Source organism: Alicyclobacillus sp. CIJ1 (assembly GCF_057538885.1).
In genome coordinates, this window is sequence record NZ_BAAJPH010000147.1 from 57,672 (window position 1) to 115,040 (window position 57,369).

Genomic DNA, 57,369 nt, shown 5'->3' on the forward strand with positions numbered 1-57,369 from the left:
CTTGAATCCGTGGCCGACAGCCTGGTTGGGCGGTTGCACGAAAATTTCGCCGTGATAAGACGGAGAAATGCTGATTTCGAGCGACGCGCCCGCGCTGGCCACGCTGGCGGACTGCTTGAGGGCTTTGGTGAATTGGGCGTTGAACGCTGACACCGTCTCACCATAGGTGTCGAAAAACGCTTGGTTGGGATTCTCTGATTCGAGATGGCGAACCAGCGTCTGAATGGACGACTTGCCGTAGTGCGCGATGAGATAGCATACCGCTAGCCAGTCCTGCAACTCGTAATCATAGGTCTCCTGACCGGACAGGATGGCGGCCTCGCTGCCCGTCAGAGGGACCAGTTGATTCGATTGGACAACCTGCAGAATGTCCTCGGCGTCCTGCTTCTCATCGCTCGCGAAATCGACGGGATTCTCGATGGCTTTTTGACCGTTCATCCCCATGTAGACCGCCATGCCTTCATTCATCCAACTGGGAATGTTCGAAATGTGCTGGTTGATGTCCACGTGCGTGAGCTCATGGGTCAACACGTTCGCCAAGTCCACGTCCGTAGGATTTTGGAACAACGGAATGACGACGGTGCTGCCGAGCGTGAAACCATTGGAGTCCTCGGAAAGACTGGACGCGTCCCCGGCCGACACCCCGAGCTGACGAAGTTCCGCTTGGTAGTCCGACGCATTTTTCACGAGGACAATGGTCGCCGTGTGGTTCACGCGAACGCCGAGAAAGTCGCGAATGCGCTGAATGGAATTCACACGATTGAGAAGATTTTGGATGTGCGTGACCTCGGACGAAGGAATGCCGGAGCCAAAGGTCACGATTTTCACCGGCGGTCCGAAGAAAAACGGAAGAGAGAAGTGAACGCCGGGTACGTCGGAGGGCGCGGATGCTGTCGCCTCCTTCACCGCTTTGCTACCATCCGCAACCGAAGCCGCCTGCCGATGCATGTCCAGGGCTCCGCTTGCCCCATCCCCCATTGCGCCGATGGTCCCGAGTGCCGCGAGACTTGCGGCCAAAAATCCGCCCATCCACCGACTCCGCATGTCCGAATCACCCTGTCGAATTCACGATGTATCAACCTATGTAAGCGATTGACAACCAAATCTACCTTCGCTGCTATGATTGTGGCAACGGAAAAGCTGAATCGTCAATATGCAATTTTGCAAGACACGCCAGACAGGAGAGAATGTCCGCCGTGTGTAGATAGAGTATACCGCCACTTGGTTACAGCAAGATGACAGGAGTGATAAGAATTGATTTATCATTCATATACAAAACATGTATTTCCCTTATCGCCTACTTCGAGGCATGATCATGGTGCCGGGGCAATCGCAAAACCCGTTTGGCACAGGCGTGCACACCGGGGCGAGCTCACCGATGTCCGCGGCGACCCCCATCGGTGAATCGCCTTCGCACGCGGGCGGTTGTCCACGGCGAGGCAGGCGCCTCCATCGCGTGGCCACCGAAGCGGCGGGAGAACGAGTGGCCAAAGCGCGGCGAAAGGCAGCATGTCGGGGACGAACACCGCAACCCATCCTCAATTTCGGGCTGGCAACACGCCAGCCCGCTTTTTTGCTCGTCGAGTGAGCGTGAAGTCCTGCCTGATCTACGAGGCTCAGCGAAGTCCCGCCTCGTCCACGAGGCGCAGAAACGCCGCCTCGTCCCAGATTTCGAGCTTTGCGTCCGGATGAGTCCGCAAGATCTCCTGGGCTTTGGCGAGCTTCGATCCGGCTTTCTCCCCCGCGATGAGCACGTCTGTCTTTGCGCTGACACTCGAGGCGACCTTGCCCCCCATCCGCTCAATCCACTCCGTCGCCTGTTTTCGATCCGCCGCGTGAAGCACGCCGGTCAATACCACGGTCTTTCCGGCGAGCGGGCCGTCCGACACCTTCTGCGGGCCGAGATAGACCATGTTCACACCCAGATCTTTCAATTCCTCAATCAACTGGCGCACGCGGGGCGTATCGAAGTACTGGCGGATGCTCTGCGCGACTTTGGGGCCGATGTCGGGGACCGCCATCAACTCCTCCTCAGTTGCGGACATGAGCGCGTCCATGGTCCCGAAGTGCTCCGCCAACGTCTTGGCCGCTTTCTCGCCCACGTGCCGGATGCCGAGTCCAAACAAGAGGCGCTCGAGCGAGTTTCGCTTGCTCTCCTGGATATTGTGCAACAGCTTATCGGCGAGCTTGTCGCCCATCCGATCGAGCTGAACGAGATCCGACTTTCGAAGGCGATACAAATCTGCGTGCGTCCGTACCAGCCCGCGCTCCAAAAGCACCGTGATCCACTGCTCACCGAGGCCCTCGATGTTCATCGCGTCGCGCGAACAGAAGTGGATGAGCCCCTCGCGCAGGAGAGCCGGGCAGTCGGGGTTGATGCAGCGCCACGCCACCTCGCCGTCGAGCCGCACGAGCCTGGATCCGCACTGCGGGCAGGTCTCCGGCATGCGAAATTCGGGCAGCGGCTCGGTGCGCCGCTCGGGGAGTGACCGAATGACCTCGGGAATGATGTCTCCCGCCTTCTGCACCACAATGACGTCGCCCACGCGGATGTCCTTCTCGCGCACCAAATCCTCGTTGTGCAGCGAAGCCCTCGAGACCGTGGTGCCCGCGAGCTGGACGGGATCGAACACAGCGGTCGGCGTCACCACGCCCGTGCGGCCGACGTTTAGCTCGATGGCGCGAAGCGTGGTCTCCGCCTGCTCCGCCGCATATTTGTACGCAATGGCCCAGCGCGGGCTCTTGGCGGTGGCGCCGAGGCGCGCCTGCAGTGCGAGAGAATCCACCTTCACCACCATGCCGTCCGTCGCGTACGGCAGCTCGTGGCGCTTGTCCGCCCACGCCTCGATGTAGGCGATCACGTCCTCGATGTTCGCGCACACGTGCCGCTCGCGGTGCGCGGGCAGGCCGAGGCGGGCCACGTAGTCCAGTGCCTGGCTGTGCGTCTCACACCCGTGCGCCTCGGCGCGCACCAACTGGTACACAATCACGCCGAGCCTCCGGCTCGCGGCCACGGCCGGATCGAGCTGGCGGAGCGATCCGGCGGCCGCGTTGCGCGGGTTGGCGAAAAGCGGCTCGCCCTGCTGCTCGCGGAGTTCGTTGAGCCGCATGAACTCGCGCTTTGGCATGTACGCCTCGCCTCGCACCTCGAGCGACACAGGTTCCGAAAGTTCCAGCGGCACGTTGCGAATGGTGCGAATGTTGGCCGTGATGTCCTCTCCCACCTCGCCGTCGCCGCGCGTTGCCCCAAGCACGAGCCGGCCCTCCTGGTAGCGCAGTGCCACGGCCAGGCCGTCAATCTTGAGCTCGCACACGTAGCGGACGTCGTCGCCCACCGCCTGTCGCACGCGGCGATCCCAATCGAGCAGATCCTCCGTCGAATACGCGTTTGCGAGCGACAGCATCGGCACCTCGTGCACGACCTTGGCGAATCCCTCGAGGGCCGGGGCACCCACCCGCTGCGTAGGCGAGGCCGGATCGACGAGCTCCGGGTATTTGCGCTCAAGCTCGATGAGATCGCGCATCAGCGCGTCCCACTCCGCGTCGGAGATCTCCGGGTTGTCCTCCAGGTAGTATTTTCGGTTGTGGTATTCAATCTGTTCCCGGAGCACCTTGGCGCGCGCACGCGCTTCTTCCAAGGACAAGGCCGATTTGGCGTCCACGACACGCATCACACTCCTCATCACGGACTGCATGGGATGCTTGCATCCGATTAGGGATCCACCTTGTGAATCGGCGCGAACTTGGCGAAAAGCCGCTTCTCGCCGATGGGATCGTCAAAACGCACCACGAGTTCCAGCGACTCGCCCTCGCCCGATTTGGCGACGATCACGCCGCGCCCCCACTTGCGGTGCTCGACGAGATCGCCAGGCTCGTACGGCACGGACAAATCCGCACCAAACGATCTCGGCACGCTCATCCGCGGCCCGGACGCCGCATCGGCCGCCACGTGCACGGGCGCACGCGCCCCCGCGCGCGCATCGCGCCAACCGCGGCCGAACATCGCGTCTTCCGCGTCCACCCGCTCGATGTCCGACGCCGGCATCTCGGACAGAAAGCGAGACGGCGTGAACGAGCGCCGCTCACCGAACAACATGCGGGAACGACACGTGGTCATGTACACCCGTTCCATCGCCCGCGTGATGCCGACGTAGCAGAGCCTCCGCTCCTCCTCGAGCTCCTCGCCGCCGTCGAGCGCTCGCCGGTGCGGAAACACGCCCTCTTCGAGGCCGATGAGGAACACCACCGGAAACTCGAGTCCCTTCGCGGCGTGAAGCGTCATCACGGACACCTCGTCCACGTCCTCGCGGCGTCCCGGCCGCCCGCCAGGGAGATCCGCGTCCGACACGAGCGCGACGTGCGTGAGGAACTGTTCCAGCGCGCCCATCTCGCCGTCCGACACGCCCTCTTCGTCAAATTCGCGCGTCAGAGACAGGAACTCGTCGAGGTTTTCCAGGCGGTTCTCGGCTTCCATGCTGCGCTCCGCGCGAAGGGCCTCGCGATAGCCCGACCGCTCCAACAGCTCGTCCGTGAGATCCGTCAGTGGCAGGAAGGCGCGCTGGAGTTGCAGCGTCTGAATCAGCTCCACGAACGACTGAAGCGCGGACGCCGCCTTCTTCGAAATGCCTGCTTCGGGAGCGTGGAGCGCCGCCTCAAAAAGAGACGTTCCGCGCTGCCGCGCGTACTCGGCCAGCTTCTCGAGCGTCGTATCGCCAATTCCGCGCTTCGGCACGTTGACCACGCGGAGGAACGACACATCGTCGTTCGGATTGGCGATGAGGCGCAGATAGGCGATCACGTCCTTCACTTCGCGCCGCTCGTAGAAGCGAAGACCGCCGTAGATGCGGTACGGAATCCCGCGCTGCAGAAACGCTTCCTCCAGCACGCGGGACTGGGCATTGGTCCGATACAGGATGGCCACGTCTCGATACTGGCGCCCGTCGGACACCGCTCGCGCAATCTCGTCCGCCACCCAATCGGCCTCCACGCGCTCGTCCGGCGCGACGAACAGCTTCGCCTTCTCGCCTTCGCCCCGATCCGTCCACAGGTTCTTCTCAAGCCGCAGCTGATTGTGCTGGATGACCTGGTTCGCGATGCGAAGGATGCGCCCGGTGGAGCGGTAGTTTTGCTCGAGCCGGATCACGCGCGCATCCGGGTAATCCCTCTGGAACTCGAGGATGTTGCGGATGTCGGCTCCCCGCCAGCCGTAGATGGACTGGTCCGAATCGCCGACGACACACAGGTTGCGGCGCCGCTCGGCGAGCAGCTTGACCAGGACGTATTGGGCGTGGTTGGTATCCTGGTACTCATCGACATGGATATGGCTGAACCGGTGCTGATAATACGCGAGGACATCCGGCACCTTGCGGAAGAGCTCGACCGTCTTTACGAGGAGGTCGTCGAAATCGAGCGCCTGATTTTCGCGCAGCCGCCTCTCGTACGCCAGGTACACGTCGCCCACCATCTTGTCGTACGGCGATCCGGCGAGATCGAGCGCCTTCTCGGCCGAACGCAGCTCGTTCTTGTGCTGGCTGATGGCGGAAAGCACGGCTCGCGGCTCGAACTTCCGCACGTCGATGTTCATCTCCTGCATCAGACGGCGGACGAGTGAGACCTGGTCCGCGGCATCGAGCACGGTGAACGCCGACGTGTAGCCCAGATGATGAATGTCCCGCCGCAGAATGCGCGCGCACATGGCGTGAAAGGTCGACGTCCAGATGTCGGAGGCGACAGGCCCCACTAGGCGCTCAATCCGCTCTTCCATCTCCCGCGCCGCCTTGTTCGTGAACGTGATGGCGAGAATGGCCCACGGCGGCACGCGGCGCTCGGCGATGAGGTACGCAATTCGCCGCGTCAGCACGCTCGTCTTGCCGCTACCCGCGCCGGCGATGACGAGCACCGGCCCGTCGGTCGCCGTAACCGCCTCGCGCTGCTTTTCGTTGAGCCCCTTCAGAATGTCGCTCGCTCCCGCCGTGGCCACCATCCATCACCCTTTGCACGCACCGTTGTGTTATTGATCAGTATAGCAGGTCTGTCCAACGAACGCGATCACGTGTTCGCATCGAAGAGCGGTGCCGAGGAGTAATGAACCCATGGAGCTTTCCCGGACTCACCACACCATTCAAGTGATTCGCCCGCAGCGAGAGGCGGATCGACAGTGGCTCCTCGACTTATGGAACCGCGAATGGGGCGACGAAACGATGGTCTCGCGCGGCAGGGTGTACCGACTGGAAGATGTCGAAGCCGTCATCGCGGTGCAGGGCGGCGCCTATGTCGGTGCCGCCACGTTCGTGGTCCTGGACGAAGAATGTGAGCTGCTGAGCCTGAACAGCCTGGTGGAAGGCATCGGCGTGGGGACGCGCTTGCTGCAGGCGGTGGAAGATGCGGCGAAACAGGCCGGCGCCTCGCGCGTGACGCTCATCACATCGAACGACAACCTGAAAGCGATGCGATTCTACCAGCGGCGCGGCTACCGGTTTCACGCCGTGCACGTGGGCGCCATTGACGAGGCGCGGAAGCAAAAGCCGTCGATTCCGCGCCTCGGCCTCGATGGCATTCCGCTGCACGACGAGATCGAGATGCGGAAAGTTTGGTAGGCGCCTAGCGTCACCGGGCTTGCAGGCTTCGCCACTCTTCCGCGAGCATGCTGTACACGGCGTGATCGACGTAGTGGTCGTACAGCCACTCGGCTTGTCGTTTGCAGCCTTCGTACTGGAAGCCAAGCCGTTCCGCGACGGCCCGGCTCTTGTGGTTGCCTGTCGCGGCGCGGATCTCCACGCGATGGAGGCCGTATTCGCGAAACAGGATGTCGATCACGGCCTTGCAAGCCCGGGTCATGATGCCTTTGCCCTGATATCGCTCGCCCAGCCAATAGCCGACGGTCGTCAACCGATTGGCCCAATCGATAAAATGCAACCCGAGCACACCGGCGATCTTGCCTCGGTACCATAGGCCAATCTCGGCGCCGTTCTGCGCCGCATATCGTTGGAGGCCCGACAGAATAAACGCTCGCGTCTCCTCCGAACTCTGGTTGGCATCGAGAAACGGCAACCACTCGCGCAGGTAGGCGCGCGACTCATCCAACAGTCGGAACAAGGCGTCGGCATCTCTGGGTTCCAACAGCCGAAGCCTCAAGTCATCGTCAATCGTCTGGTAAAACATCGTCCCCTCCCATGACCATCAGGCGTATCTGCATTCCATTCTGAACGGAGAAGAAAAATTCCTCCCACAAGGAGAGAAGTAGCCTTATGACGCGCGTAATGCCAAGTCTGTTTATCGCCCACGGTTCCCCGATGGTGGCGATCGAAGACAGTGTCTACGGACGTTACCTGGACCAGTTGTCGCGCGATCTCCCTGTCCCGCGCTCCATCGTCGTGTTCAGCGCCCACTGGACCGAAGGATGTCAGACCATCTCGGCATCGCCTCAACCCGACACGATTCACGACTTCTACGGTTTCCCAGAGGCGCTGTACCAGATCCGATATCCAGCCCCAGGAGACCCGGCGCTGGCCGTTCGAATCCAAGAACTTCTCGTGAGCGCCGGGATCGAAGCGCGCCTGGACCCGGCCCGCGGCTTCGACCACGGCGTCTGGACGATTCTGTCTCGCATCTTCCCGGATGCGTCCATCCCCGTCGTCTCGATGTCCGTCGATCCGGCGCTTCGCCCGGAACATCAGTTCCAAATTGGCCGGGCGCTCGCGCCCCTGCGACAAGAGGGCGTTTTGATCATTGGAAGCGGTGCGACGGTGCACAACCTGCGTATGCTTCAATGGAACCGGGAGGACGGCCAGCCGGAAGCCTGGGCGGAGGCGTTCGAGCGCTGGCTCGAATCGCGCATCTCCGAAGGGGACGTCGATGCGCTGTTTGCCTACCGCGAAGAGGCGCCGTATGCGGAGTGGGCCGCGCCGTCGTGGGGCGTGGAGCACTTGATCCCGCTATTTTACGCGATGGGTGCTGGTGAAGAGCGGCCACAAGGGAGGCTTATGCATCGCGATTGGCAATACGGCTCACTCGCCAACAGCGTATATGCATTTGGAGAGCTTGTCTGATGGAAAGCATCTCAGGCATCCCTTTTCCACAAGGCCGTGTCAAGTTGTCGTAGGGGAAGACCCCACTGGGTAGATTGATTAGGCCACCGTAAACGAAATCCTGGAAAGTTCACGTAAGACGTACTTCACCCAGGGTCGGTCCGCGTGCGGACCGACCAATGCTGGCATCTGCCTTTCAAGCCACCTCACTGCTTCCTTAGCATGCCTTGTGAGTTCGGCCTCGTTCACTCGCTTCCCATTGGCCAGTTCGTTCGGTTGTACTTCGAAACGAGAAAGCCTACGCACTCGCAGGGGCTCCTGATTCGAGCGAGCTGCGACAAGCCGTACGAGCGCATCCGCCCCTGACTTGCTCCAACGTGCCCCGTGGCGCTTCATCCGGCGCGCCACGTGGTGGAACACTTGACCCTCTATCGTACCCAGACTCACCACGTCACCATCGCTCACGATGCCTTCCCAATTCTTCTCCATGTACGACTTCAGCTTCGAGATACGCTGCTTCTTCGCTCCTTCGCTTTGGCTCTCCGCCTTCCTCAGGACTTTTTCAACCTGTGACCAATCCCCGCTTCCTACCGCATCCCATACCTTCCGGTAGGCCTGCGTCTCCCGCCCCAAGGCCCCAGCTATTGCGCGCCGTAGGTGAAAGGGATCCAATCGATATCGAGCTCCAGGGAGCATCTCGACGCCCTTCTTCGCCCATTCCGCTCCGTCTGCACCGACCCAGCATCGCTTCACACTGGCCCAGTCCCACACGCGCCCAAACGATGCCACTGCCCCCTCCCAGAAGCGTTCGGCCTCCTCAGTCCCCACAACCACCTGCCGATTCATGAGGGCACGCCGCTCACGCCCTTGCTCCTGCTTGCCTTCATACGCCACGGCCACTTTCAGTTCGAAGTGTGATTGACCATCTTCCGCCCTGCGCCCGCGCACGTACACGCCATCCGCTTCCACAAAGAGCGTCTCCACTTTGCTCGTCCCTGATGGAACTTCTCCTTGTTCGAATACCTTCTCGCGCTCCAGTTCCGCTCGGGCGCGCTTCTCCCCTCCGAGCCTCTGCACCTCTTGCCAAATCGCCATCGCGCTGATGTCTGGCACCCACGTCTGGAGAATCTCTGCCGCGCGCCGGTACGACACATCTAACGCCAGCGCGACAGCTTGGTTTCTCAATTTCCCGCTCAATCGACGACGCGGATCGAAACCTGCTGCGTCATCCAACAGAAAGCGGCGTTCGCCCGTCTTTCGATTGCGGTAGTAACGCCGACGATATGTAATCTCTCCCACGTTGGACACGATCGTCCGTGGTTTACACTGAACCAGCTCCCACTCATTTCGGTCACGCTCCGCCGCCAGCTTCTCATCCCAAGCTTCAAGCACCGACGTGATCACCTCGGCCCCCAAACTGGTCAGCGCCCTCGAAATCTCTTCCTCGAGCACCGCAAAATCCCCCGGATGCTGCGAAAGCCTGGCGGCGGTCATCACAAGCGACAGGAAACTTGCATAGCTGCGTCGAATGTTCAACATCAGAGACCTCACCTCTTCATCCGCGCTGCAACGCGGGTTGTTTTGTGCTCAGTGAGGTCTCTTCTCTTTGTCCCCGGAAAATCCTCCCGAGAGCAGCCCCTACTCAAACTTTATACGCTCTTTCCACAAAAAGGCCTTGACGAGGAAGGTGCCCTCTGCTATATTCATTCCTGTCCGCTTTGAGGCGTCAAGGCGACGGAATGTAGCTCAGGTGGTAGAGCGCACGGTTCGGGACCGTGAGGTCGCAGGTTCGAGTCCTGTCATTCCGACCATCCAAGATCAAAAGGGGAGTGTTCCAAATTGGAACACTCCCCTTTTTTCCTGATGACCGCCCGTTTCGAAGCCCAAGATGACCGAACGGTCCCGCCTATTTGAAGACTGCTCAATCCACGCGTCGATACGCACGAATGACATCGGAGGAACCGACCACGCCGATACCCACGTCGCCGCGACAAACGAGCAAATAGGTTACGCCGTGCTCGTTCATCAACGCCAGTGCTTCAGCCAAAGACGCGCGTTCATCGATTCGGATGATATCCGCAGGCAGTAGGTTGCCAATCGGTTCGCCACCCCGGCCAGCTCGAAGCGCCTCCACAATCTGGGCTCTCGCAACGGATCCCACGATGCCACGCTTTGCATCCCGAATCAACGCGAACCATTCGGTCTTTCTCTCAAACGATTCCCAGGCAGATTCAATCGTCGCCCCGGCGTCAAAGACCGTTCTATTGGGTTGGATGACGTCTGCAACGGTGAATGCTTTCATCCGATCAGGCTCGCGTAGACGTACAATGTCAAGCCCACGGCGGAAAAGTTTCATTGTATAAATGTTTTGCGAGGAGATCAGGCCTGCCACAGTGGCCGACAAGACGCTCGTGATCATCAGAGGAAGGATCATGCTATAATCGCCGGTCATCTCAAACAGCATGGTGATGGCTGTAACTGGCGCTTGCGCGCTTCCCGCAAAAACACCCGCCATCCCTATCGCGGCCAGCGCACCAGGACTCACCGCGATATGCGCGTGGGACAGCATGATCCCAACAAGTCCTCCGAGCATCGCTCCTTGATACAGTCCAGGAGAAAATACGCCCCCGGATCCGCCGGCTCCGATGGTAATGGACGTGGCGAGCAGCTTTAAGACAAGGAGGAAACCGAGCAGATAGAGCGGAAGCTGCGCTGAAAGTGCGCGGTCAATTGTGCCATATCCAACGCCGAAGATTTGGGGAAACCATATTCCCATCACACCGACAACAATTCCGCCAATCACTGCCTTCAGCCAAAACGGCCAACGGCGAGCATCAAACCAGTCCTCAACTCGGTACAACACTTTGACGTACAAAATGCCCCACAGCCCAGAAACCAGACCTAAAAGTACATAGACCCAGTATGCACGAAAGGGGCCAACATCGTGGATGGGAATATTAAACGAGGGGTGATTCCCCAAGTAGATACGTCCAATCGAAGCGCTCACCACGCTGGACATCATAATGGCCGTGAAATTCTCTAAAGCAAAACTGCCCAAAATCACCTCTGTCGCAAACATCACGCCGCCAATCGGAGCATTGAACGTCGCCGCAATGCCTGCTCCAGCTCCACACGCAACCAAGAGGCGCAGATATCGCTTTGGCACCCCCAATATCTGCCCAAAAACAGAACCGAAAGCCGAGCCAATTTGAACGATGGGCCCTTCTCGCCCTACGGAGCCGCCCGATCCGATCGTGAGTGCAGAGGCTACCGCTTTGACGACCACCACCCGCGGCCGGATCACCCCGCCTCGCTCCGCAATCGCGGCCATGACTTCCGGCACACCATGCCCCTTTGCTTCAGGAGCAAATCGGCGAACCAGTATGCTCACAATCAGGAGGCCGATGGCGGGAAAGAAAACGACTTCGCCACGGCCAAGCACGCGTAAGTACGACATTGCGCCGCGAAAAAATAGCCAGTTAAAGACATCAATGAGCCTTCGAAAACCCACCGCGCCATAACCTGCCACGACACCTATGGCCACAGCATACAGGAGGAGGACGATGCGCTCCGGGAGCTTTGACGTCAAACGCATATGAACGGACAGCCTAAAAGGGATTCCATGGTTACCATCTTGGTTCTTCGTTGCACACTTTCTCGTGATGCCGAGCCTCATATGCCCCACCCCAGCGCGATCATAGCCCCTCATCGCAGCCAAGTGCAAACATGGACACAGTATGCACGACAGTGGAAGTGTACGTTCCAACCCATCTGTATCTCCTCATCCGTCTGCGGCTTCGCGTCTCCAAAGCCGCAGGATTCCCTCGCGCCATCGCGAATGTTTTCAACGATAAACATTTTTCATGGATAAAGGAGGTCTTCTCCTTGCGCCTGGAAGATCGCGTCGCTGTCATCACAGGTGCGCCTCGGGGATGGGCCGCGCGATGGCCGTCCTGTTTGCGAAGGAAGGGGCGCGCGTGCTCGCGGCCGACATCGCCGCCGAAGGTCTGGCATCCGTCGCCGACGAAATCCGCAGCGCGGGCGGCCACGTCGAGACCTGCGTCGCCAACGTGGCCTCGGCGGACGATGTGGACGGGATGATTCAGCGCGCCGTTGACGTGTTCGGCGGGATCGACATCCTCGTCAACAACGCGGGGATCATGGACGGCATGAAACCGGCTCATGAGGTGACGGACGAGCTGTGGGAACGCGTCTTTGCGGTCAATGTCACAGGGCCGATGCGCGCCATTCGCAAATCTCTGCCCCTCATGATGGACAAGGGGCGCGGTGCCATCGTGAACATCGCATCGGTTGGCGGCCTGTTTGGCTCCCGCGCCGGGGCGGCGTACACGGCCTCGAAGCACGCCGTGGTGGGCCTGACCAAGAACGTCGCCTACCAGTATGCGCGCTTTGGGATTCGCTGCAACGCCATCGCGCCCGGCGGCGTGGAGACGAACATCATGGGTTCGAGCCCGAATGTCGATCCGGCTTCCCTCGGGGTTCAGGCGACCATGGCTGGGATGAGCCTCAACCCGCGCACCGGCAAGCCTGAAGAAATCGCCCACGTTGCGCTGTTCATCGCGTCCGACGAAGCGAGCTTCGTGAACGGGGCCGTCGTGATCGCCGACGCGGGCTGGACGGCGTACTGACATGGAGCGGGGCGCCTCGCCAGCGCCCCGCGGTTCACGCCTCCACCTGGATGTTATGCGCGAGCGTCTCATGCGGCGAGCGCAGCACCAGTCCGCTCAAGGGAACGTAGTCGAGTACGAGCGGCTGTTCATCGCCCAACAGCTTTTGTGCCTCCTCATCCACGCGCACGTCATACCCGAGCGACACAGCGAGCGGAGGCGCGCCGTCGGCAATCATGTGAATGTCCACCTGGCAAACGCAACTCACGTGCGCCTCGATGTCGGCCTTCAGCCGAAGCCGGCTGCCTTCCGGCACGCCCATGGCCACCAGCCTTGATTTGGCCGCATCCGTCACCTGCACTTCCATGCCCATCCCTCCTAGGCTCCATCTCCATCCGGCCCCGCGACGGGCAACGTCACCGTGAACACAGCGCCTTGGCCGGGCTCGCTTTCACACGCAATCCGGCCGCCGTGCGCCTCCACAATCGCCTTGCAGATGGCGAGCCCGAGGCCCGCGCCGCCTTTCGCGCGCGATCGCGCCTCGTCCACGCGATAGAATCGCTCAAACACGTGGGGCTGATGCACCTTGGGAATCCCCGTGCCGTTGTCCGCCACCGCGAGCTTGGCCTCGCACCCGTCCGTCCACACGGAGATGACAATTTCGCCGCCCTCTTCCGGCGTGTGCTGCGCCGCGTTCTGCACCAGGTTGAACAACACCTGCTTCAAGGCGTCCGGGTCCGCGAAGACGGCCGGATCGCCCTCGATGCGATACGCCAGCTCGCGAGACCCGCACAGCCCGCGCCACAGCGCGTCGAGCGACATCACCAGCGTTCCGAGCCGCACGCATTCGCGCTTCTCGCCTGCCCACGACGCGCGCACGTCCTCGGCGCGGGCAAGCCTGAGCATCTGGTCAACCAGGCCCGCAAGGCGCCGGGCTTCGCCGTGCATCTGCTGCAGCGCGTCCCGCCACTCCTCTTCCGTAAAGTCCCCGCCCTTTTGCAGCACCTCGAGGTAGCCGCTCAGTGCCGTGAGCGGCGTGCGCAGCTCGTGCGAGGCGTCCGCGACAAACTGCCGCATGCGCTCCTTCGCGTCCCGCTCCGCCCAAAACGCGCGCGCCAGGCGATCCAGCATGCCGTTGAACGACGTGGCGAGCGACCGTACCTCCGCCTGCATGCCCGGGCGCACCTCGAAACGCTCGTCAAGGTTGCCGGCGTCAATGCGCTGCGCGTGCTCCACCACGCGGTGAAGCGGGACGAGCGCCCTGCGGATGAGCGCCCGGTACGCGGCGAGCGCGGCCACCAGCACCGCGAACGCCACCACGCCGTAGAGCAGCATCTGCCGCGCGACTAGCGCGTCGATCTCGCTCGTCGGCACACTCACCTGCGCCAGGCCGAGCGGGCGATCCGGCGGCCCGATGAGGGCTGTCACGACGAGATCGCGCCCGTGGCTCGTCGAGGCGAGCTGATACGCGGACGCCGGCACGCCGAAGTTGAGCATGGCCTCGTACGTCTCGCGCGACAGGACCGGCAGCCCATGCGGCGCGTAGATGGGGTGCACCTGCCCTGATGGATCCACGTACGCGAGGCTGCCGCGCGCCGCGAGAAACGGCAGGGGCCCGAGGCGAAACGGCGGCCCGGATGCCTCGGCGCCACTGGATTCGTTGGCCAGCCAGATCCACGCCTGCGCCGGGACGTCCATGAGCTCCTGATGGAGCGATCTCGCCGTCTCCGCGAGGAGGAACTGGCGAAGAAAGAGCGCCTGCAGGGCGCCGACGAGCGCAATGGCGGCGATCATCACGGCATAGGTGACCAGCGAGAGGTGAAGCGCGAGCGTCGCCGAGCGGAGCCGCACGTACGCCTGGGAAACGGCCGCCAGCAGGCGCCGGGCGAAAGCGCGCACACCTCCAGCGGCCCGCCTCGCCGTGACGGCGGCAACATGCGCGAACCGGGCAACCGCGCTCATGGCAGATCCACCCGGTAGCCCTGGCCGCGGAGGGTGCGAATGAGCGTCCGATCCCGGTCGCCCAGCTTCTCGCGCAGCGCACTGATATAGACCTCGACGATGTTGTCCTGGCCGTTGAAATCGTAGCCCCAGACGTGATCGAGGATCTGCGCCTTGCTCAGCACGAGCCCGTGATTCTGCAGAAGATAGCGCAAAAGCTCGTATTCGGTCGACGACAGCTTCAGGGTTTCGCCGCGGAACGAGATCTCCTTGCGGGCGTCGTCGATCACAAACGGACCGATCTCCTGCTGCTTGAGCAGGCTCGGAAACTGGTTGCGAACGCGAGCGTGAATGCGCGCGAGGAGCTCTTCAAAACTGAATGGCTTGACGACGTAGTCATCGGCGCCGCCGAGAAGCCCTTTGACGCGATCGTCGATGGCATCGCGGGCGGTGAGCAGGATGACGGCGACGTTGCCCATGCCCTTCAGCATCCGGCACACCTCGAAGCCGTCCGGGCCGGGCATCATCACATCCAGAATGCAGACGTGCGGCATGGACTCGCGCGCCTTGGCGATGGCCTCCACGCCGTCCTTGGCCGTGTCGACGGCGTAGCCTTCGCGCCGCAGGCCAAACTCGAGAAATTTGACAATGCTCGGCTCGTCATCGACGACGAGCACCCGAACCTTCGACGGATCGTAGAGCAGCGTTCGCTTGTCCACCGACATCTCGCCAAACCCACCATTTCGATCCCGCGAAATTGAGCGCCAGCGTCCCAAGGGTCACGATGGTCTTCGCCGCAAACAGCGGCCAATCCGCGCGCGTAAGCACCCGCATGGCGGCGAAGGAAAGGATGAGCGACGCGCCATTGACCGCCAAGAACCGGACGATCTCGCCGATGCGGAGCGCGCCAGCGCGGAACGTCACGCCACGATTCCACGCGAAACTGTTCACCATTCCACATGAGTAGGATATCACCTGGGCCACAGGGGCAGCGACGTGGCACAGCGCCGCCAGGACCAGGAACACCCCCGCGTCGACGCACGTGTTGAGCAAACCAACCGCGGCAAACACCGCAAACTGCCGCGGCGCCTGCGCGCTCTGCCTCTGGCTCGCTGTTCTCACCGCATGTCACCCCCGCCATCGTCCACCAGTTAGCCTAACGGCGGCAGCTGAACGGAGGCTGAACGCATTCTGAAGCTCGACTGAAGAAATGGTGCCGGATTCGACAAAATGCGCTATTGATCTCGAATCCGACAGGGACGTATGCTAATGCCAGTTGCTTGTCCCGGCACGGCCAACGTGCGCTCGCACCCACGAGGTAGGTGTTCGACTCGATGCTGTCAGTGTCCAAACTCGTGGAAGCCCTGCTCGAAGGTGATGAAGAGCGAGCCTGGGCCATCGTCGACGCGCACGCCAGGGGCGGCGCGAACAGCGCGTACATCTTCGACGCGCTGCTGGGCGGCGCCATGGTGAGGATCGGTGAGCTTTGGGAAATGAACGCCATCTCCGTCGCGGACGAGCACCTCGCAAGTTCTGTCTGTGAGCGGCTGATGCAGCGCTACGAGAGCGCGTACGTGGAGAAGCCAGAAGGCCCTCCCCGCGGCAGGGCCATGCTGTTTTGCGTCGAGGGCGAACAGCATGATCTGGGCTTGAAAATGGTCGCCACCGCATTTCGCGAGGCGGGATATGTGACGCGCGCGTACGGCCGGAATCTCCCACTGGAGTATGCCCGGCTCGCGGCCATGCGCTGGCATCCGGATATCGTCGGCATTTCCGTATCGATCATCTATCACCTCCCGAAATTGAAAGCGTATGTCGAGGCGTTGGACGCGCTCGCATACCGACCTCAGATCGTGGTGGGAGGCAGGCTCGCCCGCCTGTACGATATACGGCCGTACGTCAACGCCAGAACGCTGGTGTTTCCGGACATCCTCACGCTGCAATCGTGGCTGGAGTCGCCGCGCGCAGTTCCAACATCGTCGCACTGGGGAGCAAGTGAAACATGAGCGTACTTGATCATTTGCCCATTCCGACCTTCTGCATCACGGAGCACTACGCTGTGGTTGGCGCGTCGCAAACCGCCCGACAAGCTTTCGTCGAAGGCAAACACCTCCTCGACATCGTCGACGCGGGCAGCGCCGAGAAACTGAAGCGCTTTGTCCGCCCGGCCATGTCCGGCATCAGGGTGGAACTCAATTTTCTCACCCCCAATGGCATCGGCCTCTTTGACGTGTATCAGCGATGGAGAAACGAGGGCGGAGACGCCATCGGCTACTTGACCTGTGTGCCGCGCCAGTCAGACTTGAATGAGGTCATCGAATCGGTGACCAGGCTGGACAAGCGCCTGCCAAAGCGGCATCCGGGCGGACTTCGGCTCGTCGAACCCGCGCCTTCCGCGCCGTCGATTTGGGAGCACGTCGATCATTCGCTGCGAACGGTTGAGGAGCTCGTCGGCATGTTGCGCGCCGATTTGATTGAGCTCGGCAAGGGCGTCTATGCGGAGTTCGTGTTCAAGGAATTGGACAGCCTGCGGCAGATCATCGCCGCAGAAGGCGGACGCCGCGGCGACAGGCCGACGTTGCTCGCGCCGAGCGCGGTTTCCCGCTGACCTGCGGGCGTCCCTAACATGCGGGGGTTGCGCTTCGCGCGCAACCCCCGCGGTTGGAGATGAGATGGCCACCTCCCCAGTGCTCAGGACGTCGCCGCACCCGCCTCCGGTTGCGCTGGCTTCGGTTCTCCTTTGCGGTAGTGCGCGTAGGGATCAAACTGAAGCGGCAGGCGGACGGTGACCGTCGTTCCCTCGCCCTCCTTGCTCTCGAACCGAATGGTGCCCCCGTGCTGTTCGACAATTCTGAAGCTCACCATGAGCCCCAGCCCCGTTCCCTTGTCCTTGGTGGTATAGAAGGGCTCTCCGAGCTTCGCGAGCTTCTCCTCCGGGATCCCGACCCCTTCATCGCGCACGCGGATCACGACATCATCCCCCTGGCGCTCCACGGTGATGCGAATGGTGCCGCCTTTTGGCATCGCCTCGATGGCATTTTTCAGCAGGTTGATGAACACCTGCTTGATCTGATTCTCCACGCACAAGACCTCGATGGGCTCCTCCGGCATCCACAGCTCGATATCCACGTGCGTCAACAGCGCCTGCGCCTCGAGCAGCATGACGACGTCGCGCAGCACATCGGCGATTTTGCACCGCTCGAACTGGACAGCCTGCCGCTTCGAAAGCACGAGCAGCTCATTGACGATGGTCTCGATGCGATCCAGTTCACCGCGCATGATCTCCAGATACGACTCGCTGTGCGAACCGCTCAGGATGAGCTTCGTGAACCCCTTCAGCGCCGTCAGCGGGTTTCGGATCTCGTGCGCGATGCCCGCCGCCAACTCGCCGACGGCCGAAAGCATTTCCGATTTGCGCAACAGTTCCTCCGTATAGCGAAACTCCGTGACATCTTCGGCGACCTTGAGGTAATGAATGATCTTCCCCTCGTCGTCGAGGATGGGGACCAGCGAAAGCTGTTCCCAATACACGGACCCGTCCTTGCGGCGGCTCGGAAGCTCGCCTGTCCATCGCTCGCCCGCCTGCAACTTCTCCCAGACGGCGGCGAAATCCAGCTGCTTGGCCTGCCAATCGTTGAGGTCCCTCAGATGCTTCCCCACAGCCTCTTCGGGCGTAAACCCCGTGCACTCGCAAAATTTTGGATTCACGTACTCAATGTTTCCGTCGACGTCGGTGATGACCACAATCGAAGGGCTCTGCTCGACCGCGTACGACAGCTTCCGCAGCTCCTCGTTCATCTTCTTCATCTTGGTGACATCGACAAAGGTAAAGACGACGCCCTTGATGGCGTGGTCCGAGATCCTGTAGGGCAAGACCCGCACGGCATACCACGCGCCCGATCTCGACGGCACCTCGCGCTCCACCGGTTCCCCTGTCTCAAGCACCCGCTTGGCATCCTCAATCATCTCGTCGTACTGCAGGTGATGAGAGATATGTTCGATTGGGCGGCCGACGTCGATGTCGAGCAGGTGGAACTCCTTCGTCAAAGCCGGCGTGTACCGCTTCACCTTCAGCTCGCGATCCAAAAACAGCGTGCCGATCTCCGTGCTCGACAGAAAATTGTCGAGATCGTTCGTCAGCTCGGTCAGCTGCTGGATGTTCAACTGGTACTCCGCGTTGATGGTCAAAAGCTCCTCGTTCACCGAATGAAGCTCTTCGTTCGTCGACTGGAGTTCTTCGTTCGCCGCGACAATTTCCTCGTTGGTGGCTTGAAGCTCCTCATTCGACGTCTCGAGCTCCTCGACCGTCACCTGCAGTTTTTCCTGATACATCTGCAGTTCCCGCTCGAGTTCGATCACGTGCTGGCTGACGCTCGACACCATGTCGTCGACGGCATACACCTCGGCCTCGCGAGAATCTGGCTCGTGAAACAAGACGAGGCTGTAGCCGCGGAAGCGATCGGACTTCTGCGACAGCGGGCGGATGACGAGCTTCACGGGCGGCACCGCGGGATCGTCGCTCCACTTCAGGCGGTCGTACACCACTTCGCGGCTGCCCTTTTTCAGCTTGCTCACCCCGGTCGCGATGGCGACCGAGATGGACGATGGAAACATCTTGTGGACGTTGTTGCTCGGGCGCCCGCTGGCGAGCGACAGATAGCGGTTGACATCGCCATGGAGCGATACGACGTCGTTCTTTTCGTCGAGCACCACGCACGGCGGCATGTGTTCTTCCACGAACACGCGGTACAGCTCGTCGGCGTGCGGTTCCTCCGCCTTCGCCGTCGGCCAAGGCTCCGTATACGCGCGGCGTTCGCTCACGTGCATCGCGGGCAGACTCGCCGCCTTGACCGGCACCGTCACCGGCGGGACCACAGGCCGGCGCGCGGAGCGAGCGGCATCGTGATGCTGGTAGATGTTCCACTTGGCGTTGACCGGCACAAAGGTGTTGGACATGCGGCCGATGCTCTCGCTGGGGCCCAGGAACAAAAACCCCTTCGGATGCAGCGCAAAATGGAACAAGCTCAGGACCCGCTCCTGGATCTCGCGCTTCAAGTAGATAATCATATTTCGACACGAGATGAGATCCGTGTTGATGAACGGCGGATCCTTCGTGATGTTGTGCGGCGCGAAGATGACCATCTTGCGGATCTCGGGCTTGACGCGGTATCCGCTCTCGCAAGGGACGAAAAACTTTCGCAGCCGCTCGTGGCTGACCTGTTTCTCGATCTCACGCGCATAGACGCCGTTGGAGGCGAAGGCGATGGCGTCGCGATCGAGATCCGTTGCGAAAATCTTGACGTTGTAAATTTGGCCCGTCGACTCCATGAACTCCTGCAGCAAAATCGCGTGCGAGTACGCCTCCTCGCCCGTCGAGCAGCCCGCCACCCAAAAGCGAATCTCGCGCTCGAGCTGGCGGTTGGCGAAAATCTGCGGCAACACCTCTTGGAAGATGAATTGAAACGCCTGTGGATCCCGAAAGAAGCTCGTCACGCCAATAAGGAGATCCTTGTGCAGCGCCTCGACGGCTTTCGGATTTTGTCGCAGGGCTGCGAGATACTGTTGCACATCCGCGATGTTCTCGATGCCCATCCGCCGGCGCAAGCGGCGGATCACGCCGTCGCGCTTGTAGACCGAATAGTCAATCCCGGTTGCGGCCCTCAGGATAGCCAGAAGCTCGATGTAGTGCTCGTCGTCGACGAGCGCGTCGTCCTCCTCGCCTTCGGCGTCTTGCGGCGTGACGGGCGGGCGCGCCACGGGCTCCGCGCCCGCCGCAATCCGCTCCAGCTCTTGGGCGATGCCGTCCGGAGGCAGCACGGCATCGACCGCGCCCGTGGCCACGGCGCTCTTCGGCATGCCGTCAAATTTGGCAGTGTCGTCTTGAACGAACACGCGCCCACCCTGTTGCTTCACGCGCACGATCCCGCGGGAACCATCGCGGCCCGTCCCTGAAAGGATCACAGCCACTGCCTTGTGCGAAGCGTAGTCGGCGATGGACTGTAGGCACCCATCGATGGGAAGATGGAGTTCGCCCTTGACCGAGAGGTGATCTTGCACCACAAGCCGCCCATCTTCGACAAACACATTCTTGCGGGGCGGATTGAGATACACCGTATTGGGTTCGAGCGGCATCCCATCCTCGGCTTGCTTCACGCGCATCGACGTGTGCGCTCCGAGAAGCTCCACCATGAAACTCCGGTAGTTTGGAGACAGGTGTTGGATGACGACGAAGGCCATCCCGGTGTTCGGCGACAAGTGATCGAACAGGGTGGTGAGCGCCTCCAACCCTCCCGCCGAGGCGCCGATCCCCACGACGTGAAAGGGCGCCTTGGTCCTCTCCGTGCTCTGCGCCATGCGTCTACTCACCTCGCCTCCTGAGGGTGTCCATGGCCACCCGAAGGCTCTCCTCATACATGCGCCGCTCCTCGTCGCCAAGTTCGGGCACGCCGGGAAGCGTCGCGGCCAGACGTTCCAGGTTGTCCAAGAGGTGCGCCGTTTGCATGCCATGTGCCCTCAAAATGCCATCCAGCCATCGCACGTAATCGACGAAGAATTGCGAATCGCGAAGCTCAAAGCACGTGCGAAGGTGGCGAATGTGATGGAGGTTGTCCTCCAGACACTTTTCCTTCCCGCGCTGACCGTATCGCTCGTACAGATCCGGGTGATCTCGGTACATGGCTTCGACGACAGAAGCCGCCCAATCGGCCATCACGGCCTCTCTCACGTGGCGACCACCTCGTACTTGCGCACGAGCGGTTTCACGGCGGGAAAGCCCGCGGCAATGAGCTCGCGCTCGCGCGCGTGCACCCTCCGGAAATGCTCGCTTCGCGCCCAGTTCAAGTAGTCGGCTTTGGACATCCATGTCAATTGAACCGTCAGTTCGTTGCGGCGGTGTTCATTCCTCAAAAGCGCAAAGGAAACAAAACCCGGCCACTGGTCGACGAGCCGAGATCGATCTCGATAGAGCGCGATGACGTCCTCCATCCACTCGTCCGGCACGACAATCGTGGAATGCACGACATACATCTGACAAACCGTCCTTTGAGTTGATGAAGTTCCTGAAATCATTATGAGGGATCCCCCGCGGCTTGTCACGTGGCAGTAGCGCGGGCCGGGCCAGGCGGGCAGAGATTCCCCATCGCAGAACGGCGCCACGGGCGAGGACAGTTCTGAACGAAGTCTGACACCTAGGCGCCCCTGGCAAGCCATCGGCGGCGCTTCGAGATGCAGGTCCACGCGCCACGTGCTACAATACGCGCAGAATTGAGAGGTGAGGCGCGTGTTGGCCATCGTCTTTTCCTACATCAACGAGGCCTGCATTTTGCTCAGCGTCGCGTGTTTTATTGTGGGATGGGTCCACATCCGGCATCACCGCGTCCGCGTGCACCGGCGCTGGATGCTCCGAGGCGTGGTGTTTGCGGCGCTCTTCTTCATCATTTACGCGCTCAAGACGGTGCTCTTAGGCGATAACGAGTTCGGCGGGCCCAAATCCGTGCGCCCGTTCTACTACGGATTTCTCCAGGTGCACTCCGTGCTCGCGACGGTGGCGGCCATCCTCGGGATCATCACGCTCGTATACGCGTCGCGCGCGCGCTTTTCGCGTCACCGAAAGATTGCCCCTTGGACGCTTGTCACCTGGTTCGTGACCGCAGCTACCGGCCTCGTGGTGTTCATCCTCCTCTACATCGTCTACACCCCGGGTCAAGCGGCGGGCCTCTTGTATTCGTATCTCGGGCGCTGAGACGCGCGTCCTCCGCCTGCCTCCCCCCATCCTCCTGGCGGTTCGCCGCAGGAGGATGTTTTTGTGTTCCGGGCGCAAAGTCCGCATTCCCCATGTCTTGGAACGCGCCTCATTCTGCGTTATCGTGAAAGAGAAACCGAGCTCGCAAAGAAGGTGAACGTTGTGGACACGCGTGTGGCCATTGTGACAGGGGGCGGCCAGGGCATCGGCCGCGCCATCGCGAAAGCCTTCTGGGAGGACGGGTGGCAGGTCGTCATCGCGGAGGTGGACGAGGAGGCGGGCCGCGAGGCGGAAGCGGAACTGGCCCAAAGCGAAGGCCGGGTGCAGGCCCGATTTGTGCACACCGACGTAGCGGATGAATCGTCGGTGCAGTCGCTCATGCGCGAGGTCGAAACCGCGTTTTCCCGGCTCGATCTCGTCGTCAACAACGCGGGCCTCGGCTTCCCGGGTGTTCCCGTGGAGGAACTCCCGGCCGAAGTGTGGGATCGCATCCTCGCGGTCAACCTGCGCGGGCCGTTTCTCATGGCCAAGCACGCCGCGCCGCTCCTTCGCAAAACGCGCGGAAGCATCGTCAACATCGCCTCCACTCGCGCGCTCATGTCGGAGCCCCACACGGAGCCTTACTCCGCTTCCAAGGGCGGCGTGCTCGCGCTCACACATGCCCTGGCCGTGAGCCTGGGCCCGGAGGTGCGCGTCAACGCCATCTCTCCAGGATGGATCGAGGTATCCGAGTGGAAGAAGTCCTCGCTTCGCACGGTGCCCGATCTGCGGCCCATCGATCACGTTCAGCACCCGGTGGGACGCGTCGGTCGCCCCGAGGACATCGCGGAAGTGTGCCGGTTCCTCGCATCGGACGGCGCCTCGTTCATCACCGGGCAAAACTTCGTGGTGGACGGCGGCATGACCATCAAAATGATCTATGCGGAATGACGAAGGGACGAGCCTGATGTTTTCCTACTCCATTCAGACGCACATCGAGTTCGGCGATGGCGCCGTCGAGCAGCTCCCCGAGCACCTCGTGGCCCGAGGGTTTGGGCGCCGCCTGCTCCTCGTGACGGATCCCGGGCTGGTGCGGGCCGGCGTGGCGGATCGCATCGCGGGCCTTCTCGCTCGCGCCGGATTTGTGCCCCGGGTGTTCGCCGAGGTTCGCCCCAACCCGGACGAAGCCGTCTGCTTCGCTGGCCGAGACGCTTTCTTCGAACACCGCGCCGACGGCGTCGTGGCTGTGGGCGGCGGCAGCAGCCTAGACGCGGGTAAGGCCATTGCGCTGCTGGCGCGCCAGGGCGGCACGCCGAGCGACTATGCGCTCAACCGCCGTCCGTACGGCCCGCCGGCGCCCGTCTGCGCCGTGCCCACCACGGCCGGGACGGGATCGGAGGTGACGAGATCGGCCGTCATCACGGAACAGGGCACGCACCGAAAGCTCACCCTGAAGCACGAATCGCTGCGCCCGCCCCTCGCCGTGTTGGATCCGGCCCTCACCGCGAGCCTCCCGCCCGACGTGACGGCTCACACCGGCGTCGACGCGCTCGTGCACGCCATTGAAGGGTCCACGTGCAAGGGCGCGCACCCCATCGCGCGAGCCTACGCCCACGAGGCGCTCGGCCTCATCTACCGCGCCCTCCCAAGCGCCGTCAAGCACGGCGATCCGGCTTCGCGGCGCGACATGCTGCTCGGCAGCCTACTCGCGGGTCTCGCGTTCGGATCGACAGATGTGGCCTCCGTGCACTGCCTGGCCGAGGCCCTGGGCAGTCTGTACGACACGCCGCACGGTCTGGCGAACGCGGTGATGCTTTTACCGACGCTTCGTTACAACCTGCCCTGCGCGGTGGAACCGTACGCCTGGGTCGCGCGGGCCATGGGCCTGGCGCGCGAGGAGGACAGCGCCGAGCGCGCGGCGGAAGCGCTCCTCGCGGGACTTCGCACTTGGCTCGAGAGCCTCGAGATTCCAAAACTGCGAGATCTGCCGGGCGTGAACCCGTCGGACTTCGATCGCCTGGCGGAACTCGCGTACGAGAACACCTCGACGCCGAGCAATCCGCGCCCGATGGCGGTGAGCGACTACCGCGCGGTACTCGAGATGGCCTATGCAGACTGACGCCATGAGCTTCCGAGGAGGGATGAGACATGCGCACCGCCGTACTTGGACGGAGCGGTATCCAAATCAGCGAAGTGGGCCTCGGCTGCATGACCCTGCCAGCCGATCGGGCCGAGGCCGTGCGCATCATCCGCGAGGCCGTCGATCTCGGCATCACCTTTTTCGACACCGCGGATCTGTACGGGCAGGGGATGAACGAGGAGGTGGTCGGCGAGGCGCTTGCGCCCGTGCGCCAGCGCGTCGTCATCGCCACCAAGGTCGGCAACCGGTTCGAGCCCGGCAAGCCCGGGTGGACCTGGGATCCGTCGCCCGCCTACATTGAGCGGGCGATTGAGGCCAGCCTGCGGCGCTTGCGCACGGACTACATCGACCTGTACCAGTTGCACGGCGGCACGATGGACGATCCGTTCGACGAGATCGTCGCGCTGATGGAGCGGTTCGTCGAGAAGGGCCTCATTCGCGCCTACGGCATCTCGTCGATTCGGCCGAACGTCATTCGCCGCTATCTGAACGGCTCCAACATCGCGACCATCATGATGCAGTACAGCCTGTTGGATCGGAGACCGGAGGAGTGGTTTCCAGAGATCGAAGCGAAGGGCGTGGGCGTCATTGCGCGAGGGCCCGTGGCGAGCGGGTGGCTCACCGGCAAGAAGGCGCCGAAACCGGATGACCAGTATCTCGGCTACGGGGCGGCCGATCTCGCCCGCGCGCCGCAAATCTTGCGGGAGGTCGCGCCGGATCGAACACCGGCCCAGACGGCCATCCAGTTCTCCCTGGCGCCTAACGCCGTCTGCTGCGCCATCCCCGGCGCATCGCGGATGGAGCAAGTGCGCGAGAACGCGGAGGCCGGCACACTTCCGCCGCTCACGGACGCGCAGATGGCGCGCCTGCGCGACGCGTACCCAGCCAAAGTGTACACCGACCACCGTCCCACCTGACGCTTCGCTCGGCGCCTCAGGCGGGCGTCAGGTGGGCGCATTCACCTGCACAGCGCCGCTGTCGGTGACCTCGATGTTCGCTGCCAAGGTCGGCGCCGCCAGCGTCTTGACGAGCGTGGAGGCGCCCGTGGCGGCATTGTACCGGTAGACGGCCGTGACCAGGCCCTGGCTGTTGATGTCGCCGTAGTACAGCGTGTTCCCCACCACCGCGACGAGCGCCGCGTCGCGCTTGATGAGGCGAATCGTGCCCTGATCGTCAAGCGACAGGACGTTGAAGCTTCCGTCCGCGTAATCCTCGAAGTATAGCTTGCTCCCGGTCTGCGTGATGGCGATGTTTTTAATATACCGCCCGCCCGTCGGCACGAGCGAGACGTTGCTCATCGTGCCGATATGGTAGAGCGAGCTCGACGTGCCGCCGTTGATGAGAATGTAGATGTCGTTCGTGTACGTGCTGAACGTGATCTTCGTGAACGAGGCGTCCGCCGGCAGCCCTTCGAAGCGCGTGACGATGGTCTGCACGCCGCTCGGCACATCGACTGTCTTCAGCTCGAGGTCGCCCGGCTGAACCTCTTCGCCGACGAACAGCCGCTCGTCCTCGATCCACTCGACGTACTGGACGGTGTAAGGGTTATTCGCCGCGCACAGTTCCTGTTTGCTTGCGAGATCCATGACGTGCAGCACGTTTTTCGAGTCCAGATACGCCACGTACTGGCCGTCCGCCGACACGGTGACGAAGCGATACTGTTTTTTGAGCGCCGCAATCTCCTTCTGTTCCGCCTGCTCCTGCGCCGGCGACACGGTGATGTTGTCCACCGCATTGACGCTCGATCCGAGCAGGCGATTGTAGTGGTAGAAGAGGGGCAACTGCAGCGCCGTGATCACGGCTGCGATGCCCACAAGTTTCGGCCACACGCGGTTAGCCACGCTTGCCACCGCCTTCCGGCATCACCACGATGGACGTGGCCACCGCGCGGGCGCCAAGGATATCGACGGGACGGTTCCACATGCGCCCCTTGTAGACAAACGTGGCGGACGATCCGCCGTCGAGATTGGCCGCGATATCCGCGTGGAACTGCAGCATGATGCGCGCGACATCCGCAAAGCTCGCGCCCACGTCGTTCGGCCCCGTGGCATACCGCCCGTCCGTCACGAGCAGGATGACGGTGCCGTCCTTCGTCTGCCCAATGGCCGTGCGGGGATTCACCGCGTAGTTCTCGGCGGACACGGTCGGTTTGCCGTTTTCCACGAGCACCGGCCCAAACCCGACGCACTGCCATACGTCGAGCGAGCGCAACTGGTTGAGCGAGTACGTCCCCGCAATCATCTGGCCCTCCTTGGTGAAGGCAATCACCGGCTGCGGCTGATTGGGCGATCCCGTCATGGAGACGAGCTTCCCGTCCGTGATGGTGATCCCCTGCGGATACGCGCCGGTACCCTGCCAGTTGGTGTCGACAAAGCCGCCGGCGTTGATCCCCGCGATGGCGCCAGAATCCTGCACCATCTGCATGACGGTCTCGCCGCGCACGTGCAAGTATTTGGTCGCCACCACGCGGATGCGCTTCGGGTCTTTGACCAAGAGGATGAAGGCGTTGAACGTCGGCTCGTGCAGCGTGATCATCTGCACGGTCGGATCGTTGATATGACTGAAGTCGCGCCGCTGGATGTCCTGGATGGGGATGGTCGGCCCGCTCAGGTTGTCCGGCAGCGCGTACTTTTTGATGGTGGCCTCTGAAACCAAGAAAAGCGACATGGGCCGCAGCAAGTACGCATGGCGGGTCTGATCCACGCTCTCGATGATGTACTTCTTCAAATTCGTAAACGGCCCCTCGAAGATCCACAGCACTGTGGACACGTAACCAAACACCAGGGTAAACGCCACGTACAGGAGCGCGCGCAGGCCCCGGCGCGGCTTTCGCGGACCTGGGCTCTTGGGCTGCTTCTCCCGACGTGTGCGCGTTGGTCGACGCTCGTCCATTCTGCGTTTTCACCCATTTCGGCCTGGAAAGGCCTGTGATTGGGCAGCGGCCTCGGCCGCGCCCACCGCGCAATCAACAACATTCTAATCCGAAAGCGCATCCGCACCAACTGATAGACGAGCGAGGGACGGTGCGCGTTCGCACAGGCGTGACAGCGGCATCCAAAGCGGATACACTCGCATCGTATGCGAAGGAGGGAGTCACCTTGTCCGAACCTCGCCATCGCGAGCGGTACATCGAAGCCATCCTGCCGCCCGATCCCGTCCGAGACGCCATTCGGCACGCACTCTTGCAGCGCGGGTGGCCGGACATGTGCGTCTCGCCGGCGCTCGGCCGGTTCCTCACGCAACTCGCCATGGGCGCGGGCGCCGCGCTCGAAATTGGCACATACGCCGGCTACAGCGCCATCTGCATCGCGCGCGGCCTCCGCCCCGGCGCGCGGCTCATCACGCTGGAGTCTCGCGCCGAGCACGCCGATCTCGCCCGGCACCACATCGACGCCGCGGGACTGGGCGATCGCGTCGACATTGCCCTGGGGGACGCCGCGGAGACGCTGGCCCGCCTGCGCGCGGAAGGGCATCGATTCGACCTCGCCTTTGTCGACGCCGATAAGCCAAACTACCCGCGATATCTCGACCTCGTGCTCCATCTTTTGTCTCCCGGCGGCCTCATCGTCTTTGACAACGCGTTTGGTCGAGATCGGGTGTTCGATCCGTCGGCCCAAAGCCCCACGCCGGTCGCGCTCAGGGAACTCCATCGCCGATTGTTCGAAGATCCGCGCCTCGTGAGCACCCTCTTGCCCGTGTTTGACGGCGTGGCCATCGCGCGCGTCCTCGCGTGACGAGCCTCCTACCTGCGGCCCCGCCGCGCGCTCTGCCAGGATTCCTGCCACGGCTGGACGCGCACGACGCGAGCGCGCGAGGACAAGCGCGACCGTCTGCGCCGACGCCACCCAGACACAAGGGCCGCCATCAGCACCACTGCCGCGCCGGTGCGCGCAGCAAGCTTGACCCATGGAATGGGCTTGGGTACGGGCTGGTATGGCTCCGCGAGCACCAGCGGCACCGCGCCGAGCTTTTCGCCCGTCGAGACATCGACGAGATCGAGTTCCCCCGCCACCGTTCCCTTCGGCGCTGCATGGAGCGGCGCCTGCTCGTGCAACACGTTCTCCACATCGAGAGGGCGGCCGATGGGCACCGTCGCGAGGACCGGTTCTGGCGTGATGACGGGATCCTTCCCATCGCGCGCCGAGACAAAGCCCGCTCGGTATCCGGCGGGTAGAATGCGCTGCGTCTGATAGTGCGCAAACGCGAAATTGAGCAAGTCCGTGGCATCCTGGCGGATTTGCGCGTCGGTGGGACAGTCCATCAGCACTGCGAGAAATGTCGTACCGCCTCGCTTGGCGGCCACGACAAGGGTTTCATGCGCCACGCTCGTAAATCCCGTTTTGACACCAATGGCGCCCGGATACGTGAACAGCATGCGATTCAAGTTGGTGAGCGTCGCCTGCCACGCGGTTCCCTTCCACGGGTAGGATCGCGTATCGACAATCGTGCGAAACTCTGGGATCTGCATCGCCGCGCGGGCGATTAACGCCATGTCGTACGCGGTGGTGACGTGGCGAGGGTCCGGCAGCCCACTGGGGTTCACGAAATGCGTATGGGTGGCGCCTAGAGCCCGCGCTTCCGCGTTCATCATGTCCGCGAAGTGGGCCACGCTGCCGCCGTATCGCTCGGCGATCTCGACCGCGGCATCGTTGGCGGAATCGATCAGCAGGCCGTACAGCAAATCTTTCAGTGTCGCCTTCTCGCCGGCGCGCATGTACAGCTTGTCCGGGGGTTGGCGGACCGCATCGGTGGAGGCCGTCAACACATCGGTCAGGTGCCCGAGCCGCAGGGCGAGGAGCGCTGTCATGATCTTCGTGATGCTGGCGGGGTAGTGAAGTGCTGTGGGGTGCTTGGCGTAGACTACAACGCCCGTGTCCATGTCCATCACCACAGCCGCCTGCGACACAATGGAAGGCCATGCGGAGGCGTCTTCTCCGACGACGTAGGGAACGGGACCGGGCTGAACGTTCAACACGTCTTCGCGAGGAATGAGCGACTCGGTCGAAACCGGAGGCGGCGTCGAGCGTTCCGCCCGCACCGCGGGACTGTACACGGCCAACGACGCGGCCGCAGCAAGCGCGGCGCATCCGAGGCGGATAAGACGAAATGTCATGCGACCGAGCCACCTCCAGACCTTTTCCTATCCACTCACCGCGCGTCACGCGCGCTCTAATCCCCTAGTTTAGAGGTTGGATTGCACGTTTGGCTAGTGCCGCATTTGACCAACAACAAGTCAAAAAGAGCCTGCCGGCGCCAAGCGGCGACCAGCAGGCTCTCGAAAACGCAACTCAATGCGCCGTTCGCTCCCGTCCCACATCCACCGCGTTTCGGCTCGCGGCCGGAACAAACGGAGGGACGGACTGAAACGCCACATAAAGGAGCGACACAAACAGACCGGACACAATGGACACGTGCAACATGAACGCCTGGATGCTCACGTGCGAAGCAATCAAATATACGCCAGAGAACGCCTGAAGCACGACAAACACCAGGGCAAACACCGCGCCGCGGAACAAGTCCGGGCGCTCGGCCTTCAACCGGTTCGTCCACGCCACAAGCGTCAACATCCAGAGCACCAAAAACAGCGCGAAGGAACGATGGACCCAATCGAGGAGCAGCGCGTGATGGAAATTGTAAATCCCCGACTCGGTCGGAAACGGAAGCCCCCGAAATGCATCGCCCGCGCCGCTCGACGAGATGTACGCCCCGATGTACATATCGAGGTAGAGAATCGGAACGCCAAGCCACGCAAACCAGCGAAAGCCGACGCTCGGGGCCTCGTCGCGCAGCGGAAGCTTGACGCCTGTCGCGAGGTACTCTCCGTACACGCGCTCGGCCCGGCGCACATAGATGGCCAAGAGCACGGTACAGGCAAAGGCCAAGAGCGACACGCCGAAATGCGTCGCGATGACCGAAGCGGGCTCGTTGTAGACCACCGCGAGCCCGCCGAGGACCGCCTCAAGGAGGACGAAGAAGATGCTCAGGGCGACAAACAGTTGAATCTCACGCCATCCCCGATACCTCAACAAGGCGCTCACCGCGGAGACGAGCAGCAGAATTGTGAGGATGGGAACGCCCACGCGGTGCATGAACTCAATGAACATGCTGAGCGACTTCTCGAGGGCCTGAAGGCTCGGTAGAACCTGACCGTTGCACAGGAACCACTCGTGCCCACATCCGAACGCCGAGCCCGTGTACGCGTCCAGGAAGCCGATGCCGTTCACGATGAAGTTCTGCACCGCCGAAAGGATGGCGATGACGAACACAAACACCCCGAAGCCGCGACTCCTGATCATCTTCTCACCCCCCTCGCGGGCCCTCCGACCATCACGCCACGATGGATTTGAAGGTCATAATCCAGATGGATCCTCCGACGACGCAGAACACGATGAACAGCCCAAAGTAGATGGCCGGAACCTGCCAGGCGCGATCGTCGCTCTCCGTGAAGTGCATGAACATGTACAGCTGGACCAAGAGCTGCCCCACACCGAGGATGACGATGATGGTGATGACGAGCGCCGGCGGCTGATGCGTCGCAAGCGCTAGCCAGAACGCAATGGCCGTTAACAACAGGGACAAAAACAGGCCGAGGATGTGCTTCCAGGGGAAGCCCTCCTCGCGGTGGAACTTGTGCTCCTTGGCTTCCACGTCAGATCACCTTCCCGGTGAGGTATACGACCGTAAAGATGAAAATCCAGACGGCGTCGAGGAAGTGCCAGTAAATGCTCCACAAGAACACCTTGCGCGCGGTGACCGGCGTGATGCCGCGGCGCAACAGTTGAAAGATGAGCAATGTCACCCAGAGCAGACCGACGGTCACGTGACTTCCGTGCGTACCCACCAGGATATAGAACGCGGACAGAAATCCGCTTCGCTGAAGGGTGGCCCCAATCCCGACGTCGTGAATGAACTCGGTCACCTCGAAACTGAGGAACACAAGGCCAAGCGCCATCGTCACGAGAATCCAGCCAATGACGGCATTGCGATGACCTCGCCGCATTTCATAGGTGGCGAGACCGCAGGTGAACGACGAGAACAACAGGGCAATCGTTTCAATCGTGAATCCTGTGACGTCAAACAGTTGCTGAGAAGTGGGCCCGCCTGCGACGCGGCCATGCATCACGATGTACGTCGCAAACAGGCTCGAGAACAGGATCATGTCCTGGCCAAGGAAGAGCCAAAAGCCGGTGATGCGCAGGCTGTTTTCTTCCTCGTGATACTCGAGCGGAACGTTGGGGTCCACGGGGTGGTGATCCCCGTGAACCGCCGTGTTCGCATTCGACATGCGTTACAACCTCCCCGCCGCGGCCTCGGTCTTTTCGATCTCCTCGACCGGGATGTAGTGCGAGTCGTCATACTCGAACGAGCGCTGCGCCATGCAGATGAGCACGCCCACGAACCCAACGATGGCCAAGATCCACCACTGGAACACAAACCCCGCGCCCATGATGAAGAACAGGGCGCTCATGATGAACGGACGGCCCGAGTTGTTCGGCATGTGAATCGGCCGGAACGGCACGCCCTTCGGCCCGTTGATGGACTCGCCGTTTTGCTTCATCAGCCACCAAGCGTCGCGGCCCTTGACCGTCGGAATGATGGCGAAGTTATAGTGCGGCGCAGGCGAAGTGGTCGCCCACTCGAGCGTGCGGCCATCCCACGGATCGCCCGTCGTGTCGCGCTCGCCATAGCGCGCGCTCCACAGGATGTTGTAGACGAAGATGATGAACGCCACGCCCATCAGGAAGGCGCCGATGGTCGAGATCAGGTTCACGACACCCCAGCCATAGCCAGCCGGATACGTGTACATCCGCCGCGTCATCCCCATGAAGCCGAGGAAGAACTGCGGGAAGAAGCAGATGTTGAACCCAATCATGAACGTCCAGAAATGCCAACGTCCCAACTTCTCGTTGAGCAACACACCAAACATCTTCGGCCACCAGTAGTACAGGCCCGAGAACACGCCGAACACCGTACCGCCGATGAGCGTGTAGTGGAAGTGGGCAATCAGGAAGTACGAGTTGTGATACTGATAGTCTGCAGGCGGCACGGCCAGCATGACACCCGTCAGGCCGCCGATGAGGAAGTTGGGAATGACACCCAAACTCCACAGCATTGCGGTCTTAAACTCCAGCCGCCCTTTGTGCATGGTGAAAATCCAGTTGAACACCTTGACGCCCGTCGGAATAGCGATGGCCATCGTCGACACGCCGAAGAACGAGTTGACGCCCGGACCGGCGCCCATCGTGAAGAAGTGGTGCACCCAGGTCACGAAGCTCAGGATGGCGATGGCCACCATGGACACCACCATGGCGGAATACCCGAAAATCCGCTTATGCGAGAACGTGCTGATGACCTCAGACATGAGCCCGAAGATGGGCAAGATGACGATGTACACCTCCGGGTGACCCCAGAACCAGAACAGGTTCACGTACTGCATGGGCGCGCCGCCGCCGTCCACGGTAAAGAAGTGCGATCCGAAGTCGCGATCGATGAGCAACAGCGCCAGCGCCACGGCGAGGACCGGGAATGCGAACAGGATGATCACGGACGTCACAAACACGGACCACGTGAACATCGGCATGCGCATGAACGTCATGCCCGGCGCGCGCATCCGCAGGATGGTGACCAGGAAGTTGATACCGGTCGCGATAGTACCGATACCGGTGATGGACAGCGCCACCAGGTAGTAGTTCTCACCGGGGCCCGGATCGAACTGATTTTCGACGTATGGCGGATAGCTGGTCCAGCCGCCGTCCGGCGAACCGCCCACGACGAAGGACAGGTTGAACAACAGGGCCGCGAAGAAGAACAGCCAGAACGAAATGGCGTTTAGGTACGGGAACGCGACGTCGCGGCAACCAATCTGGAGCGGCACCGCCACGTTGAAGAAACCGATGATGGCCGGCATCGCCATGAACAGGATCATGATGGTGCCGTGCGTGGTGAAGATCTGATCATAGTGATCCGCACTCAGGAAGTGCATGTTCGGCCACGCGAGCTGTGCGCGCATCAGGAGGCCGTCGGTACCTCCGCGGAACAGCATCAGGATGGCCGCGATCATGTACATGATGCCGATCTTCTTGTGATCGACCGTCGTCAGCCACTCGTCCCAGAGCCACTTCCACAAGCGGAACTTGGTGAGGACCACCACGATGCCGAGCGACGCACAAATGATCAAGAAGTCGGACAGCCAAATGAGCGGACCTTCGTCGAGCATGAAGAAATGTACGGCCCAATTGACCACTCCGTGCATGCTCGCTTCCCCTTTCATCCCTGAATTCGCGTCTGCGAACGAGCTTTACTCTGGCGTCGTCGACGAGAAGGTCAGCTTGCCGATGAGACCAGGTTGGTTGATCTGCGCCTCGGCTTGCTTCGTCAACTTCGGCGCGGTCTGCTGCACGCTCTTGACCCAGTTCTCAAAGTCCGTCGGCGAGAGCGCATTGACGGTGAACGTCATGTGCGCAAAGCCGCGTCCGGAATACTGCGCGCCGCGCCCGAGATAGCTGCCTGGGTGGTCGGCTTCCAGCCAAAGCTTCAGGTTCATGTTCGGCATCGTGAACTCCATGCCGCCGAGCGCAGGCACCCAGAACGTGTTCATGGGCCCGCTCGATGTGAGCTCAAAGTCCACCGGGACGCCCGCCGGGATATTCACGTAGTTGACCGTCTCGATGTTCTGAGCCGGATACTTGAACACCCACTTCCACTGCTCCGAAATGACGTCGATGGTGATGGACTTGCCCACAATCTTCGCCGTCGCCGCCTCCACCTTCGGCGGATACACCAGCTTGTACGTCACGGCGACCGTCGGAATCGCGAGGGCAATCACGACCAGAATCGGGATGACGGTCCAGAGCGTCTCGAGCTTGGCGTTGCCCTCGATTTCCGGCGGAACGTAATCCGCGTTGTCAGGCCGCGCCCGGTACTTGATGATCACCCAGAAAAACAGGATGAACACGGCCAGGACGACAAGCAGCATCAAGATGAACGAATAGATGATGAGATAATACTCGCTCCGAGCCACTGGCCCCTGCGGGCTCAGAACCGGCCAATACTTCGGGCTGTCGCATCCCGTGAGTGCGAGTACCGTAAAACCAATGAGCGCAATCAGTCCTCCCACTCGACGCCCTTTTGGCTTCATCGTCGCTTTCGTCTCCCTTCTGTCCTATCTGTTGCGAAACTTCCGCGGCGCCCCCCGTTTGCAGACGACGATCGACAACGAAACCATCCGACCGAAAGGATTGTACACATCGCAGTCTGCGGGCCATCGTAGCGCGCTCCATCGCCAAGTTGATGATACCACTTGGCCCGACATATTTCGCAGAACGACGCGCTTGACAATATGACGATTTTGAAAAACGTTCAATAAGCAAAGCATGCTTGAAACGATAAGGCGCGGGCCTCTTCGCTCCGGGCCTCCTGCCGCGGCGTCACAAATCCCGCAACCTAGTATTGCTTGTGGGTAGGCAATTTAAACCATGTTACAATGGACGTATCGCGTGGTTGCGCTGCCATGGCGCGCACGTATCCCTGAACCCTTGCAAAGGCGGGACATTCGATGGAGCTCGTGACGACGTTTGCAGACCTCGTGGATATCCTTTCTAAGGATTACCGAGTGCCGGACATCGTGCTGGATACGTCCACGGTGCTTTTCATCCTGGAATCTCCGCACATCCAGGAACTTCGCCACGGCGCGCCGGTGGCGGGATCGTCTGGGGCCACCATGTCGCGACACATCTTCGGCCCGGAATATGGCCACCTGCCGCTCGGCCGCATGGTGAAGAAAAATGCGGAGACAGGCGCGAAACGGCCGCGCCTCTCCGCGATTGGTCTGATGAACGTGTGCAACATTCCCTTGCAGGCGGCCGCGTACCCGCGCGACATTCAGGTTCGGTACGCCGACTGGTTTGAGGCGATGAATGCCGTCCGCACGCAGAACCAGAAGTGGTCATTCGCCGACCCGCGCCAACAGGACATTCAGTCCTATCTCGCAAACGACTTGCGCAAAAAGCTCGAGGCCTACCGCGGCCGCGCCATCACCCTCGTTCCCTGTGGGCGGTTTGCGCAGAAGTTCTTCGCGCTGGCCGACGTGGCAGACGAGAAGTGGGACGTGATCGACGGCGTGCCACACCCGTCGTACAACAGCTGGGATCGCGCGCAATACGCCAAGGCCGTGGAGCGCGTGGTCGAGGCCGTGGGCCTGGCCGGCGCGGAGCTCGCCGTCCAGCTCGAATCAGACGGGTCGCGCGGCGCGTAACACCCGCTTCATCACGTCAGCCGCCGGATAGCCGATCTCGTCGTATCGCCTGCACGCGGCCTCCACGTCGTAGGGAACCCTGCGATGTTCCACGCGGAACGCGTCCCCATCCACGTGCAGGATGACGTACGAGGCCTGGGGCACGCCGTCGAACGGCATGCCGACGCTGCCGAGGTTGACGACGGTCCTCCCGCGGATATCGCGGACGTACGGCACATGAATGTGGCCGTATAGGTACAGACGCGCGCCCCAGCCGGCGAAGATGCGCGACTCGATGTCCTCATCCGGCGCGTCGGCCGCCACCACCGGAAACGGATCGAGCGGCGTGGCGTGAAAGGCGAGCCAGCCTCCGAACGGCGAATCTTCCTCGAGCAGAACCGGCAAGTTGGCGAGGTATTCGAGTTCCGCTCGGTTGAGCAACCCCCGTGCAAACGCTGCCTCCTCGTCCATGCCGGCGCGCCGCTCCTCCGGCACCTCGCCGGGCCGCACCCCGCGCACCACCCATTCGTCGGCGTTGCCGCGGATGACCTTGTCTGCCACCTCGACGACCTTCTCCACACACGCCTTCGGCGCATAGCCCCGAAAGGCGAGATCGCCGAGTACATAGACGCCATCGCATCCCACTTGCCGCAGATCGCCAATGACCGCATCGAGGGCTAGCTCGTTTCCGTGCACGTCCGAGAAAAACGCGAGTCGCATCGACACTCCCCTCCCCATGGTGGTCATGTCCATTGTACGCGTTTCCATCCGGGCGATCACGGCGGCCGATCACAGCCAACCCATGTCGTCCGCCTTGCGGATGGCCTCCTGGCGTGTGGCGCAGCCGAGCTTGGCCAAGGCGCCAGACAAGTAATTGCGGACCGTGCCCTCGGAGAGGAACAATTCCTTGGCCATCTGCCGCGTGGTGAGCCCGCGCTTGGCGAGCCGCAGCACGTCGATCTCGCGCGCGGACAGCGGATTATCCGTCTCGATGGCCGCCATCATCAGGGCGGGATCGAACACGCGCTGGCCTGCCATGATGGAACGAAGGTGAGCCGCGAGCTGCTCGACTTTGCCGTCTTTCAACAGGTAACCGTGCACCCCGGCCTGCAAGGCGCGCCTGAGGTAGCCAGGCCGCGCGAAGGTGGTCAGCAAAACCACGCGCACGCCTGGCACGTCCCGCAGGATGCGCGCCGCGGCGTCGAGCCCGCTCATTTTCGGCATCTCGATGTCCAACAGCGCGAGATCCGGCCGCAAGGCGATGGCTTTCGCCACCGCCTCCTCGCCGTCGCCCGCGGTGGCGACCACGTCAAAGTCGCCCTCCAGGGCGAGGAGCGTCGCAAGCGCATCGGACACTAAGCCTTGATCCTCCGCCAATAACACGCGTATCACGGCAGACCCTCCCGTCGCTCGATGGGAACGGGGGCCTTCAGCACCACGACCCAGCCCGGCTCAAACTCGGGCCATCCGAGGGCTCGTCGGCGCCAGTCGTCCCGTCCCAACCGCTCGCACTCCCCGCCAATCTGCGCCATCCGGGCGCGCATGCCGGCAATGCCGCTCCCGCCGCAGGTCGGGATCGTCGCGAATTCTGCCGCTCCTTCGCCGTCGTCCGCGACGGCGAGCACCACGAGCGGCCCGTCCCGCCACAGGCGGACCGCGCATCGCCTGGCGCCGCTGTGCCGGACGACGTTCGTTACGGCCTCGCGCAGGCACATCGCATACGCATGCTCCACCGTCTTCGGGACAGCGTCCATCTCGCACGCCATGTGCGCCTCGATGCCCGCGGCTGCGAGCACTTCTTCCGCGGCGCGCCAGGCGTCCTGCCAGTCCGTCGCGCGCATGTCGGCCACATACGCGCGCACCGATTCGAGCGTCGCTCGGCTCACCCGCTCAATCTGTTCGATCTCGTCGCGCGCTCGAGGAACGTCCCCCGTGCGCTCCAGAATGCGCCCGGCCACCTGCGCCTTCAGCGTGATGAGCGACAACTGGTGGCCCAAAAGATCGTGCAGGTCGCGCCCGATGCGCGCCCGTTCCTCGGCCTGGCTGAGCCGCGCAATCTCGCTCTGAGCCGCCTGAAGCCGCGCGTTGGTCTGCTCGAGCGCCGCCCAGGCGCGCATCATGTAAATCAGGATGCTTCCGCCGAACAAGGCGCCAATCAAGAGGTAATGAAACCCCTGCGGGAATGGGATATGATGGGCCCGCTCGACGGCCACGAGCGTGCCGACGCTCGCGCACAGGACGGCGAAGAGCGCCATGGTGCGCCGAAGAGGCCCGTAGAGGATGGTCGCGACGGGGTAGAAGAGGAGATACACGTAGTTCAGACTGAAGGCGGCCATCAGCGTCAGGAGGATGGCCAATTGCCCGAAGAACGCCGCGATTCGCCAAGGGCTGTTGCGCGGCGTGAGAAAGGCCACGACGTAAAGCGCTCCAAAGGCGGCAAGGCTCCCTAGGCCAGCCGCCATGGCCCGCACCGGAAGTCCCAACAAAAACGAGGCGGGATACACCAGTTGAAGCAAGAAGAAGATCATCGTCTCGATGGCGCCTCGGCGGAGTTTCCGCCTCATGTCGACAGCCTCCCGACAGTTGAGCCTACGCTTTCCTCATGCGACCGAACGAACCTCCCGCGGCCGCGTCGACACCCACGCCGCCAAGAGCACAAAGCCAATCAGGTAGGCGAGAAGAACGGCCACATCGCTCCACTGGACAGTGCGCTGCCCGATGAGAGACCAGGCGATATCCGCCAGCCGGTAGGTCGGCATCCAGAGCGCAAGATGCTGGAAAAACGGCGGCAGGACCTGAATCGGTATCCACAGCCCGCCCGCAATGGAGATCAGGAAATACACGATGCTCGCGAGAATTTGCGCGGCCTCGCGCCCGCCGATATGCCCAATCAAAATGCCGAGCGCGGTGAACACAAGCGCGCCGAATACCGTTGCCGCACCGCAACCAAGCCATTCGCCGGCCGGCATCCGGACGTGTTCCACGAACGCGCCGACCAAGAACATGATGGCGATGGCGATGGCGTTCACCACCACGTTCGCCGCGATCTTCGTCGTCACCGCCTGGGCAGCCGGGCGGGGCGTCGTGAGCATCCAACTCGTCCAACCCTGCGTTCGCTCGATGGCCACGCGCACCGCATTGCCGTTCAGCCCCGTGCCCACGACGCCGAACACGGACATGGAGATGAGAAAATACTTCGACCACTCGATCCCGCCCACCTGCGCGTGTCGGCCGTACAGATTCACATACAGGAGGTAGAACCCGACCGGAAACAACAGGGTGAAGATGAAAAACCGGCGATTGCGCACATTCCGTAGGACCTCGATACGCCACTCCAGAAGCCACGAATTCATCGGATCACCCCCCTCTCTTCGAGACGGTCGTCCAGCTCCGTCAGGGCGACGAACGCATCCTCAAGCGCACCCTGCGAGACTTCAAACGACGAGGCGTCGAGATCGCGCAAGATGATGGCGCGAAGCACGTCGTCCGGCCGATCCGTCTCGATTCGCACGTGGCGTCCGCTGTACCGCACGCTCCGGACGTACGGAAGCTGTTCGATCTCTTCCTTCGTGCACCGCGGTCCCGCGATAAAGCTCACGTACCGATGTCCGGCCTGCGCCTTGATCTCGGCAAGGCTCCCGTCCGCGATCACCCGGCCGCCCTTGAGCAAGATGACGCGATCGGCGACGGACTCGGCCTCCTCCAAGTGATGCGTGGTTAGCAGAAGCGTGCGCCGGCCGTCATACACGAAGCTGCGCAGGCTGTCCCAAAACGCCCGCCGCGACTCGACGTCCATGCCCGTCGTCGGCTCGTCCAGCAGGAGCAACGCCGGATCGCCCGCCATGGCGAGGGCGAACTGGAGCCGCCGCTGCTCGCCGCCGGACAGCTTCACGGCCTCCCGCTCTGCGAGATGTTCGATGCCGGCCATCTGAAGGAGGTTGTCCGCCGGCAACGGATGCGGGTAGAAGCTGCGGAACCACGCCACAAGTTCCTTCACCTTCACGCTCTGCGGCAGGGTCACGTGCTGCAACATGACCCCGAGCCGCTCTCGCGCGGCGCGATCGCGCGGGCGGTGGCCAAAGACCCGCACCGAACCATGGGTCGGCTGCGACAGTCCCAGAATCATGGAGATGAGCGTAGTCTTGCCGGCCCCGTTCGGCCCAAGCAGGGCCACGATGGTGCCGGGCTCGACATCGAACGTGACGTCGTCCACCGCGTGAATTGCGCCAAACCGCTTCGAAACGTGCTCCACCGAAATGGCGGCTGCCGCCAAAGGACATCGCCTCCAGGTCCCATCTTGATGTCGATCCTACCCGGTATGAGCTTTGGCGACCAGTGAACGCCGTCATCGGCGGGATGTGACAAATGTCACACGCCGAGCATGCGCCATGCGAGGTGCGCGCCCATGCGGTATCATGGGGATATCCACCGACCCGCAAGCGGAAGGCGAGGGACGTACAATGCGGGTTCGCACCAAACCAGCATGGTTTCGGCCTCATTTCGACGACGACGAGGATGACGACCTCCTGCTCGAGATGGCCGAAGAGCTACCCGGCTTCCCATCCATCAAGGACGAAGGAGATGAGAAGCCGCGCAGTGAGGAGCACTCGTGAGCCGCGAAATTCGCGCGTCGCGGCCCTAGGTGGTCCTCATGGCAGCGCCTCTGCGTGCCCCACCTGATCCTCGTGAAACAGCCGCTCAAGTTCGCTGACGGCGCCTTCGTGGGCCAGGACGAGCAGGTGATCGCCTTCTCGGATTCGGGTGCTCCCGCGCGGGACGATGGCTTTGCCGCCGCGCACCACGGCGTAGCACAGGGTGTCGGGCGGAAAGGCGAGATCGCGCAGCCTCTTTCCGGCGCGTGGCGATCCCGGCATCACCACAATGGGCACCATGACCGCAGCTTCGCGCGCGATAGCGAGCAGTTCGCACATCGATTCGGGCGGCGTGGCCTGGACGAGTCCGAATCTCTCGGCGAGCCACTCGACCGTCATGCCCTGAACCAGCGCGGAGACGAGCACGACGAAAAACACGACCTCCACGAGCGCGATGTAGCCCTGGACGTGCGCCTCGACGGCAAACAAGATGAGGACGATGGGTGCCGCGCCGCGGAGCCCGGCCCACGCGATGAACCAGCGCTCCTCTGCGGTCATTCTGAAGAAGAGAGTCGACAGCCACACGGCGGCCGGGCGAGCCACGAAGATGGCACCGTAGGCGAGGAGAAGCCCTGGCACCGCCACGTCGGCAAAATCGCGGGGAACAAGGAAAAATCCGAGCACGACAAACATCACAATTTGCACAATCCAGGCGAGCCCTTCGTGGAAGCGGAGCACCGCCAAGCGCTCGCTCATGCGCCCGCCCGCCATCACAACGCCGGTCAGGTAGACCGCGAGAAAACCGCTCCCGGACATCGACTGCGCCATGCCGAACGACAGGAGCGCCATCGCCAACGTCACGGCCGGGTAGAGGCCCGGTGTGTCGAGCCGCGCCGCGGCGAGAAGTTTCCGGCCGAGATACCCGGCGGCGAGTCCGACGCCGAGCCCGATGCCCATTTGGGCCGCGAAGAGCACGGCCACCTCGAGCGGGCGGAGCCCGGGACGCCCTGTCCGGGCGAGATCGATGAGGACCGTCATCAAAAAGAACGTCATCGGGTCATTGGTGCCCGACTCCACCTCGAGTACGTCGGCCAACCTCGCCTTGAGGGACGTGTTGCCGAGCGCGCTGAACACACTGGCGGCATCCGTGGAACTCGCGGCCACGCCGAGCATCGCCGACGAGAGCCACGGCAGGCGCAGGACCGCATGCGCCAAGGCGGTCATGATAGCGCTCTGCGCGAGGACGCCGAGCGTGGCCAAAGACATGGCCGGCCAGAACGCCCGGCGCACGCGCTGGGGCGTCGTATGCAGCCCTCCGTCGAAGAGAATCATCGCGAGCGCCAATGAACTGAGATTCGTGGCCACGTCCGGGGAAATAGCGGTCAGCAGATCCGGATCCAGCGCGGCGATGGCGCAGCCGAGCGCGACGAACCCCACCATCGCCGGAAGGCCCATCCGGCTGTGAGCGCTCGCGATAAAGACGCCTGAGAGGAGCACCACCGCCACGACGACGCTCACGACACTGACCAGGCTCATGTGCGCTCCGCCTGCTGCCTTGCCCAAATTCGCTCGTTGAGACGGCGCAAAAGGCTGAGGAACGTCCTTCGCTCCTCCTCTGTCCAATCCCCCACAAGCTCTCGATACAGCTCGATGCGGGACGCGCGCGTGGCCTCGAGCGCCTCCACCCCCGCCTCGGTGATGGTCAGGCGGAGTTGGCGCTTGTCCTCCTCATCTCGCTCCTTGGCAATCCAACCCGCCTCCACAAGCGGCGTGATCTGCCGGCTGATGGTTGAAATGTCGAGCAAAAACCGCGCGGCGAGCTGCCCTGCGGTGAGCTCTCCCTCCTCGCGCAGCGCCAGTAAAATCAGATACGCCGAGCGGTCAATCTCCCGATGCTTGCGCCACGACTGACGTGCGCCCTCGAGCCGCCGCGCGAAGATGGCCATTTCGCGCTCCAACGCTTCGAACGAGTCCATCCTGGCCTGATCCATGTCGGCCTCCTTTGGGTGCATTTTCAGCGTGATAGTTGTATAATACAATAGTTGTGTAGAGTTCATTTCTCGTGTCCCTGAACAACTTGGGGCTCACGCTCTCGTTGGCACGTCACACGAAAGGAGGAATTCCACGTGTCCGCGCAACCCGATGTCGCACAGGAGTTCGATCACGCCGAGTCGAACATCCTGCGGCAGCCTGCGCCCGTCTGGGCCGTCGCCTTTGCCTGCGTGGTGGCCTTCATGGGGCTTGGGCTGGTTGATCCAATTTTACCCGCGATCTCGGCGCAACTCCACGCCACCAAGGCCCAGACGGAGCTCCTCTTTACGAGCTATATGCTTGTCACCGGCTGCATGATGGTGTTCACCGGATTCATTTCGACCCGCATTGGGCCAAAGTACACGCTGCTCTGCGGCCTCGCGCTGATCATCGTCTTTTCCTTCCTCGCCGGCCGGTCGCACAGCGTCGGCCAAATCGTCGGCTTCCGCGGCGGCTGGGGCCTCGGCAACGCCATGTTCATCGCCACCGCGCTTTCCGTCATCGTGTCAGCCGCGAGAGGCACCGCGGCGAGCGCTATCATCCTGTACGAGGCCGCTCTCGGGCTTGGCATCTCCGTGGGGCCCCTCCTCGGCGGGACGCTCGGCGAGCACAGCTGGCGCTATCCGTTCTACGGCGTGGCGACGCTCATGGCCATCGGATTTGTGGCCGTCCTGCTCTTTCTCCGCGGCGTGCCCAAGCCTGCGCACCGCGCCTCCATCGCGGCGCCGTTTCGGGCGCTCGGGCACCTCAGCCTGTTGACGCTCGGGTTGACGAGCCTGTTTTACAACTTCGGCTTCTTCACGCTGCTCGGCTACGGCCCGTATCCGCTGCACATGTCCGCCATCGGCATCGGCTACACGTATTTCGGATGGGGCATCCTGCTCGCCGTCACGTCGGTCTTCGTCGCTCCGTGGCTGGCAGAGAAGTTTGGCATCCTGCCGGTCATGTACACCATCCTCGCGCTGTTCGCCCTGGACCTCTTGGTCATGGGCCTGAGCGTGCACTCGCGGCTGACGCTCGTCATCTGCATCATCCTCGCCGGCGCCTTCCTCGGCGTCAACAACACGGTCATCACGACCGCGGTCATGCAGGCGGCTCCCGTTGAGCGGCCCACCGCATCCGCCGCATACAGCTTCGTCCGCTTCGTGGGCGGCGCGGTTGCCCCCTGGCTGGCGGGGAAGCTCAGCGATGCGGTCGGACCCGCCATGCCGTTTTTCATCGGATGCCTAGGCGTCGTGGTGGCCATCATGGTACTGTGGATGGGACGAAACCATCTGCGCCACATCCAATACGTGGCCCACTGACGCGGCAGAGGATGAACGGTATGGAGCTCATCTTTCTCGGCACGGGCGCCGGGGCCCCTTCCCGGCGCCGCAACGTGACCGCCATCGCGCTTCGCCTGACCCGGGAGGACAGCACCGTATGGCTGTTCGACTGCGGCGAAGCGACGCAGCACCGCATGTTCGACGCGCCGTTCGGCCCCAACCGGGTCGATCGCGTCTTCATCACACACCTCCACGGCGATCACATCTTCGGCCTTCCGGGGCTCCTCAGCACGCGGTCGTTTCCAGAGAACGTCGGACCGTTGCAGCTCTACGGCCCAGCCGGTATCCGAGCGTTCGTCCGCGCCACCCTCGATCTGAGTCAGACGCACCTCAGCTACGCGATCCAATTTCACGAGTGGACGTCACCCGAGCCCGAGCCCGTCCGCGAAGGGCTGTATACCGTGCGCGCGGCACTCCTCGATCACGCCATACCCTCCTACGGCTACCGAATTGAAGAGGCGCCCTTCCCCGGCCGCCTCCATGCGGAGCAGCTCCGCGCGGAGGGCCTTCAACCGAGCCCCCTCTGGGCGCGGCTCAAGGCCGGTGAGGACGTGACCCTCCCCGATGGACGGCGGCTGCGCGCGGCCGATTTCGTCGATCCGGCCGAACCCGGGCGCGTCATCGCCATCCTCGGCGACACGAGGCCATGTAAGGCCGCGGTGGAACTGGCGCGCGGCGCCGACTGTCTCGTGCACGAAGCCACGTTCCTGGATCGACATGCGCATCTCGCCTCGGCCTTCTTCCACAGCACGGCGCGCCAAGCCGCCGAGATCGCGCAGGAGGCAGGGGCCAAGTGCCTCATCCTCACGCATCTGAGCGCGCGCTACGAGCGGACCGAGGAGGACGAGTTCCTCGCGGAGGCCCGAGCCGTTTTCCCCAACACGCTGCTCGCGCACGACGGCATGATCTACGACATTCCGCGGAGTAAGCGGGACGCCTGAAGTCTGCCGGGACCGCCTGCCCGGCCGCTTGACATCGGCGTCCAACCCCCGTATGATGCATGTGTACTATTCGAACTAGTACACATGAGACACTCGCCGAGCGCGCCCACAAACGTCCGCCAAGGGGGTGATGGCCGTGTGGCTTCAGGTGGATCCCCGGTCTCCCACGCCGGTCTACCAGCAGATTGTGGACGGCATCAAAGGGGCGGTGGCAGCTGGCTGGCTGAAGCCCGGCGATCGCCTGCCCTCCGTGCGGGATCTCGCTGTCTCCCTCGCCATCAACCACAACACCGTCGCGAAGGCGTATCAGGAGCTCGAGCGAAGCCGCGTGATCGAGGTCGTCCGAGGCCGGGGCACGTTCGTGGCGAGCCCAGGGCAGAGGCCGCCCGATGTCGAGGAGCGCATCGAAAAACTCCGCGACTCCCTGCGGCTCGCGTGGATTGAGGCCTACCACCTGGGCCTCGCGGAAGACGAGTTCGAGCGGATGTTTCGCCAGGCGCGTGACGCCGCGCGCGGCGAGAGAAAGAAGGAGGTATAGTGGACATCATCCTCTCCGTTCAGCAACTGTCCAAGCACATTCGAGGACAGGCGGCACTTGTCTCTGTCACCTTCTCCCTCTGCGAAGGCTCCGTCCACGGAATCCTGGGCGTGAACGGTTCCGGCAAAACCACGCTGTTGCGGATCCTGGCGGGGCTCTACCGGCCAGATGGCGGCGAGATGGTCTGGGTGGAAAGGCCCGTGAGTCCGTGGAACGATCCGGCCTGGCGAGCCCAGGTGGCCTTTGTGGATCCCACGGTCTCCCTGCCCGCGCGGTGGACGCTCGAGGACTGGGAGTCGTACGGTCGACTCATGTACGAGCGCTGGGATCACCACCGATTCCGCAGCCTGCTGAGACAGCTCGACCTGCCGCTTAGCCAACGCGTCCACCGGTTTTCGATCGGCATGCGCATGCGCGCGAAGCTCGCGTTCGCGCTCGCGACACGCCCTCGCCTGCTTCTGCTCGACGAACCCACCACGGGGCTCGATCCCGTCGTGCAAAGGCAAATCTGGAAGTGGCTCGTCGGCGAAGCGGCGGATTCGGGAACCTCCTTGCTTGTGGCGACACACGCCGTCGACGACGTGGAGCGACTGGCAGACAGCCTCACGGTGTTATACCAAGGACGCTCGGTGTGGTCGGGTGCACTGGAGGAGGCGAAAGAAGGGTTCGTAAAATTGGTGGTTCGCCCTGAAGGGCAAGCAGTACTCCTCGCGGCGGACGATGCGCTCAGCTGGGAGCAGGATGGCAGCGGTTCCTTCAGCACCATGGTGGAGCGGGCGTCGTTGGACCATGTCCGAGACCAACTTCGCGCGGTCGGCATTCATCAGATCGTTGTCCAAGACCATCTCCCGTTGGACGAATGGTTTCGCCTGCTGATGCGGAAGGAGGGGTACGCCTTTGATGCAGACGAAGGCGTCTAGGGCCGTGTGGTGGTACACGTGGCGCTCTCTGCGCTGGTGGCTCATCGCCACGCCATTTGTATTCGGCCGCGGTTGGGTGTTGAGCTTTCTCTTCGCAAACGCTCCCCATGCGCTGCGCGAGGATCTCGTGCAGCTGGCTTCGGGCCAAGAGGCAAACGTGCTGGACCTCGGCGCATGCTGGTCGATCATCCTAGGCATTTCTGGGCTTGCGACGCGCCGCGTTGAACTGATGAGCGTCCTCGCTGGTCCGGCCCGGCGGCGGGACGTGTACGCCGCACACGCCTTCCTCACGGGAGGAACGCTCGTCGTTAGCCAAATCTTGTTTCTCATTAGCCTATGGGTGCTCGACGCCCGCATGGGGCTGCCCGCCAGCCCAGCACTCGTCGCACACGTGGTCGTGAAGCGATTGCTCATCTATCTCGCGGCCTGGAGCGTGGGCCTCGCGGCCGCCGCCACCATTGCGCATCCCGTCGCCGCCGGGCTCTCGGCCGTCGGTGTCTCGGGCTTTCCCGTGTACGCAGGTGCGTTCATCGAATACGTGAGTTCCAAGTGGAACGGGCCGCATCCGTCGTCCCTGTCGAACGACATCATGCGCTTGTCACCCCTTACGCTGCTGGACCGGACGACTGGCGGAGCGCTCGTCGCGTACGGGATATGGTTCGTCGCCTGGATCGCCTTGTGGCTGGTGCTCGGAGCCGCGCTGTTCCAACGACTCCCGTTAGAACACCTGAACGAGATCTTTCCGTTTCCTGTATGCCAGCGCCTGTTCGCGCTTGGCATCGCCCTCCTTGCGGGGTTTCTCCTAACCACGTGGATTGCGCAGGCCATCGGCCTTGGCGTCGGAAAAGCTGCCGCCGTGGAAGTCGTTCTCATCTGGATGGCATCATGCTCCATCCTGTACGCCTTTCGCAGCCGCCATCCGTTCTTCCGCTTGAGGAGGTGGAACCCATGAACGTGTTGCAACTGTTTGACGTCACCAAACGCATCGGGCGCCGCGAGATCGTCCGCCAGCTGAATATGAGCGTGCGCGCGGGCGAAGTGTACGGCTTCCTCGGGCCGAACGGCGCTGGCAAGACCACGACCATCCGCATGATTGTCGGGCTCATACGGCCCACGCGCGGCGCCATCCAGGTGTGCGGTCACGACGTCGAGCGCGATCCCGTCAGCGCAAAACGATACCTGGGCGCCATCGTCGAAAATCCCGAGATGTACGGGTATCTGACCGGCCGCCAGAACCTGCTCCACTACGCGCGGCTGGCCGGGGTCGATCGCGTCCAGGAGCGCATCGAGCGCGTGGCCAAACGCGTCGGGCTCCAGGATCGCATTGACGACAAGGTCAAGCGGTATTCGCTCGGCATGCGGCAGCGCCTCGGCGTCGCCCAGGCTCTGATTGCCGATCCGAAGCTGCTCGTGCTCGACGAGCCCACGAATGGGCTCGATCCGGCCGGCATTCGCGAGTTCCGCGAACTCATCCGCACCCTCGCCGCCGAAGGCTTGGCTGTGTTCGTCTCCAGCCACCTGCTCTCGGAGGTCGAGCAGATGTGCGATCGCGTCGCCGTGCTGCAACAGGGCAGGATCATCGCCGAGGCGAGCGTGGCGGAGCTTCGCGCAGGGGCTGGCTCCCTGCGCCTGCGCATCTCGCGGTGGGATGAGGCGACCGAATGGCTCCGGGCGCGCGGATTTGAAGTCGAAGGAAGCGACGCCAAGCTCGTCGTCCACCATCTTGACGACGCCCGTGTCGCGAAGCTCCTTCGCGATCTCGTCGGAGCCGGGTTCGACGTCTATGAAGCGGCGCGCACCGGGGGACTGGAGCAATCGTTTCTCGCGCTCACAGGCGCAGAGTCGGGAGGGGATACGCCATGACGCTCTGGCGCGTCGTGCAAAACGAATGGATGAAACTCGTGCGCCGCAGGCGGCTCGCCGTCGTGGTGGCGCTCGCCCTATGCCTCGTGGGGATGTTTGCGCTCGGGGAGCATCATGAGAAGCAAATTTACAGCCGCGTGCCGACCCAGGCGGCATCCGCCGACTGGAAGACGAACGCCAAGGCCGATCTTGCAGCCGCAGAGGCGCAGCTCAGCCTGCTCGAACGCCAGTCCCCCACATCCGCCGGCGCGGCCCAGGCGCTGGCAGCCCTACAGCAGCGCGTACAGGAGGATCGTTACCGCTTGGCGCATGACGTCGGGCCCATCTCGCCCAACCTGTTGAACGGGTGGGCAGAGACGAGTCAGTTTGTGGGCGCCGCCACGAAGACGTTCATCCCGTTGCTCGTCGTGATCCTCGTCGGCGACATGGTGGCCGGCGAAATGACCCAGGGGACCATCAAGCTCCTGGTGGTGCGGCCCGTGCGCCGGCGCACGCTGCTGCTTGGCAAATGGCTCGTCTCCGTGGCATCGTCCGCCGCGCTGTCCTTTCTGCTCTGTTTCGCGTTTTTGGGCGTCGCCCTGGCCATCGACGGCCCTCAGGGCGCGATGCAGCCCGAGTGGCTGAACGTCCACGTGCGATTCTTCACGCAGCCTGGCGCCCTTCAACCCACGCCCGTCGCACTGTACGATCACGCCGTGGTCTGGCCGATGTGGCATGCATTTCTGCTGCAGAGCGCGCTCGTGGCGGGCGCCATGGTGGCGGTGGCCTCCATCGCCTTCACGTGCTCCGTCCTCTTTCCGTCCGCGATGGTCAGCACGTCGGCGGCCATGGGTTCCATCATCATCGGTTTCGTGGTCGCCGCCATGGCGCGCGGCCAATCCTGGGTGAAGATGCTTTTTACCACCCATCTCAGCCTGTATGGCGATCTCGCCGGTGGCACCGCCTTTACCGTCGGCTCGCCGGTCACGCTCGCGCAAGGCGTCGCGGTTCTCATCGCCTGGACCGTGGTGCTTCTGGCCGCCGCCTTCCTCCGGTTCGGCCGCCAGGACATCCTCAACGCCTGAGGCACGCCCCGGCTCCTCTCCTCCTCCGTCACTCGGCTTTTCTTCTGGATTGGCTTGCAAATCGCGGCCCGTCCGGCGACGATAGACGGAAGAAAGGAGCCGGGATCGTGCAACTTGCCAAATTCTCCATTCGCCGCCCCGTCACCATCACCATGCTCATGATTGCGCTCGTCGCCATCGGGGTCTTTGCGCTCCTCCACCTGCCGGAAGAGCTGTACCCGAAGCTTAACCTACCGGTGGCGGCGGTGGTCACGTCATGGAACGGCGCCTCGCCGGAAGAAGTGGAAAAGCAGATTTCCCACCCGCTCGAGCAGGCGCTCGAGGGGCTCTCGGGCGTGAACCTCATTGAGTCGCAATCGACGGCCGGAAGTTCGCTCGTGATTGTGGAATTCAACTACGGCGTCAATCTGGACGAGGAACTGAACCAGATGCGCAGCCTGGTGAACCGGGTTCAGCCGGAACTCCCGTCCGACGCCACGACGCCGCTCGTCCAGCAGTTCGACCCGAACAGCCTGCCCATCATGCGCATTGCCGTGTACGGATCGAAGGGCGTCTCCCTGCAGACCGTCTCCGACGCGGCGACCAACGTCGTGGAGCCGGCCATCGAGCGGCTGAACGGCGTTGCGGGCGTCCAGGAGGCGGGCGGGCTCGTGCGCCAGATCACCGTCGAGGTGGATCCGGACAAGCTGAAGACGTACCATCTGAGCATCGAGCAGGTGGTGAATGCCATCGCCGCCAACAACCTCTCGGCGGACGCCGGGCAGGTCCAAAAGGGCAACCTCCTCATCCCCCTCCATGTGAGCGGGGAGATTGGATCCGCATCTCAACTTGGAGATCTCGAGATTCCATTGCCTCTGCGCGGCGACGTCAGGCTCAAGGACATCGCTCAGATTGAGGACGGCCATGCGCCCGTCGAACTCGTGAGCACGGTGAACGACGCGCCGGCCGTGACCCTGTCCATTTCGCAGGCGTCCGACGCCAACATCGTGCAAGTCTCAAACGGCGTGTGGCAGGCGCTCCCGTCCATGGAAGCGCAGCTGCCGCCCGGCGTGCACCTGGAGGTGCTCACGGACGACGCACAGCCCGTTCGCGACACCATCCACACCGTGGTCAACCACACGGTGCTCGGGTTCATCTTCGGGATCCTGGTCATCCTGCTGATTCTGCGCAGCGTGCGCTCCACCATCGTGGTGGCAGTGGCCATCCCCATCGCCACGCTGTCGACCTTCGCGCTCATGGCCGCTGCCGGGCTCTCCATCAACTCCATCACGCTGGGATCGCTCGCGGTGAGCCTCGGCTCGCTCGTCGATTTCTCCATCGTCGTGCTGGAGTCCATCTTCCGGTCTCGCCAGCGCGGCCTCCGCCCGATGGAAGCTGCCGTGATCGGCACCGAAGAGGTGGGACTGGCGGTCTTCGTGGCCGCGTGCGCGCAGATCAGCGTCTTTGCGCCGTCCATCTTCGTACCGGGCATCGCCGGGCAGTTTTTCAAGCCGCTGTCGCTCACGGTCTCGTTTTCACACGTGGCCGCGCTGTTCGTGGCGCTCACCTTCACGCCGATGCTCGCGTCGCGGCTTCTCAAAGGCCGGCGGTTCGACGAGCCGGATCGCCTGCCGGGTCGAGACGCGCCCATGCGCTGGTACGCACCGTTTGACTGGTCCGCGCGCTTCATGCACGGGCTGACGGAACTGTACCGCCGCCTGCTCGCCTTCAGCCTGTCGCACCGGAAGACGATTTTCACCGTCACGGCCCTCATGTTCGTGGCGAGTGTGGCCATGGTGCCGAAGATCGGTTTTGAATTGGTGCCGAACGTGGGCGAGGACGAGATGACGGTGAGCGTGCAGACGCCACCCGGCACCTCGCTCGCGGCGACGGAGAAGGTGACGAAGCGCGTGGAGGCGCTCGCCCGGGCGCATCTCCACGGGATTGAACAGGTGGATGCGCAGATCGGCGGCAACTCTTACGCCGCGCTGCCAGCCACCAACCAGGCGACGGTCACCGTGCGGTTTGAGGATTCCGTCTCGAGCCAGAATGTCGAAGCGATGACGTCGCAGTTCAATCAGCTTGCCCAATCCATTTCGGGCGCCACGGTCACCGCGGCTGCGGCGTCCGCCAACGGGGCGAGCGGTCCGGCGTCGGATCAGATTTCAGTGCAGATTCAAGGGCCTGACGTCGCCGAATTGACGCGCCTCGCGAATCAGGTGGCGGCGGCCATGCACCGAGTGCACGGCCTAGAGGACATCCAAAATGGCGCCACGGCGGGCATGCCCAACGTCACGTTGACGCTGGATCCGTCCTCGCTCGCGGAATACGGACTCACAGCGCAAGCCGTGGAGAGCGTGCTGAAGGCGGACGTCGGCGGGCAAATCGCCTCGACATACGACGTGAACGGCAACACCTACAATATCGTCGTCGAACTGCCGCCGAGCTACGCGCAGAACCTGAACCACCTGCAGGATCTGACGGTGGAGAATCAGGCGGGGCAGATGGTCCCGGTCACGAAGCTCGGCCCCGTCTCGAACGGCTCGGAGCCGCCGAGCATCACGCACATCAACGGGGTTCGAACCGTTGAGGTGACCGCGACGCCGTACGGCATCACGCAGGGCCGCGCGCAGCTGGAACTCGCCAAGCAGCTGAAATCGATTCGCGTTCCGGCCGGATACAGCGTGGGGTTCGGCCAAGGCGGGGCCTTCCTCCGCCAGACGATGTTCGACATGCTGTGGGCGTTTCTCTTCTCCGTGGCGCTCTTGTACATGCTCATGGCGAGCCTATTTGAGTCCCTGCTGACGCCGTTTGTCATCATGTTCTCGCTGCCGCCGACCTTCATCGGCGCGGCGCTCGGACTCACGCTCACGCACCGATCGCTCAACGTGGACTCGGCCATTGGCGTGATCATGGTGATGGGCCTCGTCGCGAACAACGCGATTGTGCTGGTGGACTACGCCAACCGGCTGCGCCGAGAAGGCAAGCCTCTGCGCGAAGCGCTCATGGAAGCTGGGCCCGTTCGACTGCGCCCCATCCTCATGAGCACGGCGACGACGGTGCTCGCCATGCTTCCGCTCGTGATTGGCTACGGAAAAGGCGCGGAGACGCTCGCGTCCATGGCCACGGTCATCGCGTTTGGACTGACGTTCTCCACCCTGGTCACGCTGCTTTTGGTGCCCGCGGTATATATGGCCATCGCAGGCAAGCGCGACGAACCAACGGAGGCTGCCCCGGCGCGCCATGCGCCGTGAGCAGCCTCTCTTCACGGGACGAGATCGACCAAAACGCCCATCTCGCGCAAGTGATGGAAAAACGTTGGGCACGTCTTTGACACGCAGCCCGGATCCTCAATTTCAATGCCCTCCGCGCGCAGCGCGAGCACGGAAAGCGCCATGGCCACGCGGTGGTCATCGTAGGACGGAAGCACCGCGGGCTGGGGTGGGCCCGGGTACACGACGACGCCGTCTTCCCGCTCTTCGGCGCGGACGCCCACGCGCGCGAGGCTCTCGACGATGACCCGGATGCGGTCCGACTCGTGATGCCGGATATGGCCCACGCCGGTGATTTCAATCGGCCCGTCCGCAAACGGCGCGAGGAACGCGAGCGTCAGCGTCTGATCCGACATCTCCTTCATGCTGACGGAGAAACCGCCGCGAAGCTTCTCGGGGCCTCTGACCTCGATGCCCGCAGGTGACGACTCCACCTGACATCCCATCTTCGCGAGCACGTCGATGAAGTGAACGTCGGGCTGGCGCGTGTCGCGCGTGAGATTCGTCACGCGCACGCGGCCGCCCGTCACAGCCGCGGCGGCGAAGAAGTAGCAGGCCGTGGACGCGTCCGCCTCGATATCGTAGGAGCGGCCGCGGTAGCCACCCGGCTCGACCGAGATGACGGCGAGATCGTCCGCAGCCGCGCACGTCGCGCCGAACGCCCGCATCATGTCGAGCGTGATGTGGACGTAGGCGTGCTGGACAATGTGATCCACGATGCGCACGCTCACCGGCGCGCGCGCGTAGGGCGCCGCGATGAGCACCCCGCTCACAAACTGGGAGGATTGCGCGCCCGACATCGCGACCTCTCCGCCTGCGAGCCCTCGAGCCCTGAGGCGAATGGGCAGCGTGTCCGGGCGCTCCAGCGGCTCGATTTCGGCCCCGAGCGCCCGCAGAGCCCGAAACAGCTCGCCCATCGGCCGCTCGTTCATCCGCCTGCTGCCGCGGATCTCGTACTCGCCTCTCGAGGCCGCGAGCGCGGCTGTGAGAAACCTCGCCGTCGTGCCGCCCGCGCCTGTGTACACGCGCGCGTCACTTCGCGGAAACTGCCCGCCGCAGCCGGTCATGCGCACGACGTCCCCCTTCACCTCGACCGGGACGCCGAGCTCGCGCAGCGCCTCGATGCACCAATACGCGTCGTCGCTTCGCAGGATGCCCGAAAGCGTCGACTCGCCCTCCGCCAGCGCGGCGATGACAAGCGCCCGATTGGTCACGCTCTTCGATCCGGGCACGCGCACCTCCGCATCCACGGGGCCGCGCACAGCCCCCACCCGCGCGAGCTGGTATCCCCCGAGCGCCCAGGGCGATCTCGCCTCCAGATCCGCGCCTTGCCTCGCGTCCGCCATCACGGCACCCGCCGAATCTTCTCGGCGATGGGCGTGCGCGGCTTCGCCGGCGGCACTTCCTCCGGATAGCCCAACCCGATGATGTTCGCAATGTCGTACTCGTCCGACACGCCGAGCACCTGGCGCGCGTGCTCCTGCCAACCGATGGATGTCCAGCGGATGCCCGCGCCGTGAGCCTCCGCGATGAGGCTCAAGTTTTCAAGGAAGCACGCGACGGCCATCAGGTTCTCATCGCGCTCGATTTGCGAAGCGCCCCGCTTGCTGAGTACCGCGAGGACGACCGGCGCATCGCCAAAGTTCGCGCCGTGGCGCAGATTCATCCTCGCTTCCGGCCCGACGACGATGATTTCCCAGGGCTCGGTCATCTTGTGGTTCGGCGCGTTCGTCGCCTCCTGCAACCAACTCATCCACGTCGCTTCATCGATAGGATCCGGCTTGAACTGCTTGATGTGCCGGCGCCCCCGAATCGCCTCCAAAACCTCCATGCGCTTCCCTCCCGTCTCACTGCGATCCTGCGGCTCGCGCCGGTCGCCGCCACGCGGACAAGTCGCGATGGATGAGCGCCTCGAGCCGCTCCACGTCCGGCGCAAAGAAGGCGGTCAGCTCTTCCCGAAGGTCGGGCTCCATCTCCATCCGCCCGAGCACCATCGACTTCGCCTGGTTGCCCAACCGCTCACGCACCGCCGCCGGAATGAACGGCTTGACGATTTCCTTCAGTGCGTTCGGCTTCGCGATGAAGTTGTAGAGCGCTCTCGATTTGGGCACGCCCGACTCGTTGTGGCGAATCGAGGTGTCTGGAACGAAGTCCGTGGACACGCCAAGGAACGCGCAGCAATCCCGAACCACCTGGACGGGATCGCGCGCAAAATCCTCAAACAGGATGACCTTGACCTGATCTCGCCCGAACACGTCGAGATACCGCTTGACCTGCGCCGCATACAGGCCGACGGCACGATAATACCACAGCGGCTCGTAGTGTTGCCGGATCCGCTCCTCTTCCTTAGCGAGGGACTCGCGGAACGAAAGCGTCTCTCGCTCGTCGCGGACCAGGTGCATGTAGGCCGAAAAGGCGCGATCGACCGGATTGCGCAGCATGATGAGGATCTTGGCGTCGGGATACGCGTCATAGATGCGCTGCGCCGTACCAGGATAGAACAGGTAAAACACCGATGCCTCGCCGACGGCCCGCTCACCACGAACGCCGTCGAACAGCTTGAGGTACGCAGCCTCATCGCGAATCGTGTACAGGTTCATGCCCTCGTCGCCGGGGCCCGTGAAACGCTCGGGAAAATCGGGGATGGAGAAGAAATGCGCCTCTTTCTTCGGCGGAATGTAGATGTCCGGGTGCTGGCTCAAATAACGATCGAGCGAGCTGGTGCCGCACTTCGCCGCGCCGACAATGAAGAAGTTGGGTCGCGCCACGTCCATCCCCTACCTTTCCCCGGCCGCCCGCTCGCCCGCGGCGCCGTCCCGCAGGCCCAGGTGGCCCGTTTCCTCAAGGTGATGGAGAATGGCCTTGACGCACGCTTGGATGGGCATGCAAGCCGTCTTCACCACGACATCCGGGGCTAGCGGCGGCTCGTATGGATCGTCGATCCCCGTAAAACCCTGGATTTCCCCCGCCAGCGCTCGCCGATAGAGCCCCTTCGGATCGCGCGCCTTGCACACCTCGACCGGGCAGTCGACGAAAACCTCGATAAACTCCCCTGGCTCAAATAGCGCGCGAGCCGCCTCCCGATCCCGCCGATATGGCGAAATGAGGCTACAGATGGCGATGACGCCCGCATCCACGAACAGCTTTGCCACCTCCGCCGCCCGGCGGATGTTCTCTGTCCGATGGTCGGCCGAAAAGCCGAGATCGCGATTGAGCCCGTGGCGGAGGTTATCCCCGTCCAGCAGGTACGTCCGCACGCCTCGCTCGTGCAGCGCGAGCTCCAGCGCACAGGCGATGGTCGACTTGCCCGCGCCTGCCAGACCCGTCAGCCACACCACACAGCTCGAATGCCCGTTCAATCGGCGCCTGTCCGCCTTCGTCACCGGCGTCGGCTGCCACACAATGGTGCTCATCGCTCACCCTCACTTCATGTGTGTCTCCCCCAACAGACGCTCCATGCGAGCCGCGAGTTTCGCGACGACTTCTTCACTGGAGTACGCCATGGGCACGGGCACGGAAAATGACTCGCCGCGCTGGTACGCGTCCATCAGCGCCACCATCGCCGACGCGATCCCGTCCACGTCGCGCGGGCTGACGACGGGATGTCCCTCGGCGCGAAGGATGTCCGCGGCGGTCCCTTCCACGTCCGTAATACCCAGTATCTTCCTTCCTGCCCCCAAATAATCGATGAGCTTCGAGGCCAAAAACGGATTGCGGCCCGTGGCCGATGGCGCATCGATGAGGACGAGCACGTCCGCCTGCCGCATGCGCGCAAGGCTGTCGAGATACGACACCCGTCCCTTGCGAATCGGGATGGGCGCCCGCGCGACGAGCGGTTCAAACTTCGACTCGACATTGCCGTAGAACTCCACGGCCACGCGTTGTCGCATGTCGGGCCGCGCGGCCAGGGCCTTTTCGAGCCCCGCAAGAAACGGCTCCGGCGAACGCTGTCCATAGAAGTCGCCGAGGTACGCAAAGAGCAACTTGTCCGCGATCTCCGCCGGGCGCTCCACGCGCTCCGGGTAAAGCTCTGGCATGAAGTGATGAGGCAGGACCATCGACTTATCCGCGACGGGCACGTGCGGATACAAATGAACGTACTGCTCGAGGATCTCCTTCGTAGGAAAGATGAGCGCGTCCGCCTTGGCGACGACCGCCCGCTCATTCGCCTCGTCGAACGCCTTCCGCCTCGGCGTGCGCCCCGCGTGGTACGGATTGTGCGCCCAAGGATCGCTGAACTGGGCGATCCACGGTTTCCCCGTCCGCAGCTTCCACCGGAGCGCGAGCAAATGGCTCGCGCCTGGCTGGGATCGGCTGTAGAGGAGATCGACGGGCACATGCATGGAGGCCGGCGCCTGCCTCGCCCACAGCCACGCCTCGTCGGCGAACCGCCCAATGATCTTCTCGAGCGCGCGGCGCGGCTTGTACGCGGACGGCATCCAGGTGGGAAGCCGCTCCACCTCGATGTCGTCCGGAAGCGTGAGCGTCGTATCGGCCGACGGGACGCTCGCCGTGACGAGGCGCAGATGAAACCAGGTTCTCAGCACCTTGAGCGTCTTCCACACCAGAATCGATTCGGCGTTTAAGACGGGCGGCGCGTGGTACGAAATCACCGCGACAGTCGGTTTTCCAGTCGGCAACGGATGCTCCCCCTGTCCGAAAGATACATCCGTAGTATAGCGAAACGCTCCGCGTCCGGAACTCACGCCCGCGGCAACCACGCAATCGATCCGTCCGGCACCTCGAGAGACGGCCGCGCGTACAGGTACCCCTGTTGCCACGTGTAACCAAGTTCAAGCAGGGCCTTTGCTTCCTCGGGCCGTTCGACACCCTCCGCCAACAGGCGAATGTCAAGCGATTGGGCCACCCGCGCGAGCCCCTCCGCCACGCGGCGTTTGGCCGAATCGCGGTCGACGTGATCGACATATTGGCGATCCAGCTTGACGACATCTGGCGAGATGGCGCGCAGCATGTTCTCGTCGCTGTATCCTTCGCCGAAGTCGTCGAGCGCGTAGCGCACGCCTTTCGCGCGGTAGAACGCGAGAATGGCCCGCAGATGGGCGACATCATCGACGCGCTCCGTCTCCACCACCTCAAAAACCAGCCTGGATGGGTGGACGGCGTACTGCTCTGCGGCCGCGAAGGTGGACTGGAG

53 protein-coding genes, 1 tRNA gene and 1 pseudogene (2 of these 55 running past the window's edge) are annotated in these 57,369 nt (G+C 63.0%); 21 read left to right on the plus strand and 34 right to left on the minus strand.

Annotation, left to right across the window (positions count from 1 at the left end; translation table 11 throughout):
* The 3 genes from AC27E8_RS15045 to pcrA form a co-directional block, all read right to left on the minus strand.
* Positions 1–1,044, minus strand: partial view of a gluzincin family metallopeptidase gene (locus AC27E8_RS15045; protein WP_487100110.1) — the 5' portion only. The gene continues 354 nt to the left of window position 1, outside the view; the window shows 1,044 of its 1,398 coding nt (coding positions 1–1,044); the start codon lies at positions 1,042–1,044; its stop codon lies beyond the left edge, outside the window.
* 572 nt (positions 1,045–1,616) lie between these two features.
* A complete protein-coding gene (gene ligA, locus AC27E8_RS15050; RefSeq protein WP_487100111.1) occupies positions 1,617–3,671 on the minus strand; it encodes an NAD-dependent DNA ligase LigA in 2,055 nt (684 codons plus the stop codon).
* Between the two features lie 41 nt (positions 3,672–3,712).
* The gene (gene pcrA / locus AC27E8_RS15055) at positions 3,713–5,983 is read right to left on the minus strand and encodes a DNA helicase PcrA (RefSeq protein WP_487100112.1); all 2,271 of its coding nucleotides are present in this window, start codon (positions 5,981–5,983) and stop codon (positions 3,713–3,715) included.
* Between the two features lie 109 nt (positions 5,984–6,092).
* On the opposite strand from pcrA, the gene AC27E8_RS15060 reads away from it, so the two are divergent.
* Positions 6,093–6,596: a GNAT family N-acetyltransferase gene (locus tag AC27E8_RS15060; RefSeq protein ID WP_487100114.1), complete on the plus strand. Its 504-nt coding sequence runs from the start codon at positions 6,093–6,095 to the stop codon at positions 6,594–6,596.
* Positions 6,597–6,606: 10 nt separating this feature from the next.
* Here the strand turns inward: AC27E8_RS15060 and AC27E8_RS15065 are convergent, their stop codons facing one another.
* The gene (locus AC27E8_RS15065; RefSeq protein WP_487100115.1) at positions 6,607–7,161 is read right to left on the minus strand and encodes a GNAT family N-acetyltransferase; all 555 of its coding nucleotides are present in this window, start codon (positions 7,159–7,161) and stop codon (positions 6,607–6,609) included.
* An 86-nt stretch (positions 7,162–7,247) separates the two neighbouring features.
* On the opposite strand from AC27E8_RS15065, the gene AC27E8_RS15070 reads away from it, so the two are divergent.
* Positions 7,248–8,048: a dioxygenase family protein gene (locus AC27E8_RS15070; protein WP_487100116.1), complete on the plus strand. Its 801-nt coding sequence runs from the start codon at positions 7,248–7,250 to the stop codon at positions 8,046–8,048.
* A gap of 78 nt (positions 8,049–8,126) precedes the next feature.
* On the opposite strand, the gene AC27E8_RS15075 is transcribed toward AC27E8_RS15070, so the two are convergent.
* Positions 8,127–9,566 (minus strand): ISLre2 family transposase, encoded by a 1,440-nt coding sequence (locus tag AC27E8_RS15075; RefSeq protein ID WP_487100117.1) that lies wholly within the window; start codon positions 9,564–9,566, stop codon positions 8,127–8,129.
* 196 nt (positions 9,567–9,762) lie between these two features.
* Between AC27E8_RS15075 and AC27E8_RS15080 the strand changes: the two genes are divergently transcribed.
* Positions 9,763–9,838, plus strand: a tRNA-Pro gene (locus AC27E8_RS15080).
* A 110-nt stretch (positions 9,839–9,948) separates the two neighbouring features.
* On the opposite strand, the gene AC27E8_RS15085 is transcribed toward AC27E8_RS15080, so the two are convergent.
* The gene (locus tag AC27E8_RS15085) at positions 9,949–11,703 is read right to left on the minus strand and encodes a chloride channel protein (RefSeq protein WP_195867015.1); all 1,755 of its coding nucleotides are present in this window, start codon (positions 11,701–11,703) and stop codon (positions 9,949–9,951) included.
* Between the two features lie 209 nt (positions 11,704–11,912).
* On the opposite strand from AC27E8_RS15085, the pseudogene AC27E8_RS15090 reads away from it, so the two are divergent.
* A pseudogene (locus tag AC27E8_RS15090) lies at positions 11,913–12,676 on the plus strand (SDR family oxidoreductase).
* Between the two features lie 34 nt (positions 12,677–12,710).
* On the opposite strand, the gene AC27E8_RS15095 reads toward AC27E8_RS15090, so the two are convergent.
* From AC27E8_RS15095 to AC27E8_RS15110, 4 genes are read right to left on the minus strand one after another with little or no spacing between them, the layout of a single operon-like run.
* Positions 12,711–13,022 carry an iron-sulfur cluster assembly accessory protein gene (locus AC27E8_RS15095; RefSeq protein ID WP_487100118.1) on the minus strand — a complete coding sequence of 104 codons (312 nt, stop codon included), beginning with the start codon at positions 13,020–13,022 and terminating at the stop codon, positions 12,711–12,713.
* A gap of 11 nt (positions 13,023–13,033) precedes the next feature.
* Positions 13,034–14,617 carry a sensor histidine kinase gene (locus AC27E8_RS15100; protein ID WP_487100119.1) on the minus strand — a complete coding sequence of 528 codons (1,584 nt, stop codon included), beginning with the start codon at positions 14,615–14,617 and terminating at the stop codon, positions 13,034–13,036.
* Complete coding sequence (locus AC27E8_RS15105) at positions 14,614–15,321, minus strand: response regulator transcription factor (RefSeq protein ID WP_487100120.1); 708 nt, start codon at positions 15,319–15,321, stop codon at positions 14,614–14,616. The genes AC27E8_RS15100 and AC27E8_RS15105 overlap by 4 nt, the downstream gene beginning before the upstream one ends.
* Positions 15,257–15,718 (minus strand): GtrA family protein, encoded by a 462-nt coding sequence (locus AC27E8_RS15110; protein ID WP_487100121.1) that lies wholly within the window; start codon positions 15,716–15,718, stop codon positions 15,257–15,259. The genes AC27E8_RS15105 and AC27E8_RS15110 overlap by 65 nt, the downstream gene beginning before the upstream one ends.
* Positions 15,719–15,930: 212 nt before the next feature.
* Between AC27E8_RS15110 and AC27E8_RS15115 the strand changes: the two genes are divergently transcribed.
* On the plus strand, positions 15,931–16,602 hold the full coding sequence (locus tag AC27E8_RS15115) for a cobalamin B12-binding domain-containing protein (RefSeq protein WP_487100122.1): 672 nt from the start codon (positions 15,931–15,933) through the stop codon (positions 16,600–16,602).
* Positions 16,599–17,204 (plus strand): PAS domain-containing protein, encoded by a 606-nt coding sequence (locus AC27E8_RS15120; protein ID WP_487100123.1) that lies wholly within the window; start codon positions 16,599–16,601, stop codon positions 17,202–17,204. Before AC27E8_RS15115 ends, AC27E8_RS15120 begins: the two co-directional genes overlap by 4 nt.
* Before the next feature lie 83 nt (positions 17,205–17,287).
* Here the strand turns inward: AC27E8_RS15120 and AC27E8_RS15125 are convergent, their stop codons facing one another.
* From AC27E8_RS15125 to AC27E8_RS15135, 3 genes are read right to left on the minus strand one after another with little or no spacing between them, the layout of a single operon-like run.
* The gene (locus AC27E8_RS15125) at positions 17,288–20,950 is read right to left on the minus strand and encodes a chemotaxis protein CheB (RefSeq protein WP_487100124.1); all 3,663 of its coding nucleotides are present in this window, start codon (positions 20,948–20,950) and stop codon (positions 17,288–17,290) included.
* 4 nt (positions 20,951–20,954) lie between these two features.
* Positions 20,955–21,320: a globin family protein gene (locus tag AC27E8_RS15130; protein WP_487100126.1), complete on the minus strand. Its 366-nt coding sequence runs from the start codon at positions 21,318–21,320 to the stop codon at positions 20,955–20,957.
* Complete coding sequence (locus tag AC27E8_RS15135) at positions 21,317–21,622, minus strand: antibiotic biosynthesis monooxygenase family protein (protein WP_487100127.1); 306 nt, start codon at positions 21,620–21,622, stop codon at positions 21,317–21,319. The genes AC27E8_RS15130 and AC27E8_RS15135 overlap by 4 nt, the downstream gene beginning before the upstream one ends.
* A gap of 253 nt (positions 21,623–21,875) precedes the next feature.
* Between AC27E8_RS15135 and AC27E8_RS15140 the strand changes: the two genes are divergently transcribed.
* The 4 genes from AC27E8_RS15140 (at position 21,876) to AC27E8_RS15155 (ending at position 25,373) form a co-directional block, all read left to right on the plus strand.
* Positions 21,876–22,337: a DUF420 domain-containing protein gene (locus tag AC27E8_RS15140; protein WP_283203624.1), complete on the plus strand. Its 462-nt coding sequence runs from the start codon at positions 21,876–21,878 to the stop codon at positions 22,335–22,337.
* Between the two features lie 162 nt (positions 22,338–22,499).
* Positions 22,500–23,267, plus strand: coding sequence for a glucose 1-dehydrogenase (locus AC27E8_RS15145; RefSeq protein ID WP_487100129.1), 768 nt, complete (start codon positions 22,500–22,502; stop codon positions 23,265–23,267).
* 16 nt (positions 23,268–23,283) lie between these two features.
* Complete coding sequence (locus tag AC27E8_RS15150) at positions 23,284–24,435, plus strand: iron-containing alcohol dehydrogenase family protein (protein ID WP_487100130.1); 1,152 nt, start codon at positions 23,284–23,286, stop codon at positions 24,433–24,435.
* Positions 24,436–24,464: 29 nt separating this feature from the next.
* Entirely contained in the window at positions 24,465–25,373 is a 909-nt protein-coding gene (locus AC27E8_RS15155; RefSeq protein WP_487100131.1) for an aldo/keto reductase, read from the plus strand.
* A 27-nt stretch (positions 25,374–25,400) separates the two neighbouring features.
* On the opposite strand, the gene AC27E8_RS15160 is transcribed toward AC27E8_RS15155, so the two are convergent.
* Positions 25,401–26,297, minus strand: a complete 897-nt coding sequence (locus AC27E8_RS15160; protein ID WP_487100133.1) for a TolB-like translocation protein — start codon at positions 26,295–26,297, stop codon at positions 25,401–25,403.
* Positions 26,290–27,348, minus strand: coding sequence for a phosphodiester glycosidase family protein (locus AC27E8_RS15165; protein WP_487100135.1), 1,059 nt, complete (start codon positions 27,346–27,348; stop codon positions 26,290–26,292). The genes AC27E8_RS15160 and AC27E8_RS15165 overlap by 8 nt, the downstream gene beginning before the upstream one ends.
* Positions 27,349–27,554: 206 nt before the next feature.
* Here AC27E8_RS15165 and AC27E8_RS15170 point away from each other — a divergent pair, with 206 nt between their 5' ends.
* Entirely contained in the window at positions 27,555–28,190 is a 636-nt protein-coding gene (locus tag AC27E8_RS15170) for an O-methyltransferase (RefSeq protein ID WP_487100136.1), read from the plus strand.
* An 8-nt stretch (positions 28,191–28,198) separates the two neighbouring features.
* On the opposite strand, the gene AC27E8_RS15175 is transcribed toward AC27E8_RS15170, so the two are convergent.
* The 6 genes from AC27E8_RS15175 to AC27E8_RS15200 form a co-directional block, all read right to left on the minus strand.
* Positions 28,199–29,569, minus strand: coding sequence for a D-alanyl-D-alanine carboxypeptidase family protein (locus AC27E8_RS15175; protein WP_487100138.1), 1,371 nt, complete (start codon positions 29,567–29,569; stop codon positions 28,199–28,201).
* A 175-nt stretch (positions 29,570–29,744) separates the two neighbouring features.
* The gene (locus tag AC27E8_RS15180; protein ID WP_487100139.1) at positions 29,745–30,752 is read right to left on the minus strand and encodes a COX15/CtaA family protein; all 1,008 of its coding nucleotides are present in this window, start codon (positions 30,750–30,752) and stop codon (positions 29,745–29,747) included.
* A 31-nt stretch (positions 30,753–30,783) separates the two neighbouring features.
* Positions 30,784–31,104 (minus strand): cytochrome aa3 quinol oxidase subunit IV, encoded by a 321-nt coding sequence (gene qoxD, locus AC27E8_RS15185; protein WP_008338599.1) that lies wholly within the window; start codon positions 31,102–31,104, stop codon positions 30,784–30,786.
* 1 nt (position 31,105) lies between these two features.
* The gene (locus AC27E8_RS15190) at positions 31,106–31,741 is read right to left on the minus strand and encodes a cytochrome (ubi)quinol oxidase subunit III (protein WP_487100141.1); all 636 of its coding nucleotides are present in this window, start codon (positions 31,739–31,741) and stop codon (positions 31,106–31,108) included.
* Positions 31,742–31,744: 3 nt separating this feature from the next.
* Complete coding sequence (gene qoxB, locus AC27E8_RS15195; protein WP_487100142.1) at positions 31,745–33,709, minus strand: cytochrome aa3 quinol oxidase subunit I; 1,965 nt, start codon at positions 33,707–33,709, stop codon at positions 31,745–31,747.
* Between the two features lie 45 nt (positions 33,710–33,754).
* Positions 33,755–34,594, minus strand: coding sequence for a cytochrome c oxidase subunit II (locus tag AC27E8_RS15200; RefSeq protein WP_487100143.1), 840 nt, complete (start codon positions 34,592–34,594; stop codon positions 33,755–33,757).
* A 417-nt stretch (positions 34,595–35,011) separates the two neighbouring features.
* Here AC27E8_RS15200 and AC27E8_RS15205 point away from each other — a divergent pair, with 417 nt between their 5' ends.
* Entirely contained in the window at positions 35,012–35,710 is a 699-nt protein-coding gene (locus AC27E8_RS15205; protein ID WP_487100145.1) for a uracil-DNA glycosylase family protein, read from the plus strand.
* Here the strand turns inward: AC27E8_RS15205 and AC27E8_RS15210 are convergent.
* From AC27E8_RS15210 to AC27E8_RS15230, 5 genes are all read right to left on the minus strand, one after another.
* Entirely contained in the window at positions 35,687–36,409 is a 723-nt protein-coding gene (locus tag AC27E8_RS15210) for a metallophosphoesterase family protein (RefSeq protein ID WP_487100146.1), read from the minus strand. The two genes, AC27E8_RS15205 and AC27E8_RS15210, sit on opposite strands and share 24 nt — an antisense overlap.
* 69 nt (positions 36,410–36,478) lie before the next feature.
* Positions 36,479–37,081: a response regulator transcription factor gene (locus AC27E8_RS15215; protein WP_487100147.1), complete on the minus strand. Its 603-nt coding sequence runs from the start codon at positions 37,079–37,081 to the stop codon at positions 36,479–36,481.
* A complete protein-coding gene (locus tag AC27E8_RS15220; RefSeq protein WP_487100148.1) occupies positions 37,078–38,253 on the minus strand; it encodes a sensor histidine kinase in 1,176 nt (391 codons plus the stop codon). The genes AC27E8_RS15215 and AC27E8_RS15220 overlap by 4 nt, the downstream gene beginning before the upstream one ends.
* A 36-nt stretch (positions 38,254–38,289) precedes the next feature.
* On the minus strand, positions 38,290–39,042 hold the full coding sequence (locus AC27E8_RS15225; RefSeq protein ID WP_487100149.1) for an ABC transporter permease: 753 nt from the start codon (positions 39,040–39,042) through the stop codon (positions 38,290–38,292).
* On the minus strand, positions 39,039–39,962 hold the full coding sequence (locus AC27E8_RS15230; RefSeq protein WP_487100150.1) for an ABC transporter ATP-binding protein: 924 nt from the start codon (positions 39,960–39,962) through the stop codon (positions 39,039–39,041). Before AC27E8_RS15230 ends, AC27E8_RS15225 begins: the two co-directional genes overlap by 4 nt.
* 187 nt (positions 39,963–40,149) lie before the next feature.
* On the opposite strand from AC27E8_RS15230, the gene AC27E8_RS15235 reads away from it, so the two are divergent.
* Complete coding sequence (locus AC27E8_RS15235) at positions 40,150–40,302, plus strand: hypothetical protein (RefSeq protein WP_367306614.1); 153 nt, start codon at positions 40,150–40,152, stop codon at positions 40,300–40,302.
* Between the two features lie 36 nt (positions 40,303–40,338).
* On the opposite strand, the gene AC27E8_RS15240 is transcribed toward AC27E8_RS15235, so the two are convergent.
* Positions 40,339–41,817, minus strand: coding sequence for a potassium/proton antiporter (locus AC27E8_RS15240; RefSeq protein WP_487100151.1), 1,479 nt, complete (start codon positions 41,815–41,817; stop codon positions 40,339–40,341).
* Entirely contained in the window at positions 41,814–42,272 is a 459-nt protein-coding gene (locus tag AC27E8_RS15245; protein WP_487100153.1) for a MarR family winged helix-turn-helix transcriptional regulator, read from the minus strand. Before AC27E8_RS15245 ends, AC27E8_RS15240 begins: the two co-directional genes overlap by 4 nt.
* Before the next feature lie 135 nt (positions 42,273–42,407).
* On the opposite strand from AC27E8_RS15245, the gene AC27E8_RS15250 reads away from it, so the two are divergent.
* From AC27E8_RS15250 to AC27E8_RS15285, 8 genes are all read left to right on the plus strand, one after another.
* A complete protein-coding gene (locus AC27E8_RS15250; protein ID WP_487100154.1) occupies positions 42,408–43,616 on the plus strand; it encodes an MFS transporter in 1,209 nt (402 codons plus the stop codon).
* Between the two features lie 20 nt (positions 43,617–43,636).
* Positions 43,637–44,578, plus strand: coding sequence for a ribonuclease Z (gene rnz / locus AC27E8_RS15255; protein ID WP_487100155.1), 942 nt, complete (start codon positions 43,637–43,639; stop codon positions 44,576–44,578).
* Between the two features lie 130 nt (positions 44,579–44,708).
* Entirely contained in the window at positions 44,709–45,116 is a 408-nt protein-coding gene (locus AC27E8_RS15260) for a GntR family transcriptional regulator (protein WP_487100156.1), read from the plus strand.
* Positions 45,116–46,036 (plus strand): ABC transporter ATP-binding protein, encoded by a 921-nt coding sequence (locus AC27E8_RS15265; RefSeq protein ID WP_487100157.1) that lies wholly within the window; start codon positions 45,116–45,118, stop codon positions 46,034–46,036. Before AC27E8_RS15260 ends, AC27E8_RS15265 begins: the two co-directional genes overlap by 1 nt.
* The gene (locus AC27E8_RS15270) at positions 46,017–46,988 is read left to right on the plus strand and encodes a hypothetical protein (RefSeq protein WP_487100228.1); all 972 of its coding nucleotides are present in this window, start codon (positions 46,017–46,019) and stop codon (positions 46,986–46,988) included. The genes AC27E8_RS15265 and AC27E8_RS15270 overlap by 20 nt, the downstream gene beginning before the upstream one ends.
* Positions 46,985–47,899: an ABC transporter ATP-binding protein gene (locus AC27E8_RS15275; RefSeq protein ID WP_487100158.1), complete on the plus strand. Its 915-nt coding sequence runs from the start codon at positions 46,985–46,987 to the stop codon at positions 47,897–47,899. Before AC27E8_RS15270 ends, AC27E8_RS15275 begins: the two co-directional genes overlap by 4 nt.
* Positions 47,896–48,963 (plus strand): ABC transporter permease subunit, encoded by a 1,068-nt coding sequence (locus AC27E8_RS15280; RefSeq protein ID WP_487100159.1) that lies wholly within the window; start codon positions 47,896–47,898, stop codon positions 48,961–48,963. The genes AC27E8_RS15275 and AC27E8_RS15280 overlap by 4 nt, the downstream gene beginning before the upstream one ends.
* Before the next feature lie 107 nt (positions 48,964–49,070).
* Positions 49,071–52,196 carry an efflux RND transporter permease subunit gene (locus AC27E8_RS15285; RefSeq protein WP_487100161.1) on the plus strand — a complete coding sequence of 1,042 codons (3,126 nt, stop codon included), beginning with the start codon at positions 49,071–49,073 and terminating at the stop codon, positions 52,194–52,196.
* Between the two features lie 11 nt (positions 52,197–52,207).
* Here the strand turns inward: AC27E8_RS15285 and aroA are convergent, their stop codons facing one another.
* The 6 genes from aroA to AC27E8_RS15315 form a co-directional block, all read right to left on the minus strand.
* Positions 52,208–53,560 (minus strand): 3-phosphoshikimate 1-carboxyvinyltransferase, encoded by a 1,353-nt coding sequence (aroA, locus tag AC27E8_RS15290; protein WP_487100162.1) that lies wholly within the window; start codon positions 53,558–53,560, stop codon positions 52,208–52,210.
* Entirely contained in the window at positions 53,560–54,045 is a 486-nt protein-coding gene (locus AC27E8_RS15295) for a nitroreductase family protein (RefSeq protein WP_014463469.1), read from the minus strand. Before AC27E8_RS15295 ends, aroA begins: the two co-directional genes overlap by 1 nt.
* A gap of 16 nt (positions 54,046–54,061) precedes the next feature.
* Positions 54,062–54,988, minus strand: a complete 927-nt coding sequence (locus AC27E8_RS15300) for a sulfotransferase family protein (RefSeq protein ID WP_487100163.1) — start codon at positions 54,986–54,988, stop codon at positions 54,062–54,064.
* Positions 54,989–54,991: 3 nt separating this feature from the next.
* Entirely contained in the window at positions 54,992–55,627 is a 636-nt protein-coding gene (gene cysC, locus AC27E8_RS15305; RefSeq protein WP_487100164.1) for an adenylyl-sulfate kinase, read from the minus strand.
* 9 nt (positions 55,628–55,636) lie between these two features.
* The gene (locus AC27E8_RS15310) at positions 55,637–56,854 is read right to left on the minus strand and encodes a glycosyltransferase family protein (RefSeq protein WP_487100165.1); all 1,218 of its coding nucleotides are present in this window, start codon (positions 56,852–56,854) and stop codon (positions 55,637–55,639) included.
* 62 nt (positions 56,855–56,916) lie between these two features.
* On the minus strand, positions 56,917–57,369 hold the end of the coding sequence (locus tag AC27E8_RS15315) for an EAL domain-containing protein (RefSeq protein ID WP_487100166.1). It continues 570 nt past the right edge of the window; 453 of the gene's 1,023 nt are visible here — the last part of the coding sequence; the start codon falls outside the window, past its right edge; the stop codon is at positions 56,917–56,919.

Bases quoted from the DNA above. Each gene is read 5' to 3' on its own strand.
- ligA (WP_487100111.1), bottom strand. From the start codon at position 3,671: ATGCGTGTCGTGGACGCCAAATCGGCCTTGTCCTTGGAAGAAGCGCGT.
- pcrA (WP_487100112.1), bottom strand. From the start codon at position 5,983: ATGGTGGCCACGGCGGGAGCGAGCGACATTCTGAAGGGGCTCAACGAA.
- AC27E8_RS15060 (WP_487100114.1), top strand. From the start codon at position 6,093: ATGGAGCTTTCCCGGACTCACCACACCATTCAAGTGATTCGCCCGCAG.
- AC27E8_RS15065 (WP_487100115.1), bottom strand. From the start codon at position 7,161: ATGTTTTACCAGACGATTGACGATGACTTGAGGCTTCGGCTGTTGGAA.
- AC27E8_RS15070 (WP_487100116.1), top strand. From the start codon at position 7,248: ATGACGCGCGTAATGCCAAGTCTGTTTATCGCCCACGGTTCCCCGATG.
- AC27E8_RS15075 (WP_487100117.1), bottom strand. From the start codon at position 9,566: ATGTTGAACATTCGACGCAGCTATGCAAGTTTCCTGTCGCTTGTGATG.
- AC27E8_RS15085 (WP_195867015.1), bottom strand. From the start codon at position 11,703: ATGAGGCTCGGCATCACGAGAAAGTGTGCAACGAAGAACCAAGATGGT.
- AC27E8_RS15095 (WP_487100118.1), bottom strand. From the start codon at position 13,022: ATGGAAGTGCAGGTGACGGATGCGGCCAAATCAAGGCTGGTGGCCATG.
- AC27E8_RS15100 (WP_487100119.1), bottom strand. From the start codon at position 14,617: ATGAGCGCGGTTGCCCGGTTCGCGCATGTTGCCGCCGTCACGGCGAGG.
- AC27E8_RS15105 (WP_487100120.1), bottom strand. From the start codon at position 15,321: ATGTCGGTGGACAAGCGAACGCTGCTCTACGATCCGTCGAAGGTTCGG.
- AC27E8_RS15115 (WP_487100122.1), top strand. From the start codon at position 15,931: ATGCTGTCAGTGTCCAAACTCGTGGAAGCCCTGCTCGAAGGTGATGAA.
- AC27E8_RS15120 (WP_487100123.1), top strand. From the start codon at position 16,599: ATGAGCGTACTTGATCATTTGCCCATTCCGACCTTCTGCATCACGGAG.
- AC27E8_RS15125 (WP_487100124.1), bottom strand. From the start codon at position 20,950: ATGGCGCAGAGCACGGAGAGGACCAAGGCGCCCTTTCACGTCGTGGGG.
- AC27E8_RS15135 (WP_487100127.1), bottom strand. From the start codon at position 21,622: ATGTATGTCGTGCATTCCACGATTGTCGTGCCGGACGAGTGGATGGAG.
- AC27E8_RS15150 (WP_487100130.1), top strand. From the start codon at position 23,284: ATGTTTTCCTACTCCATTCAGACGCACATCGAGTTCGGCGATGGCGCC.
- AC27E8_RS15155 (WP_487100131.1), top strand. From the start codon at position 24,465: ATGCGCACCGCCGTACTTGGACGGAGCGGTATCCAAATCAGCGAAGTG.
- AC27E8_RS15165 (WP_487100135.1), bottom strand. From the start codon at position 27,348: ATGGACGAGCGTCGACCAACGCGCACACGTCGGGAGAAGCAGCCCAAG.
- AC27E8_RS15175 (WP_487100138.1), bottom strand. From the start codon at position 29,569: ATGACATTTCGTCTTATCCGCCTCGGATGCGCCGCGCTTGCTGCGGCC.
- AC27E8_RS15180 (WP_487100139.1), bottom strand. From the start codon at position 30,752: ATGATCAGGAGTCGCGGCTTCGGGGTGTTTGTGTTCGTCATCGCCATC.
- AC27E8_RS15190 (WP_487100141.1), bottom strand. From the start codon at position 31,741: ATGTCGAATGCGAACACGGCGGTTCACGGGGATCACCACCCCGTGGAC.
- qoxB (WP_487100142.1), bottom strand. From the start codon at position 33,709: ATGCACGGAGTGGTCAATTGGGCCGTACATTTCTTCATGCTCGACGAA.
- AC27E8_RS15200 (WP_487100143.1), bottom strand. From the start codon at position 34,594: ATGAAGCCAAAAGGGCGTCGAGTGGGAGGACTGATTGCGCTCATTGGT.
- AC27E8_RS15205 (WP_487100145.1), top strand. From the start codon at position 35,012: ATGGAGCTCGTGACGACGTTTGCAGACCTCGTGGATATCCTTTCTAAG.
- AC27E8_RS15210 (WP_487100146.1), bottom strand. From the start codon at position 36,409: ATGCGACTCGCGTTTTTCTCGGACGTGCACGGAAACGAGCTAGCCCTC.
- AC27E8_RS15220 (WP_487100148.1), bottom strand. From the start codon at position 38,253: ATGAGGCGGAAACTCCGCCGAGGCGCCATCGAGACGATGATCTTCTTC.
- AC27E8_RS15225 (WP_487100149.1), bottom strand. From the start codon at position 39,042: ATGAATTCGTGGCTTCTGGAGTGGCGTATCGAGGTCCTACGGAATGTG.
- AC27E8_RS15235 (WP_367306614.1), top strand. From the start codon at position 40,150: ATGCGGGTTCGCACCAAACCAGCATGGTTTCGGCCTCATTTCGACGAC.
- AC27E8_RS15240 (WP_487100151.1), bottom strand. From the start codon at position 41,817: ATGAGCCTGGTCAGTGTCGTGAGCGTCGTCGTGGCGGTGGTGCTCCTC.
- AC27E8_RS15245 (WP_487100153.1), bottom strand. From the start codon at position 42,272: ATGGATCAGGCCAGGATGGACTCGTTCGAAGCGTTGGAGCGCGAAATG.
- rnz (WP_487100155.1), top strand. From the start codon at position 43,637: ATGGAGCTCATCTTTCTCGGCACGGGCGCCGGGGCCCCTTCCCGGCGC.
- AC27E8_RS15260 (WP_487100156.1), top strand. From the start codon at position 44,709: ATGGCCGTGTGGCTTCAGGTGGATCCCCGGTCTCCCACGCCGGTCTAC.
- AC27E8_RS15270 (WP_487100228.1), top strand. From the start codon at position 46,017: ATGCAGACGAAGGCGTCTAGGGCCGTGTGGTGGTACACGTGGCGCTCT.
- AC27E8_RS15275 (WP_487100158.1), top strand. From the start codon at position 46,985: ATGAACGTGTTGCAACTGTTTGACGTCACCAAACGCATCGGGCGCCGC.
- AC27E8_RS15280 (WP_487100159.1), top strand. From the start codon at position 47,896: ATGACGCTCTGGCGCGTCGTGCAAAACGAATGGATGAAACTCGTGCGC.
- aroA (WP_487100162.1), bottom strand. From the start codon at position 53,560: ATGGCGGACGCGAGGCAAGGCGCGGATCTGGAGGCGAGATCGCCCTGG.
- AC27E8_RS15295 (WP_014463469.1), bottom strand. From the start codon at position 54,045: ATGGAGGTTTTGGAGGCGATTCGGGGGCGCCGGCACATCAAGCAGTTC.
- AC27E8_RS15300 (WP_487100163.1), bottom strand. From the start codon at position 54,988: ATGGACGTGGCGCGACCCAACTTCTTCATTGTCGGCGCGGCGAAGTGC.
- cysC (WP_487100164.1), bottom strand. From the start codon at position 55,627: ATGAGCACCATTGTGTGGCAGCCGACGCCGGTGACGAAGGCGGACAGG.